Genomic DNA, 57671 nt, shown 5'->3' on the forward strand with positions numbered 1-57671 from the left:
AGCAATGCCTGGTCTGTTTTATAATAAAGAAACAACTCTTCTGGCTTGACTTATGTTAGTTCCGGATAAAATAGTAGCCTGCGCTTTTCTTAGTCATTCACAAGTTCAGAAAGCTCTTCCCATCTTTCTAGTAATTGGTCGAGAATTTCTGATTCTTTCGCATGTTCCTCCATCGCACTCTGTGCCTTTTGGTAGTCACTACCCGCTTCTTCAATTTCTTTAACAAGTCTTGAAACCTTCTCTTCTTGAGCCTCAATTTTCCCTTCAATCTCATCCCATTCAATCTGATCTTTATAGGATAACTTCTTTTTCTTAGGTTTGACAGTATCCTGTGTGGATGGCTTTTCCACCTTTTGTTTTTGTACGGTTTGGCTAGACTCTGAAATTTTTTCGAGATATTCCGTGTACTCTCCAAAGTATGTGGTGATTTGGTTGCCCTCTTCAAAAATAAGCAACTGATCTGCCACCTTATCTAGAAAATAGCGATCATGAGATACGGTAATCACTACACCAGGGAACTCCTCTAAATAATCCTCTAATACAGTTAAAGTATGTGTATCCAAATCATTTGTAGGTTCGTCAAGCAGTAATACATTTGGTTCGCCCATGATGATTTTTAGTAAATACAATCTTCTTCTTTCTCCACCAGACAGTTTTCGTATCGGTGTGCCATGCGTGTTCATAGGAAATAAGAAACGTTCCAACATTTGTGCTGCAGATATGAGTTTACCATCTAATGTATGAATGACTTCAGCTGTTTCCTTTATATACTCAATCATTCTTTTATTAAGATCCATATCAATACTTTCTTGAGTATAATAAGCAAGCTTTACAGTCTGTCCGATTTCTATTTCACCTTGGTCAACGGGAATTCTACCTGCTATGACATTTAATAACGTAGATTTCCCACTCCCATTTCGACCGACAATTCCAATTCTGTCACCAGGTTTCACAAGCAAGTCAACATTATCTAAAATGGTTGTGTCATTAAAGCTCTTCGATACATTTTTTAACTCAATAACCTTTTTACCGAGCCTACTACCCCCAAGAGAAATATCCACGGTATCGGTATTCATTGTTTTTTTGGAGCTCTCAATCTCTTCAAATCGTTGAATTCGAGCTTTTTGCTTTGTCGTTCTAGCCTTTGCTCCACGTCGAATCCACGCTAACTCACGCCTGTACAGGTTTTGACGCTTTAACTCAGATGCCTGTTCCTGTTCAATTCGAAGCGCTTTTGCTTCTAAAAAATTACTATAATTCCCTGTATAGCTATAAAGGTTTCCTTCATCAAGCTCGATAATCCGATTCGAAACACGATCTAAGAAATATCGATCATGTGTAACCAATAGTAATGCCCCAGTGTATTTTCCAAGATAGTCCTCTAGCCATTTTATCGTATCAAAATCTAAATGGTTGGTTGGTTCGTCAAGGATCAGTAAATCCGGTACCTCAATTAAGCTCTGAGCAAGTGCCACACGCTTTTTTTGTCCGCCTGATAACTCCATTACATTCTGTGAAAAGTCCGTTATTCCAAGCTTGGAAAGGACTGCCTTCGCATTGGAATTTGCCTCCCAGGCATTAGCCGCATCCATTCTTTGTTGGAGTTCATAGATCCTTTCCTGATAAGCAGCATTCGTTGAATCCCCCTCAAGTCTAAGCATCGCTTCCTCGTAATCTTTTAGCAACTTGAGAAGCTGTGTGCTACCTTGGAATACTTGATCAAGCACTGTATTCCCTTGAGAGAAATCTGGCTGCTGTGGCAAATAACTGATCGTATACCCCTTTGAATGAGTTATTTCTCCATTGTCAGCTTCTTCTTGGCCCGCAATAATTTTTAAGAGAGTTGATTTTCCAGTTCCGTTTACACCGATTATTCCAATCCGTTCTTTATCTGTAATACTAAAGGATATATCTTCAAATAACGTTTTTTCTGCATAGCTTTTAGCTAGATTTTCTACCGTTAAGAGCCTCATAACTGTCCATTCCATTCTTTATAAAATTGATTGAGGAACTGTAACATAAATTCATGACGTTCCCTCGCGATTTCTTTTGCTGTATCAGTATTAAGTGTGTCTTTAAGCTTCAATAGTTTTTCATAAAAATGATTGACCGCCGTTGATTTTCCATTTCGGTATTCTTCTTTTGTCATTTCCTCGCGATATGGTAAATCCGGGTCATACATTAGATCCCCACGAGATCCAGCATATGCAAATGTTCTCGCAATACCGATTGCCCCAAGTGCATCTAAACGGTCAGCATCTTGAACAACCATCCCCTCAATTGTCTTCACTGGGGGTCTATTTCCACCTTTAAAGGACATGGTTGAGATTATCTCGATAATTTCCTGTTGTTCAAAATCAGGTATATGTAGAGAAGTGAGCCAATTTTGTACCTTTTGGAGGCCTTCTTCTTCCGAGTCATTTAATTTTTCATCAGCAACATCGTGTAATAATGCTGCAAGTTCAACAACAAATAAATTTGCATTCTCTTTTTCAGCAATTTGAAGAGCCTGTTTTCGAACTCTTTCTATATGCCACCAGTCATGTCCACTGCTGTCATTCTGTAAGACTTTTTTCACGAAAATAATTGTTTCATCTATTTTTTTTTGCTGTTCCATTTTATCCCCCACTGCAAACATTATCTCTATCATTGTACCATATTCCAAGAATTCTCGATGTGTAGCGTGTAAGCTATGGACTGCATAAACTAAAAAAAAGCCGGATAACCGGCTCAAAAAAGGTGGTAGTACGCATGTTTCATCCTTATGATAAAAATCGGGAAATTGGGACCGCATGGTATGGGCGTCATGTTGTGTTCATTACATGTAATCCATATACAAATCAATTTACGCAACTACACAAGAGTCTGCACGCTCCAACCGAGCCTCCCCACACAACCTGTGCGGAAACAATCTCTCAATTCTTGAGTATCGGATACCAAATTGCAGCTATTACGCCTTTATCGAAAACGGAGATACAATACGTGCTCGTGAAATAGGTACTTATTTCTTATTCATCCAGCTAATTCCGATTGTATTTTCCCCAGCATGGACACCGATAGCCACTCCAAGCGGATAAGATCCTATTTTAATATCACCAGCAAATTCTCTAATTTTACCCTTCCATTCATTCGTCTTCGAGTCGTCCAAACCATATAAAATATAGACTTCATCCACTGTATTTTTAGATATAGCTTCTTTTAAATACCCAAATATTTTATTTGTAGCTTTGTTTTCAGAGCGCACCTTTTCCTTTACAGAAAGTTCACCATCGAGAACCTGTATGATTGGTTTTATTTGCAACATACTTCCTAAAAAATATTGAGCCGTATTCATTCTCCCACTTCGGTGTAATTGTTCTAAACTACCAATTAGGACATATGTTTCAAGATTTGATGATAAATCCACTATATGCTTCTTAACATCTGCAGACGTCCCGCCTTCACGTATAACCTCCATACCCTCCTTCATCAACTTAGTCATCGGATAGGTTAAAATTTTCGAGTCAATTACCGTTACTGGTATATTGACTAATTCAGCAGCCTGTCTAGCAGAAGATACTGTGCCACTTAATTTTTCTGAAATATGCACTGAAATAATCTCATCATATTCATCTTCAAGACTTTTATATAATTCTACAAAGCTACCAATCGATGGTTGTGATGTTTTTGGAATAGTCTTTGATGATTTTAATCGTTCGAAAAATTGAGCAGGAGTAATTGTTACTCCATCTAGATATTCTTCCTCATCAAAGAATACTGTCATTGGAATAACATAAATATCTTTATTACTAGAAAGCTCTTCATCTAAATAGCCTGTACTGTCAGTTACCCATGCAATTCTACTCATACTTAACCCCCTAATTTCATTCAAGTTAAAGTTATGTCTAAATCTTCTGATTTTTAGCCACAGAAATCTATCCACTTTTAAACTATCATTAAGAACAATTAGTAAGACATAGTCTGTGGAACGAAAAAAATAGTTTTTCTACTATTCTACTATAGATATGTCAATATTATAAACAAAACTGTACATTTTGGTAAATTTATGTATAAAAAATCGTAATCTCTTCTGAAAAGTCCTTTTTATTTAATAAACAGAGTGTAGACACGGTCATTTCTGACTTGCCTACACTCCTGACTTGCTTTAGACCTTATTTAATTACTCGACTTATTTGTTCAATCGAATCAATTATATACTCAATCATGTTGAGTAAGTCATCAATATTCTCTTCATGTATTAACCGATGAAAAATAATTTTGCTATTGTTTATATAATGATGTTGTACACCGTAATGAAAGGTTATTGTTTGTTGAATTTCTCTTGATTCACCCCAGATAGTGGTAAGTACATCTCGAATTTTAGGACAATTCTCAGTTGTGTTCATTTCAAATAGAAATCCGATTTCTAACTTACAGCCTGGAAGTTGTTCATTATGACTTCTTAGCTCTGTGACCAAATTATCTAAATCGATTTTCAAATCGATATATGCCTTGACTTGGTCAATTGCCTTATCCTTAAAAGAAATCCGGTACTTCCTACTCATTTTTGCTAGTTCTACTTGGTCCTCACGATCCGTAATCATAAGTCTCCCATCGAGATCTAAATCATATATTGCACCTTCAATGACCACCTTGAGATTATCAAATACTGTAGGATCAAACATATACTTTTCCTTCCCTTAATGAATACAATTATTAAAATAACCCTACAGCTTTCCCTTCCTTAGTAACGTCCATATTTAACGCTGCAGGTTTTTTTGGTAAACCAGGCATTGTCATTACGTCCCCTGTCAACGCTACGAGAAAGCCTGCACCAATGGATGGCTTAAATTCACGTATAGTTATTGTAAAATCCCTAGGACGTCCAAGTAGGGTTGGGTCGTCAGATAATGAATACTGTGTCTTTGCCATACAGATGGGAAGCTCTCCCCATCCAAACTTTTCAAACTCTAGAATCTGCTTTTTCGCTTTGGAGGAAAACTCAACATCTTTCGCCCCGTAGACGGTTCTCGCAATACATTTTACTTTTTCTTCTATTGATGTTGATAACTCATATAATGGTGCAAAGTGGTTTTCCCCTGTTTCAATAACATCAAGAACCTTTTTAGCTAACTCAATGCCGCCTTCTCCACCCTTCTCCCAGACTTCTGTAAGAGCCACTGGATATGAATGTTCAGCACACCAAGATTCTATTTTTGCAACTTCCTTTTCCGTATCTGTAACAAATCGATTAATTGCTACCACAAAAGGTAACCCGAAAGATTGAATTGTTTCAATATGTTTTTGCAGATTTTCTAAGCCCTTTGCTAAGGCTGCCACATTTTCTTCTGTCAAATTATTTTTCGCTACACCACCGTGCATTTTCAATGCCCGATTCGTAGCAACAATTACAACAGCTTCTGGCTTAATATCTGCATACCTAGCTTTTATATCAAGAAATTTTTCTGCCCCCAGATCAGCACCAAAACCACCTTCAGTTAAAACATAGTCCGCTAATTTTGCAGCCATTTTTGTCGCTATTACACTATTACAGCCATGGGCTATATTAGCAAATGGACCACCATGAATTAGGGCAGGTGTATGTTCAAGTGTTTGGACTAAATTTGGTTTTAATGCATCCTTTAATAATAAGGTCAACGCTCCCTCAGCCCCAAGGTCAGCAGCCGTTATAGGTTCTTTATGTATATTGTAAGCAACAACAATTTTAGATAACCTCTTTTTCAAGTCTTGAATGTCTGTAGCAAGACAGAAAATGGCCATAATCTCTGATGCAACGGTAATATCAAATCCATCTTCACGAGGAACACCTTGAACAGGTCCACCCAAACCAATGATGACATTACGAAGTGCACGGTCATTTAAATCCACGACCCGTTTCCAAACCACACGTCTTGCATCTATTTGAAGCTCATTTCCTTGATGGATATGATTATCAAGTAGGGCAGACAATGTATTATTTGCGGTTGTAATTGCATGAAAATCACCTGTAAAATGTAGATTGATGTCCTCCATTGGAATAACTTGTGAATATCCTCCACCAGTTGCGCCGCCTTTAATCCCCATTGTAGGTCCAAGCGAGGGTTCCCTCATTGCAATCATGGCATTTTTCCCAAGCTTCGCAAGTCCTTGTCCAAGTCCTACGGTAACTGTCGATTTCCCTTCGCCGGCTGGAGTTGGATTAATGGACGTTACAAGTATTACTTTCCCGTCCTTTTTATTTTCAAGGCGCTTCATCACGTCCAAGGAAATTTTAGCTTTGTAGTGACCATAGGGTTCAAGCTCTTCATCAAGTAAATCAAGCTTTTCCGCGACATCCTTGATGGGCTTTAATACAGCCTCTTGAGCAATTTCAATATCAGACTTAAATTTCGTTGATAATTCCATGCACAATTCCCCCAAGTTTTCTTATTTCTTAGAAATTTCCTTACCAACTCTATATTACCTTATCTGATAGGTTTGTTTAAAGGGAAACTTCGCTTATAAACTTTTTCAAGACGATTTGCTTTATCACTAAAAATTGATAAAGAGGTTTCAATTGATTATCTTGTATGAATTGTTGTAAAATTATTTCAATTATACAATGAAAATCGGGAGATGATAGGATTGCCAATTAACATACCTAGTGACTTACCAGCAAAAGAGGTATTAGAATCCGAAAATATATTTATCATGGATGAGGATCGCGCGTATAGTCAGGATATCCGTCCACTTAATATAGTAATCTTAAATATTATGCCGGAAAAGGTAAGAACAGAAACACAGCTTCTTAGACTTCTAGGAAATTCCCCTTTACAGCTAAATATTACCTTTTTATTCCCGGAGACACATGTAGCAAAGACAACCGGGATAAATCATCTTGAAAAATTCTATACATCGTTCACAGAAATTAAACATAAAAAGTTTGATGGAATGATCATTACAGGGGCACCAATCGAGCACCTATCTTTTGAAGAGGTTACTTATTGGGAAGAACTTAAAGAAATTATGGAATGGACCAAAACAAACGTAACTTCCACTTTACATATTTGTTGGGGTGCTCAAGCAGGTCTATTCTATCACTTTGGAATTAATAAGTATCCACTTCAGCAAAAGTGCACTGGAGTGTTCAATCACCGTCTGGTTACAAAAGACTTTAAGCTCGTTCGAGGTTTTGACGACATGTATTACGTTCCACATTCTAGGTATACAGATATTGCTTTAGAGGATGTTCAGAATACAGAAGGATTAACCCTTCTATCAGTATCTGATGATGCAGGTGTTTGCCTTGTCGCTTCAAACGATGGGAAGCAAATATTCCTAACTGGCCATCCAGAATATGATGTAAACACGCTAAAAGAAGAATATGAAAGAGATCTTGCAAAAGGAAGACAGATCATACCAATTAATTATTTTCCTAAGGATGACCCTGCAAATCCACCTGTACACAGCTGGAGATCACATTCCTATCTGTTGTTTGCAAACTGGCTTAACTATTATGTATATCAAGAAACTCCTTTTGATTGGGAGTAGGAGAAGAAAAGCGCAATGCGCCTGAAAAGCTAGACATTGAAAACTAAGTAGGAGATCTTATACTTTCTTATCTCTTGAAAAAAGGTATCTCTCATGTGAGATACCTTTTTACTTTCAAGAAAAAGCCTAACATCTTGCGCTATATATACTCAGTCTTTTCGTAATATAAACACCCACATAAACGACAATGCTTGCTTTAATTCCTTTGGTAATCCTGTCGTTGTCTCTTTTGAGACCGCCTCCTTATATACTGGCATCCCATCAACAACGCTCCAGCCATTTTCGGTTACCAATTGCTCAAATTCCCATGGCATCATCGTATTACAGATAACCTTTTCCTCATAGAGACGTCGAAATGCATTTTGTCTGGGTCCTGCCGTCGGGCCCAATAGACCTACACATATAACACCACCTGTTTTTGTCACTCTCTTTATTTCATTTATTGCATCCAATGGTACCTCTGTCCACTCTAGTGAGTTAACCGCCATTACTCCAGAGAATGTTTCATCCTTAAATGGAAGAGCGGTCAGATCAGCTTGCGTGAATGAGAGATTATCAGATTGACTTCTTATGTTTGCTTTTTCAATCATTTCTGCTGAAATATCTACTCCGACCACATGATATCCACGCTTTGATAGTAAAAATGCACCATAACCATCACCACAACCAGCATCTAAAATTGTCGACTTCTCCTCCAAATACTGAGAATAAAACGGTATGATTGTGGAGCGACTCCCTGAATTCCACATGGATTGACTTTGCTTACTCCAGAAGTTTGCACGTTCATCCCATTGCTTTTCAGCCTCTATATGCCAATTAAAATTTGTCATCTTCCTCACCTCTCCTGTTCTATTTTTATCTCATAAGAAAAAACAATGAAGTATTTACCTTCATTGTAGATTATGTCACATTTATTTTCTTATCCGTATCATCACGGTTTCTCTTATAGTACCTAACAATATTGCCAACATATTCTTTGAAGTCAGGACAATGGATTCCACCTTCCCCAAGAACCTTCTTAGCAATAGTTGCATCATAGTGAGACGTACAACTAAAATATTCGATTGCTTCCTTTTCTACCCCAAATATTCTCCTAATCCATGAAAATGACAGAAAAAACTCCACTAGTTTGGGAGAAATTGTCCAGGAAGGCTTCTTGCCCCGCAGTTCCTCACATATCATCCTGTATAAATCCCTAGCTTCATAAGGATTTGGGTCTGTTAAATGGAAGGTTTTCCTCTTTGCTGCCTCTGCTCCCGATAAGTAAACCGTCGCATCAATAAGATAATCGTAGGGTACAACATTAAAAAGGGCCTTACCCTTACCTATATATGGAATTGGTAAAAATCGTACAGTATCCAAAAATCTCATGATAAAATAAGGGCCATCAAATTTGTCGGTTTCACCGGTTTCTGAGTTTCCAACAACAATTCCAGGTCTAATAATTGTATACGGGACATCCTTCAGTTGTTCAACAAGTACCTCTGCTTTGTACTTAGTTTCTTCATAATGATTTTTAAATTGCTGTCCCTTCACAAGCTCCGTTTCCTTAATCAGTCCTGTACGAAGTCCGGAAACATAAGCAGTGCTGAAATACACATATCGTTCCAAGTGCTCAATAGTTTGAATGAAATCATTTATATTTCTCGTACCATTTATATTTACATCTTCAGCAATTGACTTTGCAACAGCTAAATCATAAATAGCTGCCAAGTGAAAAACATGTGTTAGTTTTTTACTAAGTAATTTGTAAACCTCACTTGACAAACCTAGCAGGCTCTCAGTAATATCACCCATTTTCACTTCTATATTCCCAAAATCTTTTACCCTATCATACGCTTTTTCGTATTGGCTCGGATGGACCAATAATACAAAACTGGCATCAGTATATTTTGCTAGTAAAGCATGTAGGAGTCTAGTTGCAAGAAAGCCTGGATAACCGGTTATTAAAATGTGCTTCATACCTTCACTCCCAATGGATTAGACCCTAAACTAACCTTTTAGTTTATAAATGATCTTTTAGATTATATTCTTTAAGTAGACCTTCTAATTTCATAGCTTTGCCAATATCGCCTTTTATTTTTAATTTCCCTGTCATAAATGCAGCAGTTCCGTTAAGCTTGCCCAGTATGAACTGTCTAAAGTTAGTTAGAGATAAAAGTAATGTGCAATTTGCACTGTCATTAAATCCTTCCACTACCTTTGCCTTGCCTTCTGATAGCTGTAGTTGATACGTTACTTCCTCATCATCTTTAATCGTAAACTGATAAACTACTTGTAGCCCTGCTATTGGGGCAGAATCTTGATTAATTATTTCTTCTATTTTTAGCATCAAATCGTTTAATGTATAACTCTCAATTGTTTTTGTCATTAATAATCCCTCCAATATATAAAATTTACAATTATAGGAAATTAGTAAAGAAAACAAATAAAAAAATTTTACAATTTTCCGCTTACATACTCATCTCACAGGTTCTTATTCCTGCATTCCTAAGGTTACAAATGCGCCTATGACAACGCGGTTAAGTATCCTAGAAATTTCATCAAAGGTAACCCCTTCGTCCTCATTCTCAAAAAAATTTTGCATAATAACTTCATTTATTGCTCCAACCATAGCTTGTGAGACAATTTTCATACCACTCTCGGAAACAGAAGTAGGTAATTCCGGTTGAACGGTTTGCAAAATCATACTTGCAAAATCACGGTGCGATTTCTGCCTAACCTCTTCCACATTTCTAGAAACCCCGACAGATTCAACTAATAGGATTTGAGCAACATTCTTTGTTTTCAAAGCATATTTGAATATAGCGACTTATCCCCGCAAACGCCTTGTAAGAGATTCTGTCTTCGTTAGAGATTGCACGCTTTACTTCTTGAATCATTTCTTCTCCAAGGCATTCAAACAGGGCAACCATTATATCCTCTTTGCTCTTGAAATGCTGGTAAAAAGTAGTTTTCGATACTCTTGCCATCTCTACAATTTCAAGCACAGATGTCTTTTGATATCCATATTCCGTAAATAGGATTAAACCTGCAAATAATAACTTTTCTTTTGCCTCAGTTGGCATTTCAGTTACAAATAACAATGATATCCTTCCAATCTTTACAGTACGAGTACGTATTAGTATTACTTCTTCATTATACTATTATCATGTAAGTGTTATCAATATTACTTTTAGAAAATTAAAAATAGGAAGAAAAGAGAAGCTTCCTTCCTTCCTTCCATTATTTCTTTGATAAGTCATGACGGTTGGTAGCTAATGGTGGTTGCTCCAGCCATTTATTAGCTATCATCATATTCGTACCATCTTCAGAAAACTTTACTATTTCTGCTGTTAATCGAGTATAATCTGTGAGTAAGTCGCTACGTTGAGACTCGGAAATTGCAACACCATAGTTTCCAATTCCTGCGTAAATCATCAATCCAAAATGAAACAGCATTAATTTATCTGAAAATGGCGCTTGCTGTGAATCGGTTACTTCTTGATCAAACGCCATCGGAGTCGGAAGTGAATGCATTTCCAAATAACTTCGGAACACTTCGATATGTTTTAATGCAATTTCCTTACCTCGTAGCATTATTTTACGTACCTTATCCGACTTTGCAACCTGGCTAAATGCAGTAGCCATACTTACACCTAAATGATTTGTTAATGTATTTGCATAGAGATTTGTAACCTCTGTTCCAGTAAGTGCTTCTCTTCTGCCTAGTCCCTCTAAAAAAAAGGATTGTTTTTTTATAAACTCTACTTCTTGAGGATACGGTATGGTTGGTGGACGTACAGAAATTCCTTTATGTAATAATACTTTTGTAGCCTCCGTCTTTAATTCAATTGTCGACGTTAGACATTTTGCAAAGAAAGAGTGAATGTCTTGGCGAAATACATTCTGAAGTATTCGCCCATACGTGACCAACCCACCCTTGGCCATATTATTGATATACCTAATATAAAAAAAATCTGAAAACAGCCGCTTTGCTTCTAAATTAACGTCTTTTTCTGTAAAGCCTTGTGGAATCTGCACTCCCTCTTCTATAAAAATAGCCTCAATCGTTTTAACATGTTGTTTTGATAAATCTAAAGCATGCGTTGTAACACTCGTAATATCCTCATCCTCTATATGTTCAAGAAAATATGTCAAGATACATACAGACATGCTATCCGCGATGTATGTACTCCATAAATATGAAAGTTCAGCACTAGTGAGCTTAATATGCTGATGATCCTCCTCCATTACCAAATCCTCCTTTGCTTTTCTATTAAAGATAATATCCCCTAAAATTGGATAGTTATCATTTTAGAGCCAAGGAATGCGAAAAAACAGCCCACTGAAAAGTAAGTGGACTGCTTTAGTTCTCTTTTGGCACCTTAACCGGGAATTCAAACTCTATCTTTCCTGTTTGTTCGTTCCATTTTAAATAGGCATCGAAGGTTTTATTGGCTTTTTTAAAGCCCTTAATTAAGTTTGACTTATTAGATGAGAGAAGTTTTTGAACATTTGTTTTTGAAATAGCTTTACCTAGTATTTTCCCTGAAATTGTAAATTGACAGCCATTGTCTTTATAATTAGAACAACCGTAAAAATTACCTTTATTAATTACATTGCCGTTACACTTCTTACATGTTCCGACTACTGTCCCAATATCCTTTTTGGTGTAGGAGCTCTTTGGAGTACTAAAATTCTCCTTGTTAACATTTGAAAGATCCCAGCTTTCACTTTGTTCTCTGGCATCATCCACAATTTTTTGCGAAAGCTTTTTCGTTTGAGTCATGAAGGAGATTGGCGAAGCTTTCCCTTGTCCAATTTCATTCAAACGTTGCTCCCACTTTGCAGTCATTTCTGGTGACGCAAGAATTTTTTCACCAATTACATCTATTAGTAATATTCCCTTTTCAGTTGCAAACACCTGGTTTTTCTCTACCTTGATATAATTACGTTGCTTTAACATGGTAATAATCCCAGCTCTAGTAGCCTCCGTGCCGAGACCTTCTGCTTTAGCAAGTATTTTCTCAAGTTCATCATTCTCAATATGCTTACCAGCTGTTTTCATCAAGGTGATAAGTTGACCCTCGGTATACCGTTTTGGAGGTTGCGTCTTCCCTTCCTTTGTAAAGCTATTCTCAACAACCCCAGTTTCACCTTGTGAAAGAGGTGGCAGAATGACGTCATTCTCTTTTGAATCCTCATTAAAAAGCACCTTTCTCCAACCATCCTGTAGCTTTACCTTTCCTTTTGTAATGAATTCGGCTCGCTTATCAACCATTGTTCTCACTGTAGTGTAATTAACAATAGCTGGTTTGTAATGTGCTGCAAGCAATCGTCTGACGATTAAATCATAAATCTTCTCTTCATCACCTGAAAGTCTTGTTGGATTTGGTACCTGCTCTGTTGGAATAATTGCATAGTGATCTGTAACCTTTTTCTCATTCACATACCGCGAATTATTGAAAATTGATTGGATAGGAGTCGGAAAATAATCTTTGTATTTATCAAGTTTTTCAAGCTTCGTAAAAACCTCTGGTATCGTTTTTGCTTCCTCTTTCGTAATATAGCTAGAATCAGAACGTGGATACGAAATAAACCCTTTTGTATAGAGACTCTGAGCCACATCTAATGTTTTCTTAGGAGAAAATTTAAACGCTTTGTTCGCGGTTGCCTGAAGACTTGACAAATTAAACAATAATGGTGGCTGATATTCTTTCTTTTCCGTTTCCACTTCAGCAATCTCAGCAGGTTTATCTTTGCAAAATGCAGCAATTTTTTCCGCCATCTCCTTTGTAGATAGGCGTGACTCATTATCCTTCATCCATTTTCCTTCATATTGTTTGCCTTCAATCGTAAAACGAGCAAAGACCTCCCAAAAAGGTTCTGATTTAAAGTTTGCGATTTCTTTTTCGCGTTTTACAATAAGTGCTAAGGTAGGTGTTTGGACTCTACCTGCAGAAAATACATCCGTAATTCCTTTTTGTTTAAGTAGTAATGTATAAACTCTCGAGGCATTCATACCTACAATCCAGTCCGCACAAGCACGTGCTTTTGCCTCATAATAAAGATTGCGGGTATCCTGCTCTCCTAACAGATTCTGAAAACCTTCCCTTACCGACTTTTCTGTTAAAGATGAAATCCATAATCGACTTAAGGGCTTAGTCACCTTAGCCATTTCTATAATATTACGAATGATTAGTTCCCCTTCTCGACCCGCATCGCCCGCATGAATAATTTCCGTTACCTCTGGTTTTCGTAGTAAATTTTTGATAATTGTAAACTGCTTTGATTTAGATCTCATGACCCGATATAAGAAATGTTCGGGAATGATGGGTAGAGTTTCGACTCGCCACTTTTTCCATGAGGGATTATACTCTTCTGGGGGAAGTAATTCACAAATATGGCCAACCGCCCACGTAAAAAAAGCTCCGTTAGGAAAAAGTGGATCAGGCGCAATCTCAATAAACCCCTGCGATTTCTTACTTCTAAATGGTGCCGCAAGCTTTGCTGCTTGGTCAGGCTTTTCAGCAATAATGACTTTCATAGTTATCCTCTTTTCAATTACACTAACAATCTAGCATACCTATTTTATCATATATAATCTCATTCTTTGAAATAGAGTTTTGGTGGGAGAAACTGGAGATAGACAACACGAATAGGAGGTATTCGAAAAAAAAACTGAAAACCGTGAGGACGGCCTTCAGATTTCTTTTTTCTCAAGGTAAAGGTGGTTGTGATCTACAATATGTTGGATTGTAATTACAGTTAATTGTCCTCTCTGGACTGTTCCGACGGCTAACCTTCCTTCTTCATCTTCTACTATAAAGGATGTACCGTGTTCTGCTTGAAAAATAGTGTCACTGATGGAAATGATCTTCTGAAATAAGTATTCCTTATTTAACTTCTTGTTTTTCGTACTTGAAGAAAACCGGATGAATATGTCTTTCCCATTATCGGTATATCTAAACATTGTATCAGCCTCCATCAATATTAATCTGATAAAACACGTTCTATTTGAATTGTTTTTTGAACAGATAAATCGATAATTGTATTGGATACTTCAACTAAAGGATGTAATAGGTTGAACTGATTAATAAACTTAATCACTCCTATCCTCCCATCTGTAAGCAATACCTGATGTCCGAGTAAAGCGTACATAATATGACGCAAAAACGGAACTAAAATAGTTGGTTCAAGCTTTCCAAACATATCATCATCCATTTGCTTAATCACCTGGTAAAATGGTGTTGCATCATGGTAGACACGAGTGGAAGACATGGCATGGAATATATCGGCAATAGCTACAATCTTTGAAAAATAACTGATTTTTGAGCCTTTTACACCAAAAGGATATCCCTTTCCATCTTCTCGTTCATGATGCTGTAGAGCAACTAGACTTATTTCGTGACTGATACCATTTGTATTCTTTAATAAATCATAGCCATAAATGGTATGCTTTTTGACAATTTCATATTCTGATTGAGTTAATTTTCCAGGTTTATTTAGTATCTCAGGAGGTATTTTTGTTTTACCGATATCATGTAATGTTGCAGCGATTGTAAGTTCGGTCAAATCGGCTCTAGGTAGTGAAAGAAACTTACCAATCAACGTTGCAATCACTCCTACACCTATATTGTGTCGATATGTATAATCGTCTGCTGACTGAAGTTGATAAAACAAATGAAAAAATTGAGGTATTTCAGAAGCCGTTTGGATAATAGGAATAACTGTTTCTTTAATTTCAGTAAGTGGTATCACATTTTGTTCCTTTACAAAATAAAAGATATCTTCTACCTGTTTGATAGCCTTTTCAAGCATTTCTGAAACAAGCGATAGATCTGCCGTCATATTTGAGTTGTTTATTTTGTAATCGTTATCAAGACTCTCGATAATAAAATCAAGTTCATCTGGCTGAATAACAGTGATTTTGTTATGATTATTCTCCATCAAATAGGACTCCCCACTAAACCTTCTTTCTATTATTATATCAAGATTTGGAAATTCTACAATCATTATTTGAATATACAAAAATATCAAGTAACTTCTATGACTAGGAACATTTTATGACACAAAATTCTTCCATTAATGCGTAAAAAACCCTTTATTCCCTTGACTTAACACGTTCTAGGTTGTATATTAAAATCATCATTTAGCTAGTAATTTAGTATTCTTTTTATTTACATTATATTTTTCAAGATACATAAATGTAAGCTATTTGATAAAAATTTTTACGTTGCACGGTTGTGCGAAGGTTTAGGAGGATATGCAATATGCAAAACGGTAAAGTAAAATGGTTTAACAACGAAAAAGGATTTGGATTCATCGAAGTTGAAGGTGGAGACGATGTATTCGTACACTTCACTGCAATCCAAGGTGAAGGTTACAAATCTTTAGAAGAAGGTCAAGAAGTTTCTTTCGAAGTTGTTGAAGGAAATCGCGGACCTCAAGCAGCTAACGTTGTAAAGCTATAATTTAACATTTTAATTTTAAAATGTAAGTAAGGCTGATTTTTATCAGCCTTTTTTTAGGGCTCTTGTACGAACAAGAGCCCATTTATATATGAAGTTCCTAAGATAATTTCTTTCCATACTCTTTCAATTTTTGACCAACGGTACAGTTCTTAATGCAAAAGGTTTGGGCATATCGCTTACCATGTTCCTTGCGAAAATGATCTTTGACAAAACAATCTTGGCAAAAGGTATCGAGCATTTCACCAACTTCCAATAAAAGTTTCCTTCTGTTCATGAAACAAATCATCTCCTATTACTTTCATCTCGCATCTACCTTACGAACAACTCATCCATTTCCATTATTTACTCTTACTTAATGATTATGTCAGATAGGCTTAATTACTTACCCTTTAATTTCAAATTTGCTCGAAACGATTGTCCCTTCTAACGCTTGTGTAGCTAATTTATCGCACTCTACATTTTGTTTTCGTCCGATTGGCTCGTATTCTGGATGAATGCCTAATTTCTCAATCCTTTCTTCAATTCTATCTAACCATTTGTTTAGATTTTCCTCGAAGCATGGCCATTCTCCAGACAGTTGTTTTAACACAACATGTGAGTCCCCTTTAAAAGTAACTGTCGTATGGTGTACACCTAGCTCCTCTAACGTATTTAACATTAGCCAAAAAGCAGCATATTCTGCTTCATTATTTGAATCCATTTCTTCAAAAACTTCATTAACTCTTACCCGGAATTGCTTTTTATTTTGCGTATAGTATATTGCTACACCGAGTCCGGCTTTCCCTGTATTTATGTCAAAACCACCATCAAAATACGCAATGATATCCTGTGGCTCTGTTTCAAGTTCTTTGATTAGTTTAATTAGTTCTTTTTTTGTCCATTTTGTATGACGCTCGTCATAGAAAACAAGGTCTTTTGTCCGCCCTGTCCGTTCAAAATCCTCTGCTATTACTAACGCCTCTTCCACCGATACCTCATCAGAAATCAGGGTAATAACCTTATTTTTAGGTGTTTTATAGGTCCATTCCAGCTTGAGTTTCATCACGCTCATCCTCTCTTATCAAATACACCTTGGCGTATTTACACACAGATTATTTCGAGCTTTCGGGAATCTCTTACTTTTGACAAATCAATTGTTCTTTTTAGCCTCTGTTCCCCATTAAATGTATTCTTTCATGTATGTATGCCTACCTATTAGTACATGACTTAAGAAACTAAAGGAAAATCCTACCCTCATTTTTCCTAATTTTTTACTCATTATACACTTTTTCCATCTAATAATGTACTTCCACCTTTGGGGGAATCGTACTATAATTAACTTTTGACAAATTAAATAAGCTATGGAGAATTTGTGATCGTATTAAGTCCATACGAGACCCCGCAATTCCCCCAGGCCCTTTCGCGGTTCGTGAACTCCCGCGTTATCAAAACTATAGGAGGAATACTATGTTTAATGAACTAATTTGGTTTTTATTTGCGATCGTCAATTTTATTTTAGTGCTCGCGATTTATCGGTTATTTGGTAAATCTGGGTTATTTGTATGGATTGGCTTTGCTACTGTTTGTGCCAACCTACAAGTTGTAAAAACTGTCGAGTTATTTGGCCTCACGGCTACGCTTGGAAATATCATGTATGGAACAAGCTTTTTAATAACAGATATTTTGAACGAAAAATATGGGAAAGAGGAAGCGAAAAAAGGCGTATGGCTTGGATTTTTCACTCTTATTACCATGACGATTATTATGCAATTTGTGCTATTATTTGAACCACACGAGGTTGATATTGCACAAGGCTCGTTAGAAACAATTTTTGGACTACTTCCTCGGATCGCTTTAGGGAGTTTACTTGCGTTTATAATTAGTCAGTACAGTGATGTAATCATTTATTCCAAATTTAAAAGCAGGTTTCCAAAGGACAATCAATTATGGATACGAAATAACGGAAGTACCATGATAAGTCAGTTGATTGACACATTAATCTTTACAAGTGTTGCCTTTTTAGGAGTTTATCCGTTTGATATATGGATTGAAATTTTCTTAACAACGTATTTTATTAAATGGATTGTAGCCTTACTAGATACACCATTTATGTATATCGCCAAAACATTTCATAAAAAAGGATAATCACTATAATGTATCTATAAGAGCGTCCTTTTAGAGGGAGGTCATAGAATGATTGAAGTGTATATAGATGGCGCAAGTGCAGGAGATCCAGGACCTTCTGGTGCTGGTGTATTTATAAAAGGAAATGGGATTGTAGAAAAGCATTCGATACCGCTTGGTAGTATGACCAACCATGAAGCTGAGTACTATGCCTTATTGAAAGGGCTCGAAATTTGTATAAAGAATAACTATAACGTAGTTTCCTTTCGAACAGATTCTCAGCTCGTAGATCAGGCGGTCGCAAAAGAATTTGTGAAAAACAAAAAATTTGCACCACTACTTGAAAAAGCACTTACGCTTTCTAAAGAACTCGATCTCTTCTTCCTAAAATGGATCCCAAGTGGTCAGAACAAAGTCGCAGATGAATTAGCAAGACAAGCAGTTAGAAAAAATAATGCGTGAAGAAACCCTCGACCACTTCAATGGTCTGAGGGTTTTATGCCATTATTTTCTTTTCTTCAACAAAGCAATAAGCTTGTTTTCTAGTCTCTATTTTGTTTTCCTTTAACATTTCTAATAATGAAATGAAAAAGCTTCCGTCAAATTCCTTTTGTGCTTTTAATGTAATCTCAATGGCGACTTTTACAATTTCATCTGTTGCTGCTGTATAATGTTGCCCAAATGAAATAAAGCCAACAGCATCCTCACCAAGATTGAAGCCCTTTTGAGCTAAAAATTGCAAATAATCTTTTACACTATTTTCTAGTTTAAACAATAGACCCATCCCCAACAAAAATACTAAATCTATCCTAATAGTACCGTAATTTTTGTCGAAACACTACGATTTTTTTGTCAATAGATAGGCTAAAGTACCAGTAATCATTCCGAAAATAGCTCCACCAATGACTTCCTGTGGCTGATGACCAAGTGCTTCTTTTAATTTTTTCTCTTTCTTATCATGATAGTGATGATCTTCTTGTCCTGCTAATCGCTCAACCTGTTCGTCTATCTCGTTTACCTTTATGGTCAATTCCCCTGCCTGTCGGCGAATCCCTTGTGCATCATACATAACAATTAACCCAAAAATAGTGGATAATGCAAAATCAATCGTGGGCACACCTCTCTTTAAGGCAATAAAAGTTGCCAGTGAGGATACGCCAGCTGAGTGCGAGCTTGGCATCCCACCTGTTTCAAAAAAAGTACCCCAATCCCATTTACCTGTTTTCGCTTTCTTTATCGGGATTTTTAATAATTGAGCAAGCCCAATTGAAAGTAAAGCCGTATATATCCCTTTGTTCACTATTCTCACCTCATGATTAGTTTCCTAGTTCGCTTCATTTTCTATTCAAGACATATTCCAAAATAGTATGGAAATAATACGAAATGGAGGTGACACCCACATGGCACAAAAAGGAAATAATCGCGGTCAAGCTCCACGAGGAGTAAACCCACAGGGCTATAATCAAGATACTGAATCTTCAATGGAACCAAAAAGTCAATTAGAGCAAAAAGCGAAGAAATCGAATACGAAGTGATAAGCATTTTTAAGGATGTCCTGGAGGTACAGGACATCCGATTTCAGCTTACATTAGGCTATGGCCTGGGTCAAAACTATTTGACTTTGACTATCAGCCAAACACCTATTAAACAGCCATATTATATTTATTGACCATAAAAATATTTATTAGCCAAAACTTAATAGTATAAAGAAACGTTAATCATTCTTGGGTAAGATTGTACAAAAACCTCATACTTATTACATAAAAAACTAAAAAAAGAGCACTCATTTGAGTACTCTAGCTAATAAATTGATCTAAGCCCTTAAATTCAAGCTCCTTGAATTTTTCATATACTTTATCAGGATTAATTTGGATACATGCTTCATCAAGTGAACAGCTAATCGGCACTTCGCAATGAATCCTAGCCAACTTTCTAGATAAATGAAGCATTTCCAGATCCTCTTTAATCTTTGTCTTTTGTGCATTTGTTAGGTTTTCTACATTTTCAATAATACCTTCGATCGTTTCGAACTGTTGAAGTAGCTTAAGAGCCGTTTTTTCGCCGATTCCCCTAACACCTGGGTAGTTGTCGCTTGTGTCACCCATTAATGCTTTTAAATCAACCATTTGCTGTGGTCGTATACCTTTTTCCTCTAAAAAGCTAGCACTTGAGTATTCTGCATAATTCCCAATACCCTTTTTCATAATTAGTACGGTAATATTTTCATCTAGTAACTGTAAAATATCTTGATCTCCAGTTAGGATAATGACATGAGTGTCTTTACTGTATTGTCTGGCAAGTGTACCAATGCAATCGTCAGCTTCATATCCAGAGAGACCTACATTTGGGATATCAAACGATTCTACTACATCCTTAACAAGATCAAATTGTGGAATAAGTTCTTCCGGTGGCGCACCACGGTTTCCTTTATAATCCTGATATATTTCATTACGAAATGTAGAGCTCCCCATATCCCAGCAACAAACTACATGTGAAGGCTTGTACGTATTAATTGCTGTCATCATATGCTTTACAAATCCGTGTATTCCGTTCGTTGGGATCCCTTTACTATTCACCATAAAATAACCACTCATTGCTGTTGCATAAAAAGAACGGAACAATAATGCCATACCATCTATTAACATAACCTGATTTCTCATCAATTTTCCCCCTATCGCAAAAATCCTCATAGAAAGAATTATACCATAACTCCTACTTTCTTTCGTTTGTATCTTCTTCCAAGCCCACAAGAAAAGGGCAATGCGCCATACTATTGGCGACAAGCACAAGAAAAGCGGTGACCGAAGGCGTTTTTTTATTCAGAAGCGATTGGATAGTGACCTCAAACCGATGGCGGCTGAAGCTAGACAATGAAAACTAAAGTAAAAAAATTTTATGCACTCTTACCTATCAAATAAAGCCCTCTTGACAACAAGAGGGCTTCAGACTGTTGACAAACGCTCGCAAAAAGTACTGTGAAACATCGTGTAGACAAAGTCAGTACTGACTCACTCTTAAGTCCCCATTACAAGCTCAACTTATTATTTACTTTTCATTTTTTCTGCTTCAATTTCGGCATAGGACGCAAAATGATAAGGTGTCGTACCTTTGCCCTCTTGCTTCTTTTCTTTATCTTGGACAGATGGTTTATTCTTTTTCAACATGCATGTCTCCTTTATGAGAGATTGCTGTTAGTATTTACTATCCCAACTCTTTTATCCTGTTTCTTACTTTCGATTCGCGTACTCCTGTACCATTTCAGCTGTAACAAGCTTTCGTAATGGGACTATACCTTTTTGAGCAAGCTCATTCATTTCAATCGTTACTTTATTGATTTTATCAACGGTAAAGGTCTTATTATCTTTTGCTAATGCAACTGCCTCATCGATATAAAATTCACGTTGTTGTTCAAGTGTTAAAAAAGTTTTTACAAGTTGGTGTTGCGAATTTGAATGCTTGGTAATTGCTTCATGTACATTACTCATTTTTACCCTCCGATGTTTTCTCTTTCCATAAGCTTCACAATGTGGGCTTTTGGTTCCCAACAGTTAAATTGATAAGCCGGCATTGTCTCATAGCCTAGCCGAGCACAACTATATTTCATTTTCCCTTGTATTCGGTTCATAGTAAAGTTAACACAAGTTGCGCAAGCATGGAACCTTGATTTTGAGTTAGTCAGTTCACTTCACCCCGTCTGTTCCATATTAGATAGCGTTTGACTTACCATCTCTAGATTCGCAATATCAATATCTTCAGAAAGAATTTTAGTAACTCCTTCAAAATATTCTAGGGTTTCTTGCAATGCGTTTTCTTTAAGTGCTTGTAAACCTTTCGTAAGCTCCATATTATAAAACTCAACTAAAAGGGATTGATTTTGCTCAATGTAAGATACTACTGGTGCATCTAACAGATCCACTAACTCATCATGCATATGCTTTTTCTCATTTTTCTCGAAAAATGCCTTAGGATTTTTAAACATGGACAAGGCCTTTTTATATCGTGATTTATCCTCATCTTCCAAGCCATTCTTGAAATCAATTGTATTGAACTGAAGGTCTAGTGCTTCTGAAATACTCATATTTTTATTCTTTGTTTTTATTTGATCATTGATATTTGCTAATAGAGCATGTAATTTTTTTGAAATAAACGCTTCAATACGTAATGATGTTGCTCGCATTTCTTGAGCTAAGTCAAAGCCAACCGATTCTAGAAATTCTGTCAGACAAGACTGTAAAGCTTTCTTTAAATCACGCCCATCATCTCTTAAAGAAGATGGATTAAATGCTTCCTTGAACATGTCGGAAACCCGTAAATATACTCTTTGTTTGATATAGTAGCTAAGCTCTTTGATTTCTTGTTGTACTGCTTGGAAGGAAGCTTCTTCATCTGCCCCTATGATGAGTGACCTTATTTCCTCATGCTGTTCTTTTGCTTGCTTAAGCTTTGCCTGCTTAATACCCTTATCTTCCTTAGCAGATTCGATGTACGAGTTAATAATCGTTCTCGCTCGACCAATATCAACATACCCTTCATTTACTGCAACCTCCGTCAGTTCATCAATGACAAAGGAATTAAAATCGGCCTCAAAGCGTTCAATTCCGGATGTTTGTAAGATTCCCCTGTCCTTCCCGCTGTCTTCATTTTGTTTTTCTAGTAATGCAGCACGACTGGATACTGTATAAAGTCGTGGAAAACGAATTCCATAGCTTATAAGCTGCGACTCTACATAGTCCTTAACATCAGCTAACTCGTCAGTTGAGTTTGCTAAATCTGCTGCATTAATGATAAAGAACATCTTATCCATACTAAAGGTGTCCTTCACGCGACCTAATTGGATTAAAAACTCACGGTCCGCTTTTGAAAAAGCATGGTTATAATAGGTAACAAACAAAATGGCATCCGCATTTTTGATGTATTCGAATGCAACCCCTGTATGACGAGCATTAATGGAGTCAGCTCCCGGTGTATCCACCAATGTAATTCCCTGTTGGGTTAATGGACAATCATAATAAAGCTCAATCCATTCCACAAAACAAGCTTTTTCTTCGTTTGCGACATATTCATTAAAACCATCCATATCTGTAGTCAATGTGCGATCTAACGTAGTTGATATATTTTCAAACCCATTTAGAACCGCTTTTAAAAACGAAAAATGAGGTTTTTCCTTTGCTTCTATGGTCGCAATATTACTAATCTTCGACTTAATAATGTCAATACTTGCCGGAAGGCTATCCGATTTTTCACCAAATATGTGTAACGAATGGTTGATATCCTCCAACAATTGTTTGGCCGATTTAATTTTCACAAGTACGGTTCCGTGCTTGTGCTCTTCAGTTGGGAAGGTAATCTTATTAATCGTTGCTGTTGTTGGATTTGGTGAAACTGGTAGAATATGTTTCCCCATCAACGCATTTGCAAAGGATGATTTCCCAGCACTAAACGCACCAAATAATGCAACGGTAAAATGATTATGCTTCAAACGATATGCTTTGTCCTTTATATCCTTAGCCAGCATGGATAGACCGGTTATAGGACTAATTAATTGATAAGCCTTTTCTAAATGAGCGATCGCTTGCTCAGGTGATCTCTTACTAACTCGTTGACGTATTTTAGTCGTTTCTAACTCAGGTAATTGTACAGCTTGTTTTTCAATCTCACGTAACACATTTTCTGTTGATGATATTTCTACGTTTTCTATAAAACGTGATAGTAATGTTTCGACAGACTCGATGCCTTTTATTTCCGACTTTCCATTCATAATGTCGGTTAGGGTAGCCTGTATTTCAATTCGCTTCCCTTCAAATTCTCTCAATCTTGAAAAGGCTTCTTGATAAACAGCATATTTGCTTAACTCATTCTTCAATTTTTCTTCTTGATTACTACTACTCTCTTTCATTTGTTCAAGAAGTTCCTGTAAATAAGAAGTTGCTCTTTGCTTATACTTCTTTTTTATATAGCGGCTGACATCATCCGTAAAAGTTAAAATATATTCACCCGTTACACTAGCACCAGGCTTAATCAAGCTTTCAATCTCCTGTGGAGTAAGATTAACGACTAACTCGTTCCCAATAGGTTGTTTAGAAAGACGTAGATTGCTTGTAAATTCACCCACAAAGTCCTTCATATGCCACTCTAATTGGGTAGACATCTTATCCTTAACATCAGCAAAGAAAGTTTCTAAACGCGCTCCACGCTCTTTTTCCGTTTTGTTTTTTGAAAATAACAAGCCTACCTTGAAATCTGGTTGCATTGATTCAAGATACTGCTTTGCATACTCACGTGTTTGAAACGGCATTAAAATTGCATTCGATAAAATTGAATCAATCTCATTCATGAATTCCGTTTCCGTTTGATCACGTTCCCTTGCAAAGCTAGACAATTGTTCATTTAATTCTTGTATCTTATTAGGAATGAACTCCCGCTCAGATTCCGTTAATGTGTAGAGCTTTTCCTTAATATGTTCAAGTTCAGTTGCATTTCTCTCATCTAAAAATGCAATATGCTCTAAGATGATTTGTGTAGCAGAATGAAACACACCTTCAAGTAAAAGCTGTTCCTTATTTTGAATTTTATCAACAAGCAACTGTTTTACCTGCTGGAGTTGATTGTTACTGTTTTCTTCATCCTTAAGCGTTGTGTAGAAGATATCAGAATAGGCAACGTTCCAATTTTGAAAGGCCTCCTCCACACCTTGTTTAAACGTATCAAAACGTAGCTCCGACTCCTTGTGCTTATCTACTTGGTTGACAATTAAATACACTGTTTTATTTCTGTCTGTTAATTCTTTTGTAAATTGAAAGTTTAATTCTGACAGTACATGATTATAGTCCATTACATAAAAAAGTAAATCTGCCAAGTGTAACGCAGACTCCGTTGAAACACGATGGGCATCATCAGTAGAGTCAATACCTGGCGTATCCATAATCACTACTTGTTCTGGAAGCTTCATATTGTCATGGCTGATCTCTATGGATTCAATAGACTCCCCATCTTTTGCATACGACTTAATCACGTCATAATCATAAGGAGCAGGATATTCGATGATTTTGCCATCCCGATAATACACACGTGCATATTCACGGCCAGCTCTCACTTTTACCAAATTCGCACTTGTTGGAATTGGACTTGATGGTAAAAGGTTCTCCCCTACGAGCTCATTAATCATGCTTGATTTCCCTGCTGAAAAATGTCCTGAAAAGCCGATCATATATTCCGAAGTTTTAAGTTTTTTTAGTAACTGTAGAATTTTCGAACTACTTTCTACATCTGAATTTTTTTCAAATATATCGTGTAAGGAAGCAAGTCTTTTTAGTAATTCTTCCTTCGTTACTTCTGTTATCTGTTTTGTATGAATCATGTCAAATCCCCTTATTGTGCTAACCTAAAAATTTAGTATATGTAGTATTTTACTCTACAACCTATACTTTTGACAAAGCAGAAAATTTAGAAACTAAAAACCAAAAGTGTAAGACCTTCGGAAGTGAACGTCCACTATAGGCTGACACATCCATGAGCAAACGTAGATATCAGCACATCATTTGCGAGCCCGAAAAGCATAAGACGTTTTAGAATAGAAGGTGCTCTTGCCTTCAATTCAAATTGGCAATGACCTCTAGCTTTTTGAAGCACTAGGTTAAGGTGATAAATGGCTATGCGTCGGAACTGGATGACGAGAAATAACCTACAGTCTTAAAAATATATATATTTTCCTAAAAAACAAAAAGACCAGGTGTAATACCTGGCCATGACCTTCGGGATATTTCCCGTTATAAATAGTGGAACTATTAAATTCGTTTAGGTTTTGCAACATTTTGTAAGACGTAATACATAATAAAGCTGTAAATTCCTATTGTGGCAATCACAAATAAAGTAAGAATGATATTCACCAGCTTTCAACTGAGAGTGAGAATTATTTTCATCTATGATTCAGTTTATCAGCTATTATCATTATTTTCAATCTCTTTTTGCATTTCTACTTACATTGGTAATCAGCTTTTTACGTTGCATACCAACTAACTCGTATTCCTTATGAATCGTTAGTGCGCTTTCTTCAATTGGGATCCGTACGGCCATGATAGCAAGGTTTAGCAATGAAAAAGTAATGGCAGTTGCATATGCTTGAAACAACAAAGGGAGAATAGCGAACTCCAACGCTACTATCAAGTAATTTGGATGCTTTATATATTTATAAGGACCTTTTACTTGTATTTGGCTTGTGGGAAGTATCATAATCTTCGTATTCCAAAACACACCTAACGATTGTAACGCCCATACTCTAACAAGCTGCGTGAGAGCAAAGAAGAAAAATAACAAGGGAGCAAATGCAGATAACTCCTTTTGATAATAAGTAACTTCAACAAGTAAAGTTACAAAAAATAAAATATGTATTAGCACGATATATTTATAGTGGCCTTTTCCCACTTCATAGCCACCTTGCTCAAGGATCCATTTTTCATTTCTTTTTGCAATCCGCAATTCGACCATTCTTTGAGCAACAACCAACATTATGAATATCCAAAATATCATCTTATTTCCTCCACCGTAGAAGAAGTAACTCAGAGCTAAAACCAGGTCCTAGAGCTGTAACTAAGCCAATATCATCCTCATTTACTCTCTGCCTCTCCATAAACTCCTTTAGTACATAAAGTACTGTTACGGAAGACATATTGCCTTGCTTTCTTAATACCGCTCTAGGAATTTCAGTCATTGTACTTGGAATTCCAAGTGCAGCTTCATATGCATCTAGCACTTTCTTTCCACCTGGATGGGCAATAAAATGCTTCACTTCCCCTATTCCTAGAGAGTTCCTGTGTAAAAACTCAGCAACATTACCTGTTAACCAGGTTTTCACAATACTCGGAATATCTTTAGAAAAGATTACGTGTAGTCCAGTATTCTTAATATCCCATCCCATTACGTCCTCTGATTGCTCCATTAAAGTTGACTGAGATGAAACAAACTCAGGTAACACACCAGAAATTACATGATTCTGATGATCAACCTCATCTCCAGCGATACATACACATGCAGTACCATCAGCAAATAATGATGTACCAATCAAATTACTTTTGGAGAAGTCATTTTTTTGAAACGTTAAGCTACATAACTCGACAGCTAACACAATAATCTTTGACCTTGGAAATGCTTGACAATATTCAAAGGCTCTCGCTAATCCGGACGCTCCACCTGCACACCCTAATCCCCAAATAGGGATTCGCTTTGTATGAGGGCCAAAATTCATTTTATTCATGATTCTTGCCTCAATACTCGGGGTAGCTATTCCTGAACTAGAAATGAAAAATATTGCATCTATTTCGTTACTGTCTATGTTTTTTCGAAGTAAATTATTGTTAGTGAGGCAATTATGAATTGCATGAACTCCAAATTCTACCGCTTTCTCTATGTATGTATTATTTTTTTCTTCAAAGGTATGGTCTTTACCATACCAATCTAGTTCTTCACTAAAATATCGCTCCTCTATTTCACTATTTACAAATACCTTTAATAAGCGGTCAATATCACTGAAATGATTATAGAATAATTTCCTAGCAAATTCGGTTGTACGTTTTTGATTGATTTTATGTGGCGGATTATATACTCCTACTGACATGACCTTTGGCATGATAGCCATCCCTTCTCAAATACATAGATAATAAGGTTACTTTTACCAAATTCGGAATAAGTATGCAGAGAAAAGGCAAAATGATACAAAAAAAGCCTTCCCAATCAGGGAAAGCTAACGTTTCAAAGGAGTTGTTTTGTTGTTGTGCATTTATAGTATAACGCAAACATTTCAAACATTCACTAGTAAAATTTTGGTTTAAAATCTTAATTTTTAGAGTAATGTGCGAATGATTTCTTCTCTTTTCTTATCAATTGCCTTAAAATCCATGGCAGTCTTGTAGTATTCCTCAAGCTTATCGTGAAGTCGTTTTGCTTCACTTAAATAGTTTGTTCCAATTGCCATTTTATTTTTATATTCAAGATTTAAATCCTCAATTTCTTTTTTACATGTAATTTCAATGGTCGGATCCATGCATAATGTAAACATATCAACAACTTCATCATGCTCACGAAATGGATCAACTACATGCGGAGCCGTACCATCAACAATCGAAACTCCTAACTTAGGGATAATGATCATATCTATACTCTTTGGATCAAAAGCACAGTGAAAATATTCAACTGATAACCCATTTTGTTCTGCATGTTTTGCAATTTTCTTCATAAGTGTTGATTTTCCACTGCCTGGTCTACCCTTGATGATATAACGCTTTTCATAATCCTCTGTAATATTGTCGATAAAATTAACTGCACCCTTTGGTGTTGCTGCCCCAAAGAATCGTTTTCTTGTAGTCGGATTTTCCTCTGCTTCAAAAGGTTTGCTAAACATCGTTTCAATCAAGGATTGTAGTACTCCATCGGCTTTCTTAAAACTCATAGAGGAAATATAAATATCTTCACGCTTTAGATGAATTTTCTTTGCCTCCGCAAACGTCTGATAGGCATTTTCAAAACTCTTTGATATATCATCAGTAAGTTCAATAATCTCATCTTTATATTGAAGTAAGTATTCATCATTACGATATTGACCAAGGTCAATCACCTTTTCAACCACTCCAGGATATCTTGGTTCGATAATATGTGGTGCGGTTCCGTCTACAAATCCTAATTTTTGTTCAGGGATAACAATTCCATCTATAGATTGATTATCAGATGAACAATGTAAGTACTCGAGATCATAGCCTTTATCAATAAAAGCAAGGCCAATCTTTCTCATGAAGGTTGATTTTCCAGTTCCAGGTCCACCTTTTAAGATATAAAGAGTATCCAACCCCTTTAAAGCCTCATGATACAATGAGTAAAAACCTACACTTGAATTCGTACCTGCATAATAATTTTTTACCTTTGCCATAAATATTCCATACCTCCTTGTAGACATTCGCCTACATTACAGTATGGAAAAAGTGGAAATTGTGTGATTAAAATCCTCGAATTGTCATTCCACCATCTACAAAAATCGTTTGTCCACTTACATAGTTCCCTGCATCAGATGCTAAAAATACCGCTGGCCCCACTAGTTCGGGTAGCTCTCCAATCCTTCCTAATGGAGTAACTGCTACTATATCGTTCACATATTGTTCATCTTGAAGCAGCTTTTCTGTTAGTGGTGTTTTAACATACCATGGACCAATGGAATTTACATTAATACCATACTGCCCCCATTCCAACGCAAGTACCTTTGTCATTTGAATAATAGCTGCTTTCGTGGCTGCATATACAACTCCCGTTCGTAGTGCAACATGACCACCAACAGAGGAAATTGAAATAATCTTACCTCCTCGTTGCTGCTGTTTCATCACTTTTCCTACCTCTTGTGACATTATAAAAGCCGATTTTAAATTCGTATCTAAAATTGTTTGCCATTCTTCATCTGTTACATCAAATGCCTTTGAGCGAATATTCATTCCCGCATTATTCACTACTATATCTATTTGACCGGCTTTGGTTTGAACTTGTTCGACAGCAGCAACAACTTCTTCCCTGTTCGTTACATCCGTCGGGACGATATAAGCCTTTCTACCAAGGCCTTCAATAATGCCAGCAACCTCAACCAAATCCTGTTCCGTTCTTGATAATATCGCAACATTAGCTCCCGCTTCTGCAAAGCCAATTGCAATTGCTCTTCCTATACCTCTTCCAGCCCCCGTTACAATTGCGACCTTATTTTCTAAATGAAATGATGGTAAAAACATGCTTCTCTCCCCTTGCATAATGACATCCATTATTATTTCAACATACCATCAATCATTTCCTTTTATAAAAGAAAAATCACTATTAAAAAATAGTGATTTACGCTTTTTTACCATTATTTTTTTGAACATTGATTTCAATTTGACTAACTTCTCCATTCCCACATTTAAAACATCTTTCTTTGTTATTTAGTAAGAGCGTATGACATCTTGAACAATAGTATCTAATCATTCCATTTCACCCTTTTTATATAGAGTATGTTTTTAGTAGCTTGGCCGTTATAGCATTTGTCACAAAGTTTTCAAAACTTCCCCTACCCTAATGTGATAAAAATCACTGTTTTACTAATTTTTCACTATTAATATAGTGATTAGGTTAGGAATGAACAATTTGTGAATTGCTCAAAACCGTCTAGAATTTTATAAATTGTTTTGTATGATGAAATTGTAAAAACTTCATCTAACACTTGAAGGAGGTTGTGGGGATGGCAAAGACACAGATTACGAAAACAAGCAAAAAAATCAAAATCGAAGACGAGCGTACTTCCTTAAAAGGGACTTTAGCATCTGTATTTTTACTTGGACTTTTCTTAATTTTATCTTGGCTAGGTGTCTATTTCTTGTTCTTAGACAGATTGTAAAAAAGGAGAAGGCAACATAATGTTGTTGCTTGTTACATTTTATGAGAAATCAAATAGAAAAAGAATTGTGAAATTTGAAGGGGGAAAAAGCCGTGCATCTGCATAAGTTCGAAAAAATATGGCTCATTTTTGGCATCGGAATCCTTATTGTTTTCCTTGCTGTTGTTGGTGTTGGTGCCTTTGCGATGGGACATCAGCCAGCAAGTAGTATCAAAACCATTGATCCTGAGAAGGTAGCTGAAACAGCTCCATTTGATAATCCTGGACTTATTCATATCGAAGGTAACAAATACGAACTAAACCTGGTTGCTGAAGCGTTTGCTTATACACCAAACACAATCCAAATTCCAAAGGGTGCAGAAGTAACAATTAATGTTGCAACAAAAGATGTTGTTCACGGATTTGCGATTGCTGGTACAAACGTAAATATGATGGTTGAACCTGGGTATGTCAGCACTTATACACAAACATTTACAAAAACAGGGGAATTTTTGGTTTTATGTAATGAGTATTGTGGGGCTGGACATCACTTAATGATGGCAAAAGTTGAGGTGACCGAATAATGATTAATTCAAATGTCAGTGTAGACAAAAGAGATGGTAAGTTAGCAATGGCTCATTTTTATGTAGCCTTTATCGCACTACTATTAGGTGGTACTGCAGGATTACTTCAGACTCTTGTCCGTTCAGGTAAGTATACGTTACCTGCAGGAATAGGCTACTATCAATTGTTAACTGTTCACGGGGTATTATTAGCACTTGTACTTACTACTTTCTTTATTATTGGTTTTTTATTTGCAAGCTTAAGTAAAACAGCAGGCACACTTTCGCCTAAGATTCGTTTAACAGGTTGGATTGGCTTCTGGGTAATGACAATTGGAACTGCTTCAACAGCCACTACCATTCTATTAGGTGAAGCATCTGTTCTTTATACATTTTATGCTCCCCTACAAGCACATCCTGTCTTTTATATAGGATTAGCGCTAGTCGTTGTAGGTAGTTGGATCAGTGGTTTTGCCATGTTTACTCACTTTGGGAAATGGAAAAAAACAAACCCTGGTAAAGTAACCCCTTTATTAAGCTTCATGGCAGTAATGACGATGATCCTTTGGTTAGTTTCTACACTTGGAGTTGCTGCAACTGTTCTTATTCAATTTATACCATGGTCATTAGGTTGGGTTGATACAATCGATGTCTTAATTAGTAGAACACTATTCTGGTATTTTGGTCACCCGCTAGTTTACTTCTGGTTACTACCAGCGTACATGGCGTGGTATGTCATTATTCCAAAGATAATCGGCGGAAAGATTTTTTCGGATGCCCTAGCTAGACTATCGTTTATCTTATTCTTACTATTTTCAATACCAGTTGGCTTCCACCATCAGTTAACTGAACCAGGTATTGATCCAGCTTGGAAATACTTACAAGTTGTCTTAACATTCTTAGTTGTCATTCCTTCTTTAATGACAGCATTCTCTATGTTTGCAAGCTTTGAAATGTATGGAAGATCAAAGGGTGCTACAGGACTATTTGGATGGTTTAAGAAGCTTCCTTGGGGAGATGCACGTTTCTTCGCACCATTCATGGGTATGTTAATCTTTATCCCTGCAGGTGCTGGCGGTATTATCAATGCAAGTCACCAAATGAACCAAGTTATCCACAATACAATTTGGGTAACTGGACACTTCCATTTAACAGTTGCTACAACCGTATTATTAACGTTCTTTGGTATTGCCTACTGGTTAATTCCTCATCTAACTGGTCGTGTGATGACTAAAGCAATGAACAAGCTTGCAATTGTTCAAACAATTGTATGGACAATTGGTATGGCATTTATGTCGACAGCCATGCACTTTGAAGGATTATTAGGTGCTCCTAGACGTTCTGCTTTCTCAACATATGGGGATTCAATTCAAGCAGCAGAATGGATTCCATATCAAATAGCACAAGCAATTGGTGGTTCAATCCTATTTATTGGGATTATCTTAATTCTAGTAATCATTGTTAATCTCTCCTTCTTTGCACCAAAAGGTGAAACAGAGTTCCCTATTGGTGAAGTAGCTGAAGAAGCTGAAAAAACACCAATGATTCTTGAGAATTGGAAGCTATGGGTTGGGGTATTAGTGGTATTGATTCTAATCGCATATACAATTCCATTTGTAGACATGATTCAGAATGCACCACCAGGAGCTAAACCGTTCAAGAATGTATTATAAAAAGAACAAAAGCGCAAGCGCATCGAATAGGAAATTCTACTAAAGGGCTGCCTCGTCCTGTGGCAAACGCGGATGTCAGCACATCCTCAAAAATGTTATGCATTTTCTTCGTGCGATGATATGCTGTCGAAGCTTTCCTTCTTTCCTTGTCCTGTGCAAGTCCCACAAGGCTACCACGAGGGGCTAGGCGCTGGAACTGGATGAAGAAACGCTTATCTACAGTGAAAAATTTACTAATATTTTATCTACAAAACAAAAGCTACGAAGAAATCTTCGTAGCTTTTTTACTATAGTTTGTAGATTGCACTATATTTATCTTCCAAATACTCTATTAAATGCTTTGCATTCAATCCCTCTCCAGTAACCTCTTTAATAATTTCTAACGGCTTTTTAAGCTTTCCATGCTTATGTACATTCTCTGTAAGCCATTCCTTGATTGCTAGGAAATTACCCTCTTCAAGTAATTGATCAAAATTCGGTAAATCCTGTATCATTGCATTTTTTAATTGAGCAGCATACATGTATCCTAATGCATAGGAAGGGAAATATCCAAAGCTGCCTCCAGCCCAGTGGATATCCTGTAAGACCCCTTTAGCATCATTTTCAGGACGAATACCTAAATACTCCTCGTATTTCGCATTCCAGATCTTAGGTAGGTCTTTCACTTCGATTTCATCATTGAACAAACCTTTTTCAATCTCATATCTCACCATTATATGCAATGGATATGTTAGCTCATCTGCTTCAATTCGAATCAATGAAGGCTTTGATTCGTTAATTGCTCTGTAGTATTCCTCTAGAGATACAGAATCAAATTGTCCATCTGAATACTGCTTTAAGAGATCATAATTGGTTTTCCAAAATGCTAGGCTACGCCCTAGAATATTTTCATAAAAAAGTGACTGAGATTCATGAATTCCCATGGAAGTACCTGTAGCCAAATTTGTTCCAACTAAATCTTGTGAAATATTTTGTTCATAAAGGGCATGTCCCCCTTCATGGATTGTTCCAAAGACGGCAGTTCTAAAATCATTTTCCACATAATTCGTTGTCACACGTACATCCCCTGGATTTAATCCAGTTGCGAATGGATGAACAGTTTCATCTAGACGTCCCGCATCGAGGTCATAGCCAATTTTCTTAAGTATCTCAATGCTTAGCTCACGTTGTTTTTCTTTTCGAAATTCCTTAAATAGGAATGATGTGTCTGGTTTGTTTGTTGATTCGGTTACTGCTTTTACTAGAGGAACAATTTTCTCACGTAATTCCGCGAAAACATCATCGATTACATCTACTGTAACTCCTGGTTCATACATATCAAGTAGGGTATTGTATTTGTTCCCTTCATATCCCCAGTACCCAATAAATTTCTTCGTATATTCTACTAGCTTTTCTAAGTATGGACGGAACATCTCAAAATCCGATTTCTCTTTTGCTTCTTCCCAAACCGATTGCGCTTTGGATTGAAGGATTACATACTCTCGAAATTCGTTAGCTGGTACTTTTTTATTACGTTCAAGTTCTTTCTGACATTCTTCAACCACTTTTTTTGTAATCTCATTTAACTGTTGCTGCGCGTCAGGTTTGGTTAGTTCTGTTATATATGATTCCATTTCCGAGGACGTTGACATTGCAAATACTTCAGAAGATAACATTCCAATCACTTCAGAACGCTGATCTACACCTTTTTTTGGAGCTCCTGTTTGTAGATCCCAATACATAACCCCTATCGCTTCATTATAACTCGTCATTTTTTTGACTAATTCTAGAAATGCCATTTCAGTTTGTTGTACTTGTGCAGACATATAGATTCCTCCCCTTCTTTATGTTAAATACTACTCTTCAACCTTTGTTGGCAACACATTTTTTATTTTATCAATTACAGATACATTTACGGTTTCATCTACTAAAATACTTACTACCCCACTATCCTCACTTGACCGGATAAGTCTACCAATCCCTTGTCTAAGGCGTAAAAGCATGTATGGAAGGTCAACCTGCTCAGAAGGATTTTGGGATCTCTTACGTTTAGATTGAAAAACTGGATCATTCGGTGGAAATGGTAACGACCAGATTATCACATTTGATAGCGAAGGCCCTGGAATATCGAGTCCTTCCCATAATGAAACAGAGCAAAGAATGCTACTCTCTTCATTTTGAAAACGTGAAACTAGCTGACTAATTTCTTGATCTCCCTCAAAAAGAAACTCAAATGTATCTAAATCGCAATATTCTTTAAAAGTATGAAGCTCTTCCTTAGAATTGAATAAAAGGAGGGCCCTACCTTCTGTCTTTTCTATTTCTTTCAAAACAAAGTCTAATTTTGATTGGAACTTGTTTTCATTTTGAGGAAATACAGGCATTTTAATTGTCATTTGATTCTCATAATCAAACGGTGATTCCACAGAAAAGGACTGATAGTCTTTAATTCCTAAACTGTTTGCAATATAATCAAACGACTTATTTTCCGAAAGAGTTGCCGAAGAAAATACAAATGGAATCTTATTTGAAAATACTTTATCAGCTAAAATGGTTTCAACAGCTTGTGGCATGATGACCAAGGTATAGCTTTCATCATCCGCTTCAACCCATGTGATCGCATCGTTTTCTTCGCCAAATAGCTTTAAGGAATATTCCAGTTGATCTAAATATTCATCAACAATATGTAATTCGTATTGGTCAATGGTATAGGTCTCTGCTTCAAATACCAGATTATTTCCAATCTCAACAACCATTTCATATAGCTTCTTTGACTGATTTAGGAGACTGCTTGTCCGTTCAATATCCATCCGTTCAGAACCTTCAACTATTTGACTGTTATCTTTAAGGCTACTATAAAAGTGCTGGTTTTGTTCAAGTGTGTCTTCTATTAATTGTGCAAATTCCTCGCGAATATCATTTTCCAGAAGCCGAGTTAAGAGAGACTCTAATGTTGTTTCCTGGACACGATATGTTAACGCCTTTTGAGCAGAATACTCAAGGAGATGACCTTCGTCAAAAACAACACAACTGCTCTCCGGTAAAAACGGGAGCTGACCTTCCCTTTTTCTTGACTCCATTGTCCACACATGCTCCATATAAAAGTCATGCGAACAAACAATTAGATCAACAGCCTTCCGGTAATGGTCTCTTGAAAGTGTTAAACCGCAACGATGTCGCAAGTCACAAGAAAAACAGTCCTGAAAACTATCATATGCTACACTTTTCCATTCATCATCTGTTAAGGTAGGATATGTTTTTCTGTCCCCATAATGGTGAAATGCTTGCAGTGTAGAATGACTATGTACAAAGTCAGGTAACTCCTCATAGACCTGTACAATTTTTTCATTTGGTGTTCTGCGAGTCGTTTTATCTAGTTTTTGTAAACAGAGATATTGGTCTTGTGCCTTCGCTAGTCTTACATCAATGGTTAAGTCTAATGCATTTGCTATTTTTGCAATATCTCCTTCTGGTTTAACTAGCTGTTCGATTAAGGACTCGTCTGCACATGAGATGATACTTGGCTTTCTCATATATCTTGCATAACAAATTGCATATAGAAGATAAACAATTGTTTTACCTGTTCCAACACCTGCTTCTGCAAAAACAATCTCTTTATCCTTAAAAGCTCTTTCTAGCTGAAATGCCATAAAAATTTGTTCATCCCTGAGCTCAAAGCCTTGTTCGGGTAGGATGTCGTAAAACACATCCCCTATCCATTCATTAAATTTATCAAAGAAATTCTCGTTTTTTTCTATTTGAAAGGGTAACCTTTCTCCAATCATATGTAAAAACCCCCAACTTCAAGGTACGCGCCAATTTTTAATTATCTCTTACAGTAAGAGGTAAGTCAATAATGAAACAATTTTTAGAATAAAAGAAAACCCGCCAAATGGCGAGTCTTCAGCAAATAGTCACTCAGTTGTGTATCGTAAATAATCAACATCAATTGATGTTGAATGAGACATTGCTTGGAGAAGTTCTTTTTTTGCCTTTGAAATGGATTCAAGTGGATCAATTTCCGCTCCAATTTCATTTTCAAGTACTTTGTATGTACCGTTTAAAGCATCTTGAATTTTTTTAAAATCTAGGTAATTCATTGTTCATTCACTCCTGAAAAATATTGTAGACACCAATAAAGTATATGTCCTCTGAGGTAGAACTATTCATGAATTACCCTATTAAGTAATGTTGTTTATTTTACTCTTGGTGGGCGTTTACCCCAATACTGATAATAGTCTGTTCGTATAAAACCATTAAATAATTTACGTTTTTTAGTTGCAGGTTTTCCATACAACTGCTCAAATTCTGGGTGTGAGGTTAGCATATAAACTGACCATGTATCATATTTACGAAGAGTTTCCCCCATCACGCGATACATTTCTTCAACAGACTTTTTCTCGCCAAGTCTTTCCCCGTATGGAGGGTTTCCAACAATTACTCCATATTCCTTAGGCGTTGTAAAATCTCGAACCTGCATTTGTTTGAATTGAATGAGGTCGCCTAGACCTGCTTCCTCGGCATTATCCTTCGCGATTTGAATCATTTTGTGATCAATATCAAATCCACTTATATCAAGTGGTTGGTCATATTTGGCTAGGTCCTCAACCTCTTGCCTTGCCTTGTTCCATGTATCTTTACCAATCCAATCCCATGATTCTGACGCAAAATCCCGGTTAAAACCTGGAGCAATATTTTGACCGATTAAAGCTGCTTCAATTGGTATCGTACCAGAGCCACAGAAAGGATCGACAAACGGTTTATCAGGGGTCCAATTTGTCAATTTTACTAATGTAGCTGCAAGTGTTTCTTTTAACGGTGCTTCCCCTTGGCCAGCACGGTAGCCCCGCTTATGAAGTCCTACTCCACTACAATCAATTGTTAATGTAGCTACATCTTTGAGTAAGGCCACTTCTATTCGAAACAGCGGACCCGTTTCCTCAAACCAACCTGATGTTTTACGATAGTGTTTCTTTAAGCTATCCACGACTGCTTTCTTAACTATACTTTGGCAATCAGAAACACTGAATAACTTGGATTTTACTGATTTACCTATGACAGGAAATTCAGCATTTTCTGGAATATAATCTCCCCAATTAAGAGCCTTTGTCTTTTCAAACAACTCATCAAATGTGGTTGCTTTAAATTCACCGATTTTTATTTTAATTCGATCTGCAGTTCGCAACCAAAGATTACTTCTGCAAATGGCTAACTCATCAGCAACAAACGTTACCTTACTATTTTCAACCGTACATTCATAGCCTAAGTCTCGGACCTCATTCGCGACGATTGATTCAATTCCCATTGCAGCAGTTGCAATTAGTGTTACTTTTCCCATTCATGTTCACCCTAACTATGTACAAGCTTTGTATACTATAAAGAATATAGAAATAATAAATGTAAAGCAAGAAATGCTCATAAAAAATGCTAACGGTTTTAAAAGCAAATAAAAAGCCCTTCATAATGAAGAGCTTTACTTCTTTAATCATGTTTTGTTCGTTTTATCAATAACGTTCTGTAAGCCATGTTTTGTTCCTTCGTACTACAAGCGACAAAACGATTGTCTCGTACTCTGGTGGTAATCATCTATCTACAGATGGCGAACCATCTGTCCTTCTCCTCGTTTGATTCCTCGGAGAAAGTGCCCCTACCATTATTTGGGTTTCTCGCTCGTGGGGTTTACCTCGTTCCACTCTTGTAATTTCTTACAAGACTTCGTCACTGTGGCACTTTAAAGGTAGTCAAACCATATCCCTAAGGACTTAGGTTTTTTCCCTGCCGTTAATCCAGTCGAAACCAGACTACCCTAGCTTATCTTTTCGCTAGGCACGAACACTACGGACATCTCAGACCGTGCGAGCATGGACTTTCCTCTGCAAGTAAGCTTGCAGCGATTACCCGAACGTTATTAATGTGTGCAAACAATAGTATAGTAAAAAATCATCTTAAATGCAACAGTTTACACGTTAGTAAAGATTGTCAGTCGTACAATTTACTTCCAAACACATGTTTTTCAAGGTTTGATAGTCTTTTTAGAATATCAAAATTAGTCGTACCTGTTTGAGCCTGTGGTTGTTTTTTGTACGAGTCTTCTAGCTGACGCTTTAATCTCATGTTTTCTTGTTGAAGTTCCTCGATTTCCTGACTAAACGCTTCATAATCTTTTATAATCAGATCTAAAAACTTATCAACTTCCTCTTGCTTGTAGCCTTTCATGCCAGTTTTAAATTCTTTTTCAAGTATCTGTGTCGCAGTTAATTTTATTTTATCAGATAACAATTTTTTCACCTCGATACACTTTCCCCATTATTCCTACTCTATTTTTTCAAAAATTTCATGTATTGTCAATTTTAATTAGCTTACATTAAAAGGTGTCCATAGTCTACACCTGTTTTTAAATTCTCTAACATTTATCCTACTGTATAAAAAAAGTGAATGAATAAATGCCTTATTAGATTAAAAATCATTCTTTGAATACTGTTCTTCTTCAACTACTGCCTGTAGGTCGTAAGCATTTATGGTGATAAGTTGATAATTATCATTATCCGCTTTCTTTTTAGCCTCTGTGTACATATAGCGTGGGCTACCATCCTTTTCCTCATCATATAGGATTAGTAAAGCATCACTTTTATCTAGAAAAAAAGCATTTTTTAATCGAAATTGTGATGGATTATCATACTTTCTGTTTGTAATACTATTTACATAATCTGCTTGCGACAGAATCATTTCGTAATATTCTTTGTTCGTTTCATTCCAGTTTTCTTCCTGCTGTAAGAAAGGGGTAATAACAGCAAGCCTTACATTCGGATAGTCCTCTTGCAGCTCAAATATGACTTCAGCTCCCCAGAGTTCAACGCCTAGCTGTCCACTTATAATCACCCATTCCAAGCCATCTTCAAGTAGAGGAATGAGATGTTTCTTTAGAGCAAGTTTAATATAACCAATTCCCGGATGATCTTGTCCGAAAATTCCAAGTTCAAATGGCTTGTACCCTGTTATTGCTATCACTTTTATCATATTAGGTCTCCTTTTCAAGAGAAGGATCACAGGAACTATGTAAAACAGGAACCATTACAGTTCCTGTAGCATTTACGTTTTTTAAAATGTCTTTTCCATGTTACAAATCAAACTCGATGGTTAGTTATCTCCCCATAAATGGGCCTGGTGGTCTTGCTCCACAATTGAAGTGTTGATTTGATACTTCATTCGCAACAGACTCCGTGTGTGGGTAATAATGCATATGCTGATACATATGATGATTTACATGTTGCGTATGTGAAGGATGAATGTGTGGAACTATTGTTGTAAAACAATGGTGCTGAACACAGCACTTTGTTGGGTGAACAATAGGTTGCATTACATGTGGTCTTCCATTCATTTTTTTATCTCCTTTCCTTCATCTGTCTTACATTAATAGCCTATGAAGGAAGGGTAGGTCATGTACTAATCAAAACACCTATTTTTTAGAGGAAGTTTAATAAATGTGGTGAAATATCGAATTTCTTCGTTGGTTTGCTCTTACGGTCCTCACGTATTCAAGGCATACGCTCAAGTACGCGGAAATTAGACCGCCTTGAACTTTCGACGCACAGGACGTGCTAGTGTCGACATTGCCACAGGATGTGGCGGTCTTGTCGACGCGGACCTCTTCACCTACCTATTATTAAACACCAATTTTTTATGAGAAAAAGGCATAGGAGCCATCTTTCACTCCGGTTAACACAAGAACAATTACAATTAGAACAAAAAAGTATAGAAATAGAATTTTCTTATACATGTACTCTCTCCACCTAAAATAATATTTCCGTTACACAAAACACTATTTTACATGGTATTACAGGGTTCTACAATGACAAATGAAGGAAGTCTTAAAATTTTCGCATAATCGACAAATAAAATGCGAAAAACCGCTAATTTTGCGCTTACCCGGGTAATATTTTCTTACTATTTTGAAGTTTCTTCGTTAGTCTTGTCATTCTTTTCTCAAACTCAACTTCGAGCTTCGTATCCTTAGATTTTTCTCTAACGTCCTTTGTCTCTTGCCATTTTATGAATCCATTGTTAGCAAAATTCCATGCAGCTTCATAATTCTTTTTCGAATGCTCATAATACTTTGCTAGCTCAATGCTTGCAACAATCACTTCCTTATCATCGCCTTGTTCTTGAACCTCGTAAAAAAGCTTCATAGCCTCCTCTAGCCTATTCTCTTTTTTAATAAGAAATGCTAGGGCAAGCTTTGCCTTCATTTCCTTTTCTGAATCCATATCTACAACCTGTTCATATAATTCCTGTGCCTTAGACGTTTCCCCTAATGCCTCTAGCCACCTTGCAACCTCGTATTTATCAGATATATGCTGGTTCTTTTCTGTCATGATAACCACACCAGACAAATGAATATAAAGAGTGAGTAGTGACAAAATATCAATTTCATTGTGACGTAGTACCCCAAAAATACCGTCTGGCACTTTGTTTTCAACATAATCAAAATAGAGAATTGGGGCTAAATATCCGGGTACATCCCCTTCCCGTGTGATATCTAGAATGTTTTTCTCTACATTGGAAAGTCTCACAGATTCGAGTTTGTTCTTCCATAACCGTCTGGCTGCGTGGTATAAATCAAAATGTCCAAAATCAGGAAGCTTCGGTAACGAATCTCTTATTAATGTATGCCTTGTTTTTACCTGTGGCCAATCAAAGGATTTTCCGTTATACGTCACAAGAGTTGTATAATCAACACTTGAAAGAAAGCTTTGGTAGAGTGCAACTTCCGCTCCAGGGTTTGGTAAAAAATGCTGTGTTACTACCACACGATCATCTAGGATTCTTGCATGACCAAGTAAAAATATCGTGTTCCCCGCTCCCCCACCTAGTCCTGTTGTTTCAGTATCGAAAAAAAACAAATCAGACATTCGATGACCTTTTGACGATAGAGGATGATTCAATGATGAAGAATTCCACATGTCAATTACATCTTTTAATTTTGAAAAAGAATACAATCCATGCTTATAATCAAGTGGATATTCAACCTTCCTAACCAAACAATATGAATCATCAAAATAAAAAGGTTCAGCACCGAACTCTTTCCATTTATCTAAAAAGGGAATTTCTTCCATTTTAACAACAGGGACTGTAGACCTTGGTTTGTGTGGGTCTTCCTTGACAATATGATTTTTTAACCGATTTAATTTCCCCTTAAGTGACATAATAAACTCCTTTATGATTTCGAAGCTTGTTTTAACTTTTTAAGTAAACTTAGCGCATCTGCTTTTGCCCGTTCATGCAATACTTCCGTTCCGATGCAAGATGGGCAACCTGTCTCACACGTACATCTTGTAATTAGTTCCTCGGACTCATTGAGAAGACTTTCCATTACATCATAGACTTTTTCACTTAAACCAATTCCGCCAGGATATCGATCATATAAAAAAATAGTTGGTTGCTCATTATGAGCAGCCTTAACTTGTGGAACAACGTGAAGGTCGGATGGGTCGCACATTGTTAATAATGGAGCAACATGCTTCAAAACATTTGCGACACCAATTAACCCTTCTTCAATGCGAGCTTCACTAATCCCATCTAAATCTGACTTTTTTAGACTAATCCATGCAGATGAGGTATGAAGCTCCTCTTCTGGTAAATGAATTGGACCAGAACCAATATTTTCATGTGTTTCAAATTTAATTTTCTTAAAAATAGTTGCCATTGCCTGGACAGAAACATCTCCATACCCAATTTCCACGGTTTCTTTGGAGCGTTTCTTATCAACCTCTAGCACTCGAAGATTGACTGCAAGGTTTGCATCTGTGAAATAATCGACATCTACTTCACGTACAAATGCTTTCTTTTCTTCCCAATCTAGTTTTTCAACCTGATATTGAACACCCTGGTGTAAATAAATGGCCTCATCATGTAACAAAGTCATGGCACTAAATCTGTCCATTTCACCAATTACCTTTACCGCTGCAATATCTGTTTGATCAATAATCACAACATTTTCCTGTGAAGCCGATCGCAGGCTAATGTTATGTGCAGGAAAGGAATCATTCATCCAATACCATTTGTCTCCATTTTGATGAAGAACTCTTTCCTCAGTTAAGAACTCCAGAATATCTTCAAGTTCCAAGTCACCAAATGTATCTCCTGACTTAAAAGGCAATTCATACGCAGCACATTTAATATGATCTAGTAGAATTACAAGATTGTTAGGGTTAATGCGAGCCGTCTCTGGGTTTCTACTGAAAAAATATTCTGGGTTTTGAATCATATACTGGTCAAGTGGATTAGAGCTTGCGACCATAAAAATAACCGCTTCTCCTTGTCTACGTCCAGCGCGGCCAGCCTGTTGCCACGCACTTGCAATCGTTCCAGGATAGCCTGTCATAATACAGACCTGTAGTTGACCAATATCTACACCTAGCTCAAGTGCGTTTGTACTAATGACTCCATAAATTTCCCCATTACGCAGACCCTGTTCTATCTCACGTCTTTGTTTTGGCAAATAACCGCCCCGATAACCACGTATTGCTTTAGGACCAAGCTTATGCTTTACCAGCTCTTGAAGATATGTCAGGATAATTTCTACCCTCACCCTACTCCGTGCAAAAACTATCGTTTGAATCTTATTTTGTAAGAATTCACTAGCCAATTTTCGCACTTCAAGCGTCGCGCTTCGCCGAATATTAAGCGGTTTGTTAACAATTGGTGGATTGTAAAATACAAAATGCTTTCTCCCAGTTGGAGCACCATTATTGGTAATTAGTTCCATTCTGGTTCCGGTTAGAGTTTCTGCAAGTTCTTTTGGATTCGCAATTGTTGCTGACGTGCACATAAATATTGGACTACTGCCATAAAACTCGCAAATTCTCTTAAGTCTTCTAATTACATTTGCAACATGACTCCCAAAAACACCACGATAGGTATGAAGTTCATCAATAACAATATATTTTAGATTTTCAAATAACGATACCCATTTTGTGTGATGAGGGAGAATCGCAGAATGTAACATATCTGGATTTGTAATAACAATATGTCCTGCTTTTCGTACCTTTTGACGAATGTTAGCCGGAGTGTCACCATCGTATGTATAACTATTTATTGCTACTCCCATTTCCTCTATTATTTCATTTAATTCACTTTTTTGATCCTGTGCTAGTGCCTTCGTAGGGAACAAATAGAGTGCACGTGCCTCGGGGTGCTCCACAATTTTCTGTAGAACCGGTAGATTATAACAAAGAGTTTTTCCTGAAGCTGTTGGTGTTACAGCTACAAAATTTTTATTGCTCCTAGTTATTTCATAGGCTGAATGCTGGTGGGTATATAGATTTTGGATACCTCTACTATTTAATGCCTCTCTTAATCTAAGATCAATAGTAGAAGGCATGTCCATCGTTTTAGCAGGCGTAGCATCTATTGTATGCCAATGTTCAATATTGTTCATATATTGTGGATTTTCTTTTATGAGATCAATTAGTTCATGGATATTTTTTCGAAACTTCATTCATAATCACCTCAGGATTCTACCCTTTATTGTACAGAATAAATGTTCGTTTTTGAAGTGATTTGGTAAAAAGTGTTGATGGTATAATTTATCAAAAGACAGAGTAATTAAAACCGCCTTGACGCATCGACTTGATTTATTCGAGTAGCTTATAGAGTTCCCGAGGTTTCCACCATACAAAAAAGGCACATCTATTAATGATGTACCCTCTTTTAGACTGTAATTAAGTTCCACAAAAAGTTCGATAAGGTTTGTTCGTGTCCTCCGGAGGCTTTGCGTACTGCTCCTGCTCTGCAACATGTGAATAAGGGTTTTTCAGAACATCTAGCAGACGTTCCATAACCAGATAGTCTCCTTTTTCAGCTGCCTCAAGTGCTTCTTCCACACGGTGATTTCTTGGGATAATAGATGGATTCGAGTCGCGCATCCGCTCTTTTACAACTTCCTCAGAATCCTGTTGTCTCTTTAGTCTTTCTATCCATTTTTGATGCCACTTTTTAAATTCCTCCGCTTTAAACATATCTATTTTATCGAATTTGTCAAAAGTCAGAGCTACAAATGTATTTGTATAATCTGCAGAGTGAGTCTTCATCATTGTAAGAAGTTCTTCAATGAGCGTCTCATCCTCTTTTTCTTCATTCGTGAACCCAAGTTTTGCTCTCATTCCAGATAACCAATTCTCTCGATAAATGCCAATATATTTTGACATCTCAGTTTGAGCTAATTGAAGCGCCTGTTCCTCGTCTTGATGTAATAATGGTAATAAGCTTTCCGCAAATCTTGCAAGATTCCAGCCACCTATATACGGCTGTTTACCGTACGCATACCGTCCTTGCACATCAATCGAACTAAAGACCGTTTCAGGATCATATGAATCCATAAATGCACAAGGACCGTAATCAATTGTTTCTCCACTAATTGTCATATTATCAGTATTCATGACCCCATGTATAAAACCTACGAGCTGCCATTTAGCTATGAGATTTGCCTGGCGTTTGATAACCTCTCTAAGAAAAGAAAGGTATAGGTTGTCGTCATGTTTAATCTCCGGATAATGACGTTCAACTGTATATTCAGCAAGTATCTTAAGTTCATCCATTTTTTCCAACCCTGCTATATACTGAAATGTACCCACACGAATATGACTTGCAGCAACACGGGTAAGGATCGCTCCAGGGAGAACTTTCTCTCTATAAGTGGGTTCACCGGTTGTTACAACTGCTAGACTACGAGTAGTTGGGATACCAAGCCCGTGCATAGCCTCACTAATAATGTATTCTCGCAGCATAGGTCCCAACGCTGCACGACCATCACCACCCCGAGAATATGGCGTTTTACCTGCTCCTTTTAGTTGGATATCAAACCGCTCATCAGAGGGAGAAATCTGCTCGCCAAGAAGAACTGCCCGACCGTCTCCTAACATTGTAAAATGACCAAATTGATGCCCAGCGTATGCTTGAGCTAGAGGCTTTGCACCATTTGGAATTTGATTTCCGGAAAAGAATTCTACGCCATTGTCAGTCAAAGCATCACTATTCAATCCTAACGAAGATGCCAGTTGTTTATTTAGTATAACAACCTTCGGATCTCTCACTGGTGTTGGATCTGTTAGTGAAAATAATGTCTCAGGTAGTTTTGAAAAGCTGTTATCAAATTTCCAACCAATTTCATTCTGTGAAATCATAAACACCCCTTTTCAGTAGAATTTTTACTTCATTTTACGTATTACAACGTTCTTAGATAATACCAAACTTGATTCGTGAAAGTAGATATTTCTTGTTTTACTTGAGATTGTATAAAGGCTTGCTGAAATGGTTTAATCAAAGGTTGGAGAACACTCTTTCGAATGCGGTCACGTTTTAACTCTGAAACAATTGTGTCGAATAGATCTTGTTGGTCCGTAGTAAAGGTTGTCTTCTTTTCAAGATTCTTAGCCAGATTTAGTATTTCTTCAATAGATATAACCTTTTGATCAATTTTAGACTGAAAAAAGCGAAGTGCTGCTTCATCAAGCAATGTACCATCATCATGTATCATTTTTGGAATTATAACTTCCAAGTAGGAAAGCAGTACTTCTATAACCCGGTTAATGGATTGGGAACTATTTGTTATCTTTATTGTAAACAGAATATGCTGAAGCATTCCGTAAAATAAAATGGAGAGTTCAATTCCATATGGTCTTATTTCTTCTCCATACACTTCAATAAACCTACCTGCAAACCACTCTAGTTCATAGAACCGATCACGCATTACTAACTTTTTCAGTTCCACCTCATTTGAGCTTAAAATTGCCTCATATAAGGTGTGTAAATTTCGTTCTGCATTCAGTTGAATTAAAATAGAGATTTGTTCGATTAGTATATTACGATCTGTTTCATCCTTCCCAATCTGCATCTCCAATCGTAATTGGTTAGCATCATAACGTAAGCCTTCTAGTATTTCTGCAATACAATCATTTTTATTTGAAAAATAATTATAAAACGTTCCTTTGGAAATTTTTGCATGTTCAATAATATCTTGTATTGAAGTTTGTTGAAATCCCTTTTCTATAAATAATTTTAAAGCTATATTGGCGACATGTCTCCTACGCTTATTCATTTTTCCTCCATTATTACTTTCCCATTATCATATTATAATCCATTTATGAATATGTTGTACCCTGAGTATAAAAAAATTGCACAAATTGTACTTCTGGTATAAAATCATTCAAGTAAATAATAACATACTAATGAACCGAGGGGAAAAATATTGGATTCAACCTTACAACAACAAAATAAACCACCATATTTAATGTTAGCCATTTTATTTATAGGGGCATTTGTTTCTTTTCTAAATAACTCGTTACTAAACGTAGCCTTACCGTCAATCATGATAGATTTAGAAATTGAAAATTACTCTACTGTACAATGGCTTGCCACAGGTTATATGTTGGTCAGCGGAGTATTAATTCCAGCATCAGCCTTTCTAATTACACGTTTTTCAAACCGTAGTTTATTCATTACATCAATGGTGATATTCACCTTAGGTACTGCTATGGCGGCCTATGCCCCAAACTTTGGGGTGTTAATAGCTGGACGTATGGTCCAAGCAGCAGGTTCTTCAGTAATGGGACCTTTACTAATGAATATCATGCTTGTCAGTTTTCCGCGTGAAAAGCGCGGTACAGCTATGGGTATATTTGGATTAGTTATGATAACAGCTCCAGCAATTGGACCTACTTTATCTGGGTTTATTGTTGAAAATTATGACTGGCGCTTATTATTTGAAATGATCTTACCACTTTCCATTATTAGTCTAGCTTTAGCAATATGGAAATCAAAAAATGTGATGGAAGTTAATAAAAATGCAACGATTGATTCCTTATCAGTTGTCTTATCAACTTTAGGGTTTGGGGGATTGCTATACGGCTTTAGTTCCGTAAGCACTGATGGTTGGACAGATCCTTTAGTTATGTCTTCTATCCTAGTAGGCGTTGTTTCATTAACGATATTTATTTTGCGTCAATTACGAATAGATGAACCAATTCTTGATCTAAGAGTTTATAAATATCCTATGTTTGCGTTAGCTTCAGTGATTTCAATCGTAAATGCTGTGGCAATGTTTTCTGGAATGATTTTAACACCTGCTTATGTACAAAGTGTTCGTGGTATATCTCCACTTGATTCAGGGTTAATGATGCTACCGGGTGCAATTGTAATGGGGATTATGTCACCTATTACAGGAAAATTGTTTGATAAGTTTGGACCACGTCTATTATCAATAGTAGGTCTTGTTATTACAGCAATATCAACCTATCTCTTATCTGAATTACAAATTGATTCTTCTTACACATATATCGTTATGATCTATACACTCCGTATGTTAGGAATGTCGATGGTTATGATGCCAATTATGACAAATGGGTTAAATCAATTACCAACACGTTTGAATCCACATGGTACAGCTGTTAATAATACAGCTCAACAAGTTTCAGGATCTATTGGTACAGCGGTATTAGTAACGATTATGAATAGCGTTACTAAGACAGAAGCCGAAAGCTTAATGGCAAATGTTGATCCTACTACATTAACTGAGGCTTCCACAGCAATACTTGGTCAGCAGGCTCTTCTTGCAGGAATTCAATATTCATTTCTAGTAGCCTTTGTTATTAACTTAGTTGCACTCGTCTTATCATTCTTCATTAAACGAGTTGATGTAAGTTATGAAGCTGTTCAAGCTCTTGAAAAAACAGGTAAACATACCGAAGCAGTAACATAAATTACAACCCCCTAACCTATAGATCGGTCAGGGGGTTTCTTATTCATAGAACACATTTATGTACGTCAAGTTTTCAAATATATCGTTCATACACAGTTACGAAGACACCATCTATGTAAGGTTTCTTGTTAACAAAGGTAGCCCAATGCCTCTTCGCTTTCCATCCAACTCCACAAAAAAAACAGATTCTAAAATAGAATCTGTTTTTTACAGTTTATATATGGTTCATTATATTTTTTGAACATTAGCAGCTTGTGGTCCACGGCTACCGTCTTCGATATCGAAGCTAACCTCTTGACCTTCTTCTAACGTTTTGAACCCATCACCTTGGATTGCTGAGAAGTGTACAAATACATCATCTCCGCCTTCAACCTCAATAAATCCAAAGCCTTTTTCACTGTTAAACCATTTTACTTTTCCTTGTGCCATTTAACTTCCTCCTATGTAATGCAACAAAAAGTGTTGCAAGGTAATGCATGAATTATTATGTCCATAGAAAAAACATTTTATAACAAAATTTTATTGTTTTTATTTAAAATAGAAATTGTTGGAGGAAATAGACACAATCTTAAGCTAAAAAGCTTTTATTATGATTGTTTACAACCTGCAATAATCTTATATTCGTTTCCATTTCAGATCCACATAATGGACATCTTGGTTCCTGTGTGCTCTTAAAATTATCTCGTACCCATCCATTACACTCTTCCGCTGTGCATTCCCACACCTTCGTTTCTTCTGTTACAATTTCTTCGACTGGTCTTCTTCCAAAAGCCATTCAAATCATCTCCTTCGTTTTGGTTGGCACGAAACTTCAACAAGAAATCGATAATACAACAAAACAAAAAAAACTTACTATAAAAAGTATTTCTTTGTTCGCTTATAGGTTCAATAAGCGTAACTACGGCTAACTTGGCCATTTGGCTTACGTTAATGCCGAGCTTCCATTAGAAACTCTTTATAATAAGCATTATTATTAATGTATCTCTTGTATCAATAATTATACCACTTTCTACCTATATTTGTAAAACCCATGCATTACTCATCGTATAAATGGCAGGCAGTAAAATGAGAAGGCTTTACTTCCTTCCATCTCGGTACTTCGGTTGAACATTTCTCCATCGCATATTTACACCTAGTTCGAAACACACAACCTGAAGGTGGAGCTAAGGGGCTTGGTACCTCTCCTTCTAACACAATCCTTTCTCGCTTAACGAGTGGATCTGGGATAGGCACTGCAGACAGCAAAGCTTGTGAATACGGATGAAGTGGCTCGTCATATAAGGAATCACTATCCGAAAGTTCAACCATATGTCCCAAGTACATGACAAGAATACGATCCGAAATATACCTCACCATCGATAAATCATGCGCAATAAACAAATACGTTAAATCCATTTGTTCTTGAAGTTTTTTTAAAAGGTTGACTATTTGAGCCTGAATGGACACATCTAATGCTGAAATTGGTTCATCACACACTATAAATTTAGGATTAAGTGCCAGTGCCCTAGCAATTCCAATACGTTGCCTTTGTCCTCCGCTAAACTCATGCGGAAATCGATTTGCATGTTCCGGACTAAGTCCAACTAATTCTAAAAGCTCCTTAACTCGTTCTTTTCTCTTTTTTCCCTTTGCAAGGTGGTGAATATCCAATGGCTCACCAATAATATCTTCAATCTTCATTCTAGGATTAAGTGAAGCATATGGATCCTGAAAAATTATTTGAACATTTTTCCGAAGTTCGTTCATTTCTCTTGGGCTGAAATTATATATATTTTTCCCTTCAAAGAGAACCTCTCCTGCAGTTGGTTCCAGTAAACGAATAATCGTTTTTCCTGCTGTTGATTTTCCACAACCACTCTCACCGACAAGTCCAACTGTCTCTCCTTTGTTAATGATTAAATTTAAATCATCAACGGCCTTCAAAGGCTTGTTTTGGATTGGAAAGTATTTCTTAACATTCCTTATCTCAAGCAAAGTTGTTTCAGTTAACGAATCCACTTTTTGACTCCTCCTTAGCCGAATTTGTCACGTTTTTTAGCCATCGGATGGTTTAGCCAACAAGAACTATATTGTGTCGGGCTAACACCTTCAAATTCTGGTTTATGTTCTTTACAAATTTCCATCGCCATTTCACACCTTGGAAAAAATGAACATCCCCTCGGTGGATCTAGAAGGTCTGGAGGAGTACCTGTAATTGTTGAAAGTTTTTCTTGCCTATTCATGTCTAGACGAGGTACTGATTTTAATAATCCCCTCGTATATGGGTGTGTAGGATTTGTAAAAATCTCTTCCACACGGCCCGTTTCAACGATTTCACCTGCATACATAACAACTACTTTACTGCACATTTCAGCTACAACTCCAAGATCGTGTGTGATTAAGATAATAGATGTATTGGTCTTATCCTGAAGTTCCTTCATTAACTGCAGTATTTGAGCCTGTATCGTTACATCAAGTGCTGTTGTTGGTTCATCTGCAATTAATAACTTCGGTTCGCAAGCAAGGGCAATTGCTATCATTACCCTCTGTCTCATCCCACCCGAAAACTCATGCGGATATTGATTGATACGCTTCTCAGGTTGCGGGATACCTACCATTTCAAGCATTTTGATTGCATGGTCCATTGCTTTCTTTTTTGATACTTTTGTATGTCGAATGATACCTTCAGCAATTTGATTTCCTATTTTTGTAGTAGGATTTAAAGAAGTCATCGGATCCTGAAATATCATCCCGACCTCGTTCCCCCTAATTTTCCCCATGGCATTTTCCGACTTTTGTACAATGTTTTCTCCGTTTAACATAATCGAGCCTTTTTCAATCTTAGCCTGTGGTGACGGGAGTAAGCGCATAATTGATTTAGCCGTTACACTTTTTCCACACCCTGACTCACCGACAATTCCAACTGCTTCTCCCGTCTTAACTGAAAAAGAAACTCCCCTAACTGCTTTGACTTTTCCAGCGCTAGTATCAAATGATACATGTAGATCTTCAATGTCTAAAATATTCCCCATCTACTTTCCTCCTCTATCTATCTCCGCAATTTTGGATCGAGTGCATCCCTTAATCCATCCCCGAACACATTAAAAGCAAACATTGTTAGCGAGATTAGGAAAGCTGGAATAAATAGTTGATAGAAATTCCCAATTAAGATACTGCCAAGAGCATCATTTGCCATGGTTCCCCAACTCGCTTTCGGTGCTGGAATTCCAAGACCTAAAAAGCTCAGGGTAGCTTCAGCAAATATGGCAGTTGGTACCGTTAATGTAACATTTACTAAAATCGGCCCCATCGTGTTAGGAATCAAATGTCTTCTTAGAATCCAAGAGGTCTTCGCACCCATTGCATTCGCTGCCTGCACATATTCATATTCCTTTAGCTGCAATACCTGCCCGCGGACGAGTCTAGCCATTGGAATCCATCCTGTTATCGACATTGCAATAATAATTGCCCAAATCCCTCTTTCAAGTACGATCATGACTAAAATAACCATCAATAAATATGGAATCGCGTACAAGACCTCTGCAATTCTCATCATGATATTATCGGTCCTACCACCGCGAATACCAGAGATCCCTCCGTAGATAATCCCCACTGCAAAATCAATCATGGCTGCCATTAATCCGATAAATAAGGAAATTCGTGCTCCATACCATGCTCTTGTAAATAAATCTCTTCCAGATGCATCCGTACCGAACCAATGCTCAGCATTCGGACGCAAGTTTTTCTTTGTAAAATCCTGTTCATAATACGTATAGCCATTTAAATACGGGCCAATAATTGCCATTATCCCAATTAATACAATAATGATTAACCCTAACATTGCTAATTTATTTTCTAATAATCGTTTCCAAACATCTCCCCAGTAAGAAATGCTTGGTCTCGTAATTTTTTCGGCTTCCGCAAATTTCTGTTCAACTGGTGTAAACATGTCTTCTGTAAAATTTGGTTGATTTCTCATTTGCTCTCCCCCGATACCTTAATTCTTGGATCAATCCACGTATAAGCAATATCAACAATTAGAATGAAGAGAATGAGGATGGCAGAATAAAAAATAGTTGAACCAAGTATTACAGGGTAATCTCGATTAAAAATGCTAGTAACAAACATTTCTCCCATACCCGGAATACCAAAGATTTTTTCAATAATAAAGCTTCCTGTCACAATATTTGCGATTAAGATTCCTACAATGGTGACAACCGGCAAAATAGCATTTCGAATCGCATGCTTTAAAATAACTGCACCTTTTTTAAGACCTTTTGCCTTTGCGGTTAATATATAATCTTGACTCATCACCTCTAGCATACTCGACCTCATTAATCTTGCGATGAAGGCCATTGGCATCATAGCTAATGAAAGGGAAGGCAACACTGTATGAGACCAGGACTTCCAGGTTGCAACTGGGAACCACCTTAATTCAACAGCCAAATAATTAATTAGAAATGTTGCAAGTATAAAATTCGGGACGGAGATGCCGATGATGGCAAGAATCATAGAAGAGTAATCCGGCCATTTATTACGGTACAAAGCTGCAACAATCCCGAATAGCAATCCGAGAGGAATAGCAATAAGCAGGGCTTGTGTACCTAGATGTAAGGAAACAGGGAAGCCATTTATGATTAGATCATTAACTGTCAAGGAAGAGGATTTATACGATGGTCCAAAATCAAACTGTAAAATAGATTGTAAATAAAGTCCATATTGAACAAGAATAGGTTTGTCCAAATTATAATAGCTTTGAAGATTGTTATATACCGCCTCTGGCATTGTACCCTCTTGGGCAAATGGATTACCTGGGATACTGTGCATCAAAACGAACGTTAGTGTGATAATCACCCAAAGGGTAACAGCTGCCAAGACGATTCTCTTTCCAATATATTTAAGCATGTTATCCCCCTTATTTTAAAGGTTTGGCAACTCAAATCAGCCAGATCATGTTCAAGTGAAATCGGGGTATGCTTTTGGGGCATACCTCGATTCTACTAGTTAACTAGTTTTTTATATCTGCATAAATGAACTGAGGATAACTATTAATTGGTGTATAGATTCCAGTTACGTGTGGTTTCACAGTAAATGGCTTTGTATAGAAATAGACTGGAACGATTGGCATTTCATCCATTAAGATTTTTTCAGCTTCATGCATGGCTGTCATTCTTTCTTCTTGGTCCATCGTAGTTTTTGCAAGATTTACAAGTTCGTCATACTTAGCATTGCTCCAGTTTGCGTCATTGTATGGTCCATCGGTTACCCATAGATCCATAAATGTCATAGGATCTACATAGTCACCAACCCACCCCGCTCTTGATATTTGATAATCTCCCGCTTTTTCACGGTCAAGCTTTACCTGGAACTCGACGTTTTCTAATGTAATTTCTACACCTAGATTTTTACGCCACATTTCCTGAACTGCCTCTGCGATCATCTTATGACCTTCTGAAGTGTTGTAAGTTAACGTTACAGCAGGGAATGAATCTAATCCTTCTTCAGCTAATCCTTCTTCCATTAACTTCTTCGCTTCCTCAATATCAGCTTCAAACAGCTTACCTGTATTTTCTTGGAAGTCACCTGTAACATCAGGAATTCCTGGTGGTACTACAGAATAGGCTGGTGCTTGACCACCCTGTGCAACATGCTCAACAATTGTTTCGCGATCGATCGCCATTGATAATGCTTTTCTTATTTTTGCATTATTAAATGGCTTCTTTTCTGTATTTAAGTTGTAATAGTATACAGATAGGTCTGATCCAATCTGGAATTCAGGATTGTTCTCAGCCTTCAATTGACCAATTACATCCTGTGGAAGTGGATAGACTAAATCCAATTCATCAGACTGGTACATCTGCCAAGACGTATTCTCATCATCAATTATGACAAAATGAACTTCATCTAAATTGATTTTGTCTTTATCATAATAGTTTTCGTTCTTAGCTAGCTTCATGCTTTCTTTATGCTTCCATTCTGTTAGCTTAAAGGCACCATTTGACACATAGGAGTCTGCCTCTTGATACCAATTTGGATTTGCTTCCTGCACCGCTTTATTAATCGGATAATACGTGTAGAAAGAAGTTAAATCTAAGAAATATGGTGTTGGTTGTGCCAGTTTGACCTCCAATGTTGTATCATCCACTGCTTTTACACCAACAGCAGCTTCCAGTGCAGCTAGGTCAGCACCCTCTTCTGCCGAGTTGTATGCTTCTCCACCCTCTAAATAATAGAGTTGGTATGCGTACGTTGAAGCAGTTTCAGGATTTAGGGCATATTTCCACGCATATTCAAAGTCATGTGCCGTTACAGGGTCACCATTCGACCATTTCGCATCACTTCTGAGCTTAAAAGTCCACGTTAAACCATCCTCACTAGGCTCCCATGATTCAGCCATCCCAGGCACTATTTCCCCTTCAGGTGTCTTTTTGGTCAATCCCTCAAATGAGTGTTCGAGAATCCAAGAATCATGTGTTCCTTGTGCTGTACCTGGATGTAATGATCCTGGCTCTTCATTGTTATTCAGACGAAGAATCTTCGGTCCTGCTGTTTCCTCTTCATTTTCATTGCCTTCCTCACTTGGGTTAGTTGGCTTTTCTGGTTCATTTGTTGTTGAATCACCGCTAAAACAACCAGATAAAGCTAAAAAGATAGAAAGCAGCAATACCAAACTAAGTGATAGCTTTCTTTTCAAGTAATAGACCCCCTATACTATTTTTTAGAAATCATATGATTTCTACATTAAATCTATAAATAAAATCTCGAAAATATTACATTTGCTATAAATTTCTTTTAATTTTATGTATTACGTACTAGTTTCCCTTTCATACTTTAATACGACGTTCTTTTACTACGTTAAACAACCTAATAAGAATCTTTACAGGTCCTTTACCTTTAATCTAGCAGTTTGGTACACTAAAGCTACTAGCAAATATATGGAGTGAAATAGATGAATCGTATTGAGATCACAGAGGTTCTACGAACGGTACCACTTTTTAAAGAACTAACGAGTAACGAGCTGGAAGAAATGGTTAACATAGCCCAATATCGAAAGTATAAAAAGGGTTCACATGTATTTATGCAAGAGGATCCTCTTGAACATGTGTTTTTCATATACAATGGCAAGGTAAAAATATATAAAAATGATATAAATGGAAAAGAACAAATTGTGACTATTCAGAAAGATGGAGATATGTTCCCACATGTCGGATTTTTCCGTAAAGGAAATTACCCCGCATATTCATTGGTGTTGGAGGATACAATGGCAGTGGTTATTTCAATTTCACATTTTGAATCAGTACTGCTTCAACACCCCCAGGTTAGTATTAAACTATTTAGGGTGTTAGGAGAAAAAATAGTAGACCTACAAAACCGACTTGAGGCACAAATATTAAACAATACATATGAACAAATTATTAAATTAATGATGAGGTTATGTGAGACTGACGGACATGAAATGGCAAATGGCAAAAAGATGATTACAACCCAGTTTACGAACAAAGATCTAGCTAATATGATTGGAACCACTCGCGAAACAGTAAGCCGGACCTTGACAAAACTTAAGAAGAAACAATTAATAGAAGTAGATGAAAAAGGAAATATTATCGTCGATTCAGAAGCCATAGAAGATGAGTTATTTCTATAATAATAGCCAAGAACTGATCACACAGATGCTCAGTTCTTTTTTCATGCCCAAAATAAAAACATTTTTATATGAAGTGAATATAGTGAAAGTAGAAAATACGTCTAGGAGGAGATAACTGTGAAAGACGACAAGCCTGATAAACAAATACGCAAATACGAACCTGAACATTTTGGACCAATCATAAAGTCGATGAATGAATTCTTTACACAACAACCTGTAAAACGACTGCTCGATACCATTGATGAATTCTTTGATAAACCCTTCCCCTTCACTACTATTCCCATTGATATGTATGAGACAAAAACAGAACTCGTTATATCTGCAGACCTGCCTGGTGTAAAAAAGGAACAAATCGACATTGAATACTCCGATAGGTCTATCACCATTACGGTTAATCATGAAGAGGAATTGGAAGAAACAAACGAGAAAAAGCATTATTATGTAAAGAAACATAGCTATAATAAAGCATCTCGTACGGTCGCATTACCTTATCCCGTTCAATCTAAACAACTAAAGGCCACATATCAAAATGGTGTTTTAAACATTCGGATCCCCAAACAAAGAAAAAGAAAAATAGTAATCGACGAATAAGTAGAGTACGTCAAAGCGTACTCTTTTTTACATACTTTTCACCGAACAATAGCAAGATATTGCTAGGAGGTGTAAATATGGTGAGAAAACAACCCGGCAACAAAAAACTACCCGATTTCAAGGAACTGAATGACAGGATAATTGCAGAGGCTAGTGATGAACCAATGTTAGTCATTAAAACGAATCTTGATCCCCAAAATGCAACACAGGAAAATCCGTATTATAAAGAAAAAGGATCAAATCAAGAAGAATTTAACTCATATTTTGAAGAATCTTAAAAATGAAATGGTGATATAGAGTGGATAAAACGCTAGGATATGTGATTGAAGTAATTTCAAATTATGCTGACGAAAAGAAAACGTCCCAGACTATTTTAACTAAAATTGTGAACAATCAGTATGGTACGGAAGAGGCATTTGTAAGGGATCTTACTGAAGAAGAAATTGAATTTTTAAACAATGTTTTACCGGATGAGATAAATTATGCAATGGACAACCGTGACTTTAAACGCGTTCAAGAATTGAATGAAGTGTATGAATTACTATTTTAGCAAGGGAACAAGGCTTCTATTGTTAGTATAGTAGGATGGTGAATTAGATGAGAAATGGTTTTAGTACAAAGCAATATTCTGATACAGATGTAGAAGAAGTCAAGAAATTAAATGCAAACTCTGGATTATCCTATAATGAGGCATTACAGCTATTAGCAAAGCAATACAATGAACAAAAGAAACAAAAGTAAACAAAAAAAGAAAGCTGAAAATTAGCAGCTTTCTTTTTAATTTTCACTTATACTTTAAAGGTCTTTGTTAACCCTTTGACAATTGAATTTACTTGATTAACTGCCCCCACCATCTGACCGGCTGTATCCATTAACTTATTGATATCATACGTTCCCTCTTTCGTTTTAAACTGAGAAAGCAAACCGCTTGCCCCTTTACCTTGTGGTTGCTGATTACCCATACCTGTTGGATATGGATTCGGATAAGGAGCTTGATAAGGCATTTGGTTTGAAAAAGAAGAATAACTACCGTAACTAGAAGGGCT

At 36.8% G+C, this 57671-nt stretch carries 59 protein-coding genes and 1 other RNA gene (1 of these 60 only partly in view); 15 read left to right on the plus strand and 45 right to left on the minus strand.

Translation table 11 applies throughout. From position 1 onward, the window contains the following. Positions 1-89: 89 nt before the first annotated feature. Together ACWNMY_RS02185 and ACWNMY_RS02190 are read right to left on the minus strand one after the other, a co-directional pair. On the minus strand, positions 90-1973 hold the full coding sequence (locus tag ACWNMY_RS02185; RefSeq protein ID WP_449536649.1) for an ABC-F family ATP-binding cassette domain-containing protein: 1884 nt from the start codon (positions 1971-1973) through the stop codon (positions 90-92). Further along, complete coding sequence (locus tag ACWNMY_RS02190; RefSeq protein ID WP_449536650.1) at positions 1970-2617, minus strand: HD domain-containing protein; 648 nt, start codon at positions 2615-2617, stop codon at positions 1970-1972. The genes ACWNMY_RS02185 and ACWNMY_RS02190 overlap by 4 nt, the downstream gene beginning before the upstream one ends. Positions 2618-2751: 134 nt before the next feature. Here ACWNMY_RS02190 and ACWNMY_RS02195 point away from each other — a divergent pair, with 134 nt between their 5' ends. Further along, a complete protein-coding gene (locus ACWNMY_RS02195) occupies positions 2752-2997 on the plus strand; it encodes a hypothetical protein (RefSeq protein WP_449536651.1) in 246 nt (81 codons plus the stop codon). A 4-nt stretch (positions 2998-3001) separates the two neighbouring features. Here ACWNMY_RS02195 and ACWNMY_RS02200 read toward each other — a convergent pair whose 3' ends face one another. The 3 genes from ACWNMY_RS02200 to ACWNMY_RS02210 form a co-directional block, all read right to left on the minus strand. Then, positions 3002-3847 carry a DegV family protein gene (locus ACWNMY_RS02200; RefSeq protein WP_449536652.1) on the minus strand — a complete coding sequence of 282 codons (846 nt, stop codon included), beginning with the start codon at positions 3845-3847 and terminating at the stop codon, positions 3002-3004. A gap of 304 nt (positions 3848-4151) precedes the next feature. Continuing rightward, positions 4152-4664, minus strand: coding sequence for a hypothetical protein (locus tag ACWNMY_RS02205; protein ID WP_449536653.1), 513 nt, complete (start codon positions 4662-4664; stop codon positions 4152-4154). A 31-nt stretch (positions 4665-4695) separates the two neighbouring features. Beyond that, positions 4696-6384 (minus strand): formate--tetrahydrofolate ligase, encoded by a 1689-nt coding sequence (locus ACWNMY_RS02210; RefSeq protein ID WP_449536654.1) that lies wholly within the window; start codon positions 6382-6384, stop codon positions 4696-4698. A gap of 219 nt (positions 6385-6603) precedes the next feature. On the opposite strand from ACWNMY_RS02210, the gene metA reads away from it, so the two are divergent. Then, positions 6604-7509, plus strand: a complete 906-nt coding sequence (gene metA, locus ACWNMY_RS02215) for a homoserine O-acetyltransferase MetA (RefSeq protein ID WP_449536655.1) — start codon at positions 6604-6606, stop codon at positions 7507-7509. A 149-nt stretch (positions 7510-7658) separates the two neighbouring features. Here metA and ACWNMY_RS02220 read toward each other — a convergent pair whose 3' ends face one another. The 9 genes from ACWNMY_RS02220 to ACWNMY_RS02260 all read right to left on the minus strand — a co-directional run bounded on the left by ACWNMY_RS02220 (position 7659) and on the right by ACWNMY_RS02260 (position 15441). Then, positions 7659-8339 (minus strand): class I SAM-dependent methyltransferase, encoded by a 681-nt coding sequence (locus tag ACWNMY_RS02220; RefSeq protein WP_449536656.1) that lies wholly within the window; start codon positions 8337-8339, stop codon positions 7659-7661. Positions 8340-8409: 70 nt separating this feature from the next. After that, positions 8410-9471 (minus strand): SDR family oxidoreductase, encoded by a 1062-nt coding sequence (locus ACWNMY_RS02225; RefSeq protein ID WP_449536657.1) that lies wholly within the window; start codon positions 9469-9471, stop codon positions 8410-8412. A gap of 43 nt (positions 9472-9514) precedes the next feature. Next, positions 9515-9880: an SCP2 sterol-binding domain-containing protein gene (locus ACWNMY_RS02230; RefSeq protein ID WP_449536658.1), complete on the minus strand. Its 366-nt coding sequence runs from the start codon at positions 9878-9880 to the stop codon at positions 9515-9517. A 105-nt stretch (positions 9881-9985) separates the two neighbouring features. After that, positions 9986-10240 (minus strand): hypothetical protein, encoded by a 255-nt coding sequence (locus ACWNMY_RS02235; RefSeq protein WP_449536659.1) that lies wholly within the window; start codon positions 10238-10240, stop codon positions 9986-9988. 22 nt (positions 10241-10262) lie between these two features. Beyond that, on the minus strand, positions 10263-10595 hold the full coding sequence (locus ACWNMY_RS02240; protein ID WP_449536660.1) for a TetR/AcrR family transcriptional regulator: 333 nt from the start codon (positions 10593-10595) through the stop codon (positions 10263-10265). Positions 10596-10734: 139 nt separating this feature from the next. Then, entirely contained in the window at positions 10735-11742 is a 1008-nt protein-coding gene (locus tag ACWNMY_RS02245; RefSeq protein WP_449536661.1) for a DUF3231 family protein, read from the minus strand. A 115-nt stretch (positions 11743-11857) separates the two neighbouring features. Next, complete coding sequence (locus ACWNMY_RS02250; protein WP_449536662.1) at positions 11858-14038, minus strand: DNA topoisomerase III; 2181 nt, start codon at positions 14036-14038, stop codon at positions 11858-11860. A gap of 156 nt (positions 14039-14194) precedes the next feature. Continuing rightward, entirely contained in the window at positions 14195-14464 is a 270-nt protein-coding gene (locus tag ACWNMY_RS02255; RefSeq protein ID WP_449536663.1) for a hypothetical protein, read from the minus strand. 20 nt (positions 14465-14484) lie between these two features. After that, a complete protein-coding gene (locus tag ACWNMY_RS02260; RefSeq protein WP_449536664.1) occupies positions 14485-15441 on the minus strand; it encodes an HD-GYP domain-containing protein in 957 nt (318 codons plus the stop codon). Between the two features lie 323 nt (positions 15442-15764). Between ACWNMY_RS02260 and cspD the strand changes: the two genes are divergently transcribed. After that, positions 15765-15965 (plus strand): cold-shock protein CspD, encoded by a 201-nt coding sequence (cspD, locus tag ACWNMY_RS02265; protein ID WP_010283969.1) that lies wholly within the window; start codon positions 15765-15767, stop codon positions 15963-15965. Positions 15966-16062: 97 nt separating this feature from the next. Here cspD and ACWNMY_RS02270 read toward each other — a convergent pair whose 3' ends face one another. Then, the gene (locus ACWNMY_RS02270) at positions 16063-16239 is read right to left on the minus strand and encodes a zinc-finger domain-containing protein (RefSeq protein ID WP_449536665.1); all 177 of its coding nucleotides are present in this window, start codon (positions 16237-16239) and stop codon (positions 16063-16065) included. Between the two features lie 108 nt (positions 16240-16347). Continuing rightward, complete coding sequence (locus ACWNMY_RS02275) at positions 16348-17007, minus strand: ribonuclease H family protein (RefSeq protein WP_449536666.1); 660 nt, start codon at positions 17005-17007, stop codon at positions 16348-16350. A 404-nt stretch (positions 17008-17411) separates the two neighbouring features. Here ACWNMY_RS02275 and ACWNMY_RS02280 point away from each other — a divergent pair, with 404 nt between their 5' ends. Continuing rightward, on the plus strand, positions 17412-18089 hold the full coding sequence (locus ACWNMY_RS02280; protein ID WP_449536667.1) for a queuosine precursor transporter: 678 nt from the start codon (positions 17412-17414) through the stop codon (positions 18087-18089). 48 nt (positions 18090-18137) lie between these two features. Next, on the plus strand, positions 18138-18530 hold the full coding sequence (locus ACWNMY_RS02285; RefSeq protein WP_449536668.1) for a reverse transcriptase-like protein: 393 nt from the start codon (positions 18138-18140) through the stop codon (positions 18528-18530). Between the two features lie 34 nt (positions 18531-18564). Here ACWNMY_RS02285 and ACWNMY_RS02290 read toward each other — a convergent pair whose 3' ends face one another. Both ACWNMY_RS02290 and ACWNMY_RS02295 read right to left on the minus strand, forming a co-directional pair. Next, on the minus strand, positions 18565-18843 hold the full coding sequence (locus ACWNMY_RS02290) for a DUF6123 family protein (protein ID WP_449536669.1): 279 nt from the start codon (positions 18841-18843) through the stop codon (positions 18565-18567). Positions 18844-18906: 63 nt separating this feature from the next. Beyond that, positions 18907-19368, minus strand: a complete 462-nt coding sequence (locus ACWNMY_RS02295; protein ID WP_449536670.1) for a divergent PAP2 family protein — start codon at positions 19366-19368, stop codon at positions 18907-18909. A gap of 100 nt (positions 19369-19468) precedes the next feature. Here ACWNMY_RS02295 and sspL point away from each other — a divergent pair, with 100 nt between their 5' ends. Next, the gene (gene sspL, locus ACWNMY_RS02300; protein ID WP_449536671.1) at positions 19469-19603 is read left to right on the plus strand and encodes a small, acid-soluble spore protein L; all 135 of its coding nucleotides are present in this window, start codon (positions 19469-19471) and stop codon (positions 19601-19603) included. Positions 19604-19864: 261 nt separating this feature from the next. On the opposite strand, the gene ACWNMY_RS02305 is transcribed toward sspL, so the two are convergent. The 7 genes from ACWNMY_RS02305 to ACWNMY_RS02335 form a co-directional block, all read right to left on the minus strand. Beyond that, positions 19865-20728, minus strand: coding sequence for a 5'-3' exonuclease (locus ACWNMY_RS02305; protein WP_449536672.1), 864 nt, complete (start codon positions 20726-20728; stop codon positions 19865-19867). Positions 20729-21295: 567 nt separating this feature from the next. Further along, positions 21296-21553, minus strand: a complete 258-nt coding sequence (locus ACWNMY_RS02310; protein WP_449536673.1) for a YpbS family protein — start codon at positions 21551-21553, stop codon at positions 21296-21298. A gap of 200 nt (positions 21554-21753) precedes the next feature. Continuing rightward, complete coding sequence (locus ACWNMY_RS02315) at positions 21754-25425, minus strand: dynamin family protein (RefSeq protein WP_449536674.1); 3672 nt, start codon at positions 25423-25425, stop codon at positions 21754-21756. A gap of 596 nt (positions 25426-26021) precedes the next feature. Then, positions 26022-26594, minus strand: coding sequence for an isoprenylcysteine carboxyl methyltransferase family protein (locus ACWNMY_RS02320; protein WP_449536675.1), 573 nt, complete (start codon positions 26592-26594; stop codon positions 26022-26024). 1 nt (position 26595) lies between these two features. Then, entirely contained in the window at positions 26596-27690 is a 1095-nt protein-coding gene (locus ACWNMY_RS02325) for a type III polyketide synthase (protein ID WP_449536676.1), read from the minus strand. Positions 27691-27903: 213 nt separating this feature from the next. Further along, a complete protein-coding gene (locus tag ACWNMY_RS02330) occupies positions 27904-28983 on the minus strand; it encodes a PRK06851 family protein (protein WP_449536677.1) in 1080 nt (359 codons plus the stop codon). A gap of 67 nt (positions 28984-29050) precedes the next feature. Then, entirely contained in the window at positions 29051-29824 is a 774-nt protein-coding gene (locus tag ACWNMY_RS02335) for an SDR family NAD(P)-dependent oxidoreductase (protein WP_449536678.1), read from the minus strand. A 482-nt stretch (positions 29825-30306) separates the two neighbouring features. Between ACWNMY_RS02335 and ACWNMY_RS02340 the strand changes: the two genes are divergently transcribed. The 3 genes from ACWNMY_RS02340 to ACWNMY_RS02350 all read left to right on the plus strand — a co-directional run bounded on the left by ACWNMY_RS02340 (position 30307) and on the right by ACWNMY_RS02350 (position 32677). Further along, positions 30307-30462, plus strand: coding sequence for a cytochrome c oxidase subunit 2A (locus ACWNMY_RS02340; protein ID WP_449536679.1), 156 nt, complete (start codon positions 30307-30309; stop codon positions 30460-30462). A gap of 92 nt (positions 30463-30554) precedes the next feature. After that, positions 30555-31025 carry a cytochrome c oxidase subunit II gene (locus ACWNMY_RS02345; RefSeq protein WP_449536680.1) on the plus strand — a complete coding sequence of 157 codons (471 nt, stop codon included), beginning with the start codon at positions 30555-30557 and terminating at the stop codon, positions 31023-31025. Beyond that, the gene (locus tag ACWNMY_RS02350; protein WP_449536681.1) at positions 31025-32677 is read left to right on the plus strand and encodes a b(o/a)3-type cytochrome-c oxidase subunit 1; all 1653 of its coding nucleotides are present in this window, start codon (positions 31025-31027) and stop codon (positions 32675-32677) included. The genes ACWNMY_RS02345 and ACWNMY_RS02350 overlap by 1 nt, the downstream gene beginning before the upstream one ends. 287 nt (positions 32678-32964) lie before the next feature. On the opposite strand, the gene ACWNMY_RS02355 is transcribed toward ACWNMY_RS02350, so the two are convergent. The 12 genes from ACWNMY_RS02355 to ACWNMY_RS02410 all read right to left on the minus strand — a co-directional run bounded on the left by ACWNMY_RS02355 (position 32965) and on the right by ACWNMY_RS02410 (position 46751). Further along, positions 32965-34482: a carboxypeptidase M32 gene (locus ACWNMY_RS02355; protein ID WP_449536682.1), complete on the minus strand. Its 1518-nt coding sequence runs from the start codon at positions 34480-34482 to the stop codon at positions 32965-32967. A gap of 30 nt (positions 34483-34512) precedes the next feature. Beyond that, positions 34513-36441: an ATP-dependent DNA helicase gene (locus ACWNMY_RS02360; RefSeq protein ID WP_449536683.1), complete on the minus strand. Its 1929-nt coding sequence runs from the start codon at positions 36439-36441 to the stop codon at positions 34513-34515. Positions 36442-36570: 129 nt separating this feature from the next. Next, positions 36571-36756 carry a DUF3921 family protein gene (locus ACWNMY_RS02365; RefSeq protein WP_449536684.1) on the minus strand — a complete coding sequence of 62 codons (186 nt, stop codon included), beginning with the start codon at positions 36754-36756 and terminating at the stop codon, positions 36571-36573. Positions 36757-36851: 95 nt separating this feature from the next. Continuing rightward, positions 36852-37994: a THUMP domain-containing class I SAM-dependent RNA methyltransferase gene (locus ACWNMY_RS02370; RefSeq protein WP_449536685.1), complete on the minus strand. Its 1143-nt coding sequence runs from the start codon at positions 37992-37994 to the stop codon at positions 36852-36854. A 175-nt stretch (positions 37995-38169) separates the two neighbouring features. After that, positions 38170-38562: RNase P RNA component class B (gene rnpB / locus ACWNMY_RS02375), an RNA gene on the minus strand. Positions 38563-38635: 73 nt separating this feature from the next. Next, on the minus strand, positions 38636-38935 hold the full coding sequence (gene gpsB, locus ACWNMY_RS02380; RefSeq protein ID WP_449536686.1) for a cell division regulator GpsB: 300 nt from the start codon (positions 38933-38935) through the stop codon (positions 38636-38638). Positions 38936-39112: 177 nt separating this feature from the next. Then, positions 39113-39670, minus strand: coding sequence for a DUF1273 domain-containing protein (locus ACWNMY_RS02385; protein WP_449538370.1), 558 nt, complete (start codon positions 39668-39670; stop codon positions 39113-39115). A gap of 127 nt (positions 39671-39797) precedes the next feature. Continuing rightward, positions 39798-40034, minus strand: a complete 237-nt coding sequence (locus ACWNMY_RS02390) for a CotD family spore coat protein (RefSeq protein WP_449536687.1) — start codon at positions 40032-40034, stop codon at positions 39798-39800. A gap of 544 nt (positions 40035-40578) precedes the next feature. Beyond that, positions 40579-41859 (minus strand): ribonuclease H-like domain-containing protein, encoded by a 1281-nt coding sequence (locus tag ACWNMY_RS02395; RefSeq protein WP_449536688.1) that lies wholly within the window; start codon positions 41857-41859, stop codon positions 40579-40581. Between the two features lie 11 nt (positions 41860-41870). Beyond that, positions 41871-44153 carry a DEAD/DEAH box helicase gene (locus tag ACWNMY_RS02400; RefSeq protein WP_449536689.1) on the minus strand — a complete coding sequence of 761 codons (2283 nt, stop codon included), beginning with the start codon at positions 44151-44153 and terminating at the stop codon, positions 41871-41873. 223 nt (positions 44154-44376) lie between these two features. After that, complete coding sequence (locus ACWNMY_RS02405) at positions 44377-45837, minus strand: protein adenylyltransferase SelO (RefSeq protein ID WP_449536690.1); 1461 nt, start codon at positions 45835-45837, stop codon at positions 44377-44379. A gap of 41 nt (positions 45838-45878) precedes the next feature. Next, positions 45879-46751 (minus strand): TetR/AcrR family transcriptional regulator, encoded by an 873-nt coding sequence (locus tag ACWNMY_RS02410; protein WP_449536691.1) that lies wholly within the window; start codon positions 46749-46751, stop codon positions 45879-45881. Positions 46752-46943: 192 nt separating this feature from the next. Between ACWNMY_RS02410 and ACWNMY_RS02415 the strand changes: the two genes are divergently transcribed. Beyond that, complete coding sequence (locus tag ACWNMY_RS02415) at positions 46944-48410, plus strand: DHA2 family efflux MFS transporter permease subunit (protein WP_449538371.1); 1467 nt, start codon at positions 46944-46946, stop codon at positions 48408-48410. A gap of 228 nt (positions 48411-48638) precedes the next feature. On the opposite strand, the gene ACWNMY_RS02420 is transcribed toward ACWNMY_RS02415, so the two are convergent. The 7 genes from ACWNMY_RS02420 to ACWNMY_RS02450 form a co-directional block, all read right to left on the minus strand. Continuing rightward, positions 48639-48839 carry a cold-shock protein gene (locus ACWNMY_RS02420; RefSeq protein WP_449536692.1) on the minus strand — a complete coding sequence of 67 codons (201 nt, stop codon included), beginning with the start codon at positions 48837-48839 and terminating at the stop codon, positions 48639-48641. A 139-nt stretch (positions 48840-48978) separates the two neighbouring features. Next, positions 48979-49185 carry a cold-shock protein gene (locus tag ACWNMY_RS02425; protein ID WP_449536693.1) on the minus strand — a complete coding sequence of 69 codons (207 nt, stop codon included), beginning with the start codon at positions 49183-49185 and terminating at the stop codon, positions 48979-48981. 260 nt (positions 49186-49445) lie between these two features. Further along, a complete protein-coding gene (locus tag ACWNMY_RS02430; RefSeq protein ID WP_449536694.1) occupies positions 49446-50408 on the minus strand; it encodes an ABC transporter ATP-binding protein in 963 nt (320 codons plus the stop codon). 14 nt (positions 50409-50422) lie between these two features. Next, positions 50423-51421 carry an ABC transporter ATP-binding protein gene (locus ACWNMY_RS02435; protein WP_449536695.1) on the minus strand — a complete coding sequence of 333 codons (999 nt, stop codon included), beginning with the start codon at positions 51419-51421 and terminating at the stop codon, positions 50423-50425. Between the two features lie 17 nt (positions 51422-51438). Next, positions 51439-52368 carry an ABC transporter permease gene (locus ACWNMY_RS02440; protein ID WP_449536696.1) on the minus strand — a complete coding sequence of 310 codons (930 nt, stop codon included), beginning with the start codon at positions 52366-52368 and terminating at the stop codon, positions 51439-51441. Further along, entirely contained in the window at positions 52365-53294 is a 930-nt protein-coding gene (locus ACWNMY_RS02445) for an ABC transporter permease (protein ID WP_449536697.1), read from the minus strand. Before ACWNMY_RS02445 ends, ACWNMY_RS02440 begins: the two co-directional genes overlap by 4 nt. A 103-nt stretch (positions 53295-53397) precedes the next feature. Then, positions 53398-55083, minus strand: coding sequence for a peptide ABC transporter substrate-binding protein (locus ACWNMY_RS02450; RefSeq protein WP_449536698.1), 1686 nt, complete (start codon positions 55081-55083; stop codon positions 53398-53400). A gap of 255 nt (positions 55084-55338) precedes the next feature. On the opposite strand from ACWNMY_RS02450, the gene ACWNMY_RS02455 reads away from it, so the two are divergent. The 5 genes from ACWNMY_RS02455 to ACWNMY_RS02475 all read left to right on the plus strand — a co-directional run bounded on the left by ACWNMY_RS02455 (position 55339) and on the right by ACWNMY_RS02475 (position 57366). Beyond that, entirely contained in the window at positions 55339-56034 is a 696-nt protein-coding gene (locus ACWNMY_RS02455; RefSeq protein WP_449536699.1) for a Crp/Fnr family transcriptional regulator, read from the plus strand. A 117-nt stretch (positions 56035-56151) separates the two neighbouring features. After that, entirely contained in the window at positions 56152-56625 is a 474-nt protein-coding gene (locus tag ACWNMY_RS02460) for an Hsp20/alpha crystallin family protein (RefSeq protein WP_449536700.1), read from the plus strand. A gap of 77 nt (positions 56626-56702) precedes the next feature. Continuing rightward, the gene (locus ACWNMY_RS02465) at positions 56703-56903 is read left to right on the plus strand and encodes a hypothetical protein (RefSeq protein WP_449536701.1); all 201 of its coding nucleotides are present in this window, start codon (positions 56703-56705) and stop codon (positions 56901-56903) included. A 20-nt stretch (positions 56904-56923) separates the two neighbouring features. Then, the gene (locus ACWNMY_RS02470; protein ID WP_449536702.1) at positions 56924-57175 is read left to right on the plus strand and encodes a sigma-G-dependent sporulation-specific acid-soluble spore protein CsgA; all 252 of its coding nucleotides are present in this window, start codon (positions 56924-56926) and stop codon (positions 57173-57175) included. Between the two features lie 47 nt (positions 57176-57222). Next, on the plus strand, positions 57223-57366 hold the full coding sequence (locus ACWNMY_RS02475; protein ID WP_449536703.1) for a hypothetical protein: 144 nt from the start codon (positions 57223-57225) through the stop codon (positions 57364-57366). 47 nt (positions 57367-57413) lie between these two features. Here the strand turns inward: ACWNMY_RS02475 and ACWNMY_RS02480 are convergent, their stop codons facing one another. Continuing rightward, a protein-coding gene (locus tag ACWNMY_RS02480; RefSeq protein WP_449536704.1) for a YppG family protein crosses the window boundary here: on the minus strand, positions 57414-57671 show its 3' portion. Its footprint extends 150 nt past the window's final position; 258 of the gene's 408 nt are visible here — the last part of the coding sequence; the start codon falls outside the window, past its right edge — the gene reads right to left on this strand; the stop codon is at positions 57414-57416.

Source organism: Ferdinandcohnia sp. Marseille-Q9671, assembly GCF_976954385.1.

What these genes read in the sequence shown, in the direction of transcription:
- ACWNMY_RS02360 (WP_449536683.1), bottom strand. Translation starts at nt 36,441, where the DNA reads ATGATTGGAGAAAGGTTACCCTTTCAAATAGAAAAAAACGAGAATTTC.
- ACWNMY_RS02370 (WP_449536685.1), bottom strand. Translation starts at nt 37,994, where the DNA reads ATGGGAAAAGTAACACTAATTGCAACTGCTGCAATGGGAATTGAATCA.
- ACWNMY_RS02435 (WP_449536695.1), bottom strand. Translation starts at nt 51,421, where the DNA reads ATGGGGAATATTTTAGACATTGAAGATCTACATGTATCATTTGATACT.
- ACWNMY_RS02325 (WP_449536676.1), bottom strand. Translation starts at nt 27,690, where the DNA reads ATGCCAAAGGTCATGTCAGTAGGAGTATATAATCCGCCACATAAAATC.
- ACWNMY_RS02190 (WP_449536650.1), bottom strand. Translation starts at nt 2,617, where the DNA reads ATGGAACAGCAAAAAAAAATAGATGAAACAATTATTTTCGTGAAAAAA.
- cspD (WP_010283969.1), top strand. Translation starts at nt 15,765, where the DNA reads ATGCAAAACGGTAAAGTAAAATGGTTTAACAACGAAAAAGGATTTGGA.
- sspL (WP_449536671.1), top strand. Translation starts at nt 19,469, where the DNA reads ATGGCACAAAAAGGAAATAATCGCGGTCAAGCTCCACGAGGAGTAAAC.
- ACWNMY_RS02415 (WP_449538371.1), top strand. Translation starts at nt 46,944, where the DNA reads ATGTTAGCCATTTTATTTATAGGGGCATTTGTTTCTTTTCTAAATAAC.
- ACWNMY_RS02280 (WP_449536667.1), top strand. Translation starts at nt 17,412, where the DNA reads ATGTTTAATGAACTAATTTGGTTTTTATTTGCGATCGTCAATTTTATT.
- ACWNMY_RS02395 (WP_449536688.1), bottom strand. Translation starts at nt 41,859, where the DNA reads ATGTCACTTAAGGGGAAATTAAATCGGTTAAAAAATCATATTGTCAAG.
- ACWNMY_RS02355 (WP_449536682.1), bottom strand. Translation starts at nt 34,482, where the DNA reads ATGTCTGCACAAGTACAACAAACTGAAATGGCATTTCTAGAATTAGTC.
- ACWNMY_RS02420 (WP_449536692.1), bottom strand. Translation starts at nt 48,839, where the DNA reads ATGGCACAAGGAAAAGTAAAATGGTTTAACAGTGAAAAAGGCTTTGGA.
- ACWNMY_RS02260 (WP_449536664.1), bottom strand. Translation starts at nt 15,441, where the DNA reads ATGGAGAATAATCATAACAAAATCACTGTTATTCAGCCAGATGAACTT.
- ACWNMY_RS02315 (WP_449536674.1), bottom strand. Translation starts at nt 25,425, where the DNA reads ATGATTCATACAAAACAGATAACAGAAGTAACGAAGGAAGAATTACTA.
- ACWNMY_RS02410 (WP_449536691.1), bottom strand. Translation starts at nt 46,751, where the DNA reads ATGAATAAGCGTAGGAGACATGTCGCCAATATAGCTTTAAAATTATTT.
- ACWNMY_RS02255 (WP_449536663.1), bottom strand. Translation starts at nt 14,464, where the DNA reads ATGTTTAGATATACCGATAATGGGAAAGACATATTCATCCGGTTTTCT.
- ACWNMY_RS02305 (WP_449536672.1), bottom strand. Translation starts at nt 20,728, where the DNA reads ATGAGAAATCAGGTTATGTTAATAGATGGTATGGCATTATTGTTCCGT.
- ACWNMY_RS02210 (WP_449536654.1), bottom strand. Translation starts at nt 6,384, where the DNA reads ATGGAATTATCAACGAAATTTAAGTCTGATATTGAAATTGCTCAAGAG.
- ACWNMY_RS02330 (WP_449536677.1), bottom strand. Translation starts at nt 28,983, where the DNA reads ATGGCAAAGGTAAAAAATTATTATGCAGGTACGAATTCAAGTGTAGGT.
- ACWNMY_RS02270 (WP_449536665.1), bottom strand. Translation starts at nt 16,239, where the DNA reads ATGAACAGAAGGAAACTTTTATTGGAAGTTGGTGAAATGCTCGATACC.
- ACWNMY_RS02440 (WP_449536696.1), bottom strand. Translation starts at nt 52,368, where the DNA reads ATGAGAAATCAACCAAATTTTACAGAAGACATGTTTACACCAGTTGAA.
- ACWNMY_RS02350 (WP_449536681.1), top strand. Translation starts at nt 31,025, where the DNA reads ATGATTAATTCAAATGTCAGTGTAGACAAAAGAGATGGTAAGTTAGCA.
- ACWNMY_RS02225 (WP_449536657.1), bottom strand. Translation starts at nt 9,471, where the DNA reads ATGAAGCACATTTTAATAACCGGTTATCCAGGCTTTCTTGCAACTAGA.
- ACWNMY_RS02275 (WP_449536666.1), bottom strand. Translation starts at nt 17,007, where the DNA reads ATGAAACTCAAGCTGGAATGGACCTATAAAACACCTAAAAATAAGGTT.
- ACWNMY_RS02245 (WP_449536661.1), bottom strand. Translation starts at nt 11,742, where the DNA reads ATGGAGGAGGATCATCAGCATATTAAGCTCACTAGTGCTGAACTTTCA.
- ACWNMY_RS02220 (WP_449536656.1), bottom strand. Translation starts at nt 8,339, where the DNA reads ATGACAAATTTTAATTGGCATATAGAGGCTGAAAAGCAATGGGATGAA.
- ACWNMY_RS02200 (WP_449536652.1), bottom strand. Translation starts at nt 3,847, where the DNA reads ATGAGTAGAATTGCATGGGTAACTGACAGTACAGGCTATTTAGATGAA.
- ACWNMY_RS02340 (WP_449536679.1), top strand. Translation starts at nt 30,307, where the DNA reads ATGGCAAAGACACAGATTACGAAAACAAGCAAAAAAATCAAAATCGAA.
- ACWNMY_RS02285 (WP_449536668.1), top strand. Translation starts at nt 18,138, where the DNA reads ATGATTGAAGTGTATATAGATGGCGCAAGTGCAGGAGATCCAGGACCT.
- ACWNMY_RS02195 (WP_449536651.1), top strand. Translation starts at nt 2,752, where the DNA reads ATGTTTCATCCTTATGATAAAAATCGGGAAATTGGGACCGCATGGTAT.
- ACWNMY_RS02475 (WP_449536703.1), top strand. Translation starts at nt 57,223, where the DNA reads ATGAGAAATGGTTTTAGTACAAAGCAATATTCTGATACAGATGTAGAA.
- ACWNMY_RS02185 (WP_449536649.1), bottom strand. Translation starts at nt 1,973, where the DNA reads ATGAGGCTCTTAACGGTAGAAAATCTAGCTAAAAGCTATGCAGAAAAA.
- ACWNMY_RS02250 (WP_449536662.1), bottom strand. Translation starts at nt 14,038, where the DNA reads ATGAAAGTCATTATTGCTGAAAAGCCTGACCAAGCAGCAAAGCTTGCG.
- ACWNMY_RS02335 (WP_449536678.1), bottom strand. Translation starts at nt 29,824, where the DNA reads ATGTTTTTACCATCATTTCATTTAGAAAATAAGGTCGCAATTGTAACG.
- ACWNMY_RS02455 (WP_449536699.1), top strand. Translation starts at nt 55,339, where the DNA reads ATGAATCGTATTGAGATCACAGAGGTTCTACGAACGGTACCACTTTTT.
- ACWNMY_RS02310 (WP_449536673.1), bottom strand. Translation starts at nt 21,553, where the DNA reads ATGAGTAATGTACATGAAGCAATTACCAAGCATTCAAATTCGCAACAC.
- ACWNMY_RS02390 (WP_449536687.1), bottom strand. Translation starts at nt 40,034, where the DNA reads ATGAATGGAAGACCACATGTAATGCAACCTATTGTTCACCCAACAAAG.
- ACWNMY_RS02425 (WP_449536693.1), bottom strand. Translation starts at nt 49,185, where the DNA reads ATGGCTTTTGGAAGAAGACCAGTCGAAGAAATTGTAACAGAAGAAACG.
- ACWNMY_RS02230 (WP_449536658.1), bottom strand. Translation starts at nt 9,880, where the DNA reads ATGACAAAAACAATTGAGAGTTATACATTAAACGATTTGATGCTAAAA.
- ACWNMY_RS02405 (WP_449536690.1), bottom strand. Translation starts at nt 45,837, where the DNA reads ATGATTTCACAGAATGAAATTGGTTGGAAATTTGATAACAGCTTTTCA.
- ACWNMY_RS02365 (WP_449536684.1), bottom strand. Translation starts at nt 36,756, where the DNA reads ATGAATTACCTAGATTTTAAAAAAATTCAAGATGCTTTAAACGGTACA.
- ACWNMY_RS02320 (WP_449536675.1), bottom strand. Translation starts at nt 26,594, where the DNA reads ATGATATTTTGGATATTCATAATGTTGGTTGTTGCTCAAAGAATGGTC.
- ACWNMY_RS02400 (WP_449536689.1), bottom strand. Translation starts at nt 44,153, where the DNA reads ATGAAGTTTCGAAAAAATATCCATGAACTAATTGATCTCATAAAAGAA.
- ACWNMY_RS02445 (WP_449536697.1), bottom strand. Translation starts at nt 53,294, where the DNA reads ATGCTTAAATATATTGGAAAGAGAATCGTCTTGGCAGCTGTTACCCTT.
- ACWNMY_RS02465 (WP_449536701.1), top strand. Translation starts at nt 56,703, where the DNA reads ATGGTGAGAAAACAACCCGGCAACAAAAAACTACCCGATTTCAAGGAA.
- ACWNMY_RS02205 (WP_449536653.1), bottom strand. Translation starts at nt 4,664, where the DNA reads ATGTTTGATCCTACAGTATTTGATAATCTCAAGGTGGTCATTGAAGGT.